This window comes from uncultured Nostoc sp. (assembly GCF_964247315.1).
Taxonomy (GTDB): Bacteria; Cyanobacteriota; Cyanobacteriia; order Cyanobacteriales; family Nostocaceae; genus Nostoc.
Window position 1 is genome coordinate 1 of sequence record NZ_CAXTTT010000037.1, and the last position, 56688, is coordinate 56688.

Sequence of the window (56688 nt, forward strand, 5' to 3'; positions counted from 1 at the left end):
CCCTTGTCCCCTGCTCCCCTGCTCCCCTGCTCCCTCACACCCTACTCCCTACTCAAATATATGGTGAAACATCTTCACCGCATTTATCTGCTAAATAGGAGAGGGCGCGGAAACGTAAGCCCACCAGTTGCTCATATAACGGGTTAATTTTACACATCGGTGGGATATGCACAATCTTGCGTCCAAATAGGGTGACATCCCGTTCAAAAGGACACTGGGCGGGAATCATTTTACACAAAAAGCGGGCTACTCTTGGGTCTTGGATATCTAGCCCATCGAGCCAGTCACCCAGGGGGTGTAGGGCATTGATTTGACGCTTTGTCAGCCCAGTGCTGGCGATAGTGGGGATAAGCTGTGGGTGTTCCAAAGTGTGGCGAAGGGCTTCCAACAACTTCTCTGGTTGTTCCAAGGCTTGACAAAACTGTTGCAGAATCTTATCTTCGCTGGCAGAATAAGTACCATCTGCGATCGCTACCATCACCGCTGTCCTTAAGAAATTTTCCGCGGCTAGTGTACCTTTACCCAAGGCTGCGGCTAATTCCTCTGGAGTAATTATCTCTAGTGAGTCGCATTTAATCTTAGGAGCTAATTCATTTTTGGTGATGCTGGCAATTAATTCCTGTTCTTGATCGTCAAAATTACCATCTGCCCAAGCAATGGTGAGCAGTCCACGCAACCAAGCAGCAATCTGTTCGTTGCTGTAGGGGGATTGAACGGTACTTGTCATAAACTCACGTCTCAAGCTTTCCTCAGTCACTACTAAGCTAGCCTACCCAGTGACTATGAAGATAGTGGAAACAGCACAGAAAAATAAATCAGAGAAGTTTTCAAATTGCAACAGTCGGTCTTAAGGTAAAATCCATTTGTACCGTTGTTGATAATTTTTCTATTTAAAGTGAATTTGATTGGAGTATCTCAAATATTTATAAGGTTCAAGACCGTAATTTGCGCTACAGAGGTATGGAATTTTTTAAGTATGTGAACCTGCCAGCTAAATATCGCCGACGTTTTTCTCTAATGAATTGTTTACTGATGCTACTTCGTTTTCTGTGGAATTGCGATCGCTTAGCATTAATGAAGGAAATTAGTTAACTCTAAAAAATTAAGGTATATATAATGTTTTTTTTTGGCATTGAACATGAAGTCGCTTTCTTGAACAATGAAGGAAAGTTTGCTGATTTTTCCCACACAAAATTTGCTGATTTCAATCAAATTATTGAAAGGCTACCTATATACCCCAGTGACTATCCTCAACTCCGCGTTGGCGATGCGGGTATTAAGATGAAGAGATGGTACATTGAGGGATTTGAAAGATTTGCGGATTCTGATAAAGTGATCGACTGTCATGTTAAAGGTATTGAAATTAGAACAACTATCCATTCTAATATTCAAGGCGCTATTAATGAATTATCAGAAAGTTTTGACTTGCTACGTGAGGTTGCCGCTGATTTTAGCTTATCACCAGTTTTGGTTAGTTTCAATCCCTACAATCCAGCTTTTGAGCCTCAACCCCCATTAAACAATTATGAAATCAAACAGCTAGAAGCTTATCCGGACGAACAAACTGCTAATATTCACATGGTATCTTATGGGCCAGATTTAAATATTTCAGTAGCAGATTTGTCAACTGAAGATGTGATTGATATTGGCAGAAAGTTAACTTATTACAGTCCCTATATCGTTCCTTTTAGTTATAGCTCTCCCTTTTATAATGGAGGTTTATGGGATGGACTATCGGTACGAACATTTATCAGAACTGGAAAAAGACCAGCTACTCTGGTTTTTGTTCAAAAAGAAGAACAACTGATTAATAGCATACCTGCCTTAACAAAAATTGCCCGCATTCCGGCTGAAGTGGGACGCATCGAATTTAAGGCTTGTGATAGTTGTGATGATTTTTTAATCTATGCGGCTTTGCTAATATTATTGAAGGGTTTGGTGTTAGATGAAACCTTACCGGGTAGAGCAACTGTACCCGATGCAGCGTTACACCAACTTTCTGCAAAAGAAGCGTTTGCAAACGAAGATATTTTTAAGAATGCGGCAAAAGTCTTGCAAGCAGCCGAAGTTGCTTTAGGAGATGACACAGATGTTCATTATTTAACGCCCTTAAAAGTAATGCTAGCAAAGCGAAAAACAAGATCCCATGAATTAATAGAAATGTTCCATCGCATAAGTTCAATAGAAAAAGTAATAAGGCAGACTTATCAAGTTTAAAGAAAAGATTTATTTTTCTCCTTTTATGAAAGGGGATTAAGGAGAATAGACCTCTTGCAAAAGTCCCTAACACCCCCGATGCCTTGGGGAGCGTTTGCTTTACTCAAATGCGGGGTGTGGTTCTTTATTTTTGATTTATGCAAGAGGTTTAATCTTTATATAAATTAATACTTTACAAATTTCCTCTGAAATGCATATTCTTTAAATTCCTTTGATTGGATAAAGTCGAGCTAACTGAACATAAATAGTGCAGCCATTAACCTGCCAAAACTAGATTAAGTCGATATACCTAGAGACTGATTTTATTGCAACTAAAGATGCAGTAAACTTCATTCTAGAGATTGATGCAGACCTTAGCTTTTTCAAAGTAAAAGTGTAAACAGGGAACCTAAAATAAAGGATTTCAATTATCAAATCTAATGATTTTGTGAAATCTAATGATTTTGCTAAAGAGTTAAGGTGGTATTTGCTTATTATCCCTTACTAATCCGATGCAGAAAGAAAAAAGAAGTTTTTTCATCAGGTTCGTTTTTCAAGAACTTTTAAATTGAAGCGGAGCTTGCCAGTTTATATTATTGCTTAAAATTGCTAACTAAAGGTAGATGCTTCGCTCTTTCAGTAAAAGTTCTGCGTTGTTAAAAGCTGTTATCGAGGATTTCAAATGAAGATGATTACTTCTGTTTTATCTATTTTCCGTCCAGTGCGTTTTCTAGTAGTGGCTTTTACTTGCGCCCTAGTATTATTCTCTAATGCTTTTCCTGCTTTTGCAATCGATAGCTACCAAAGTAATCCCACCGAAGGTACTACACAACTGCTTGACATTCAGCGTAAAACTGACGAAGCCGCCAAAGAACCACCAGAAGGATTGAAAGAGACTCAAAAGGAGACTAGCCAAGGACTCAATGAGGTTCAGGGAGCGGCTGATATTGATAAGCAAAAGAGTCCTGAAAATTCTCAGGGTGCAAAATCTGTGGAAGAAAATATAAAGAATGTGTTGGATAAAGTTACAGGTAAGTAACAGAGTTGATACCTTGGTAATTTATCATTAGTAATGGGTGATTGCGTAAAAGCAATTACCCATTACTACTTATTATCTTAATATCTCTATTTATTTTTTTAGCTAGTAAAAAGCAAGGATATATAGCTAATTGATAAATTATCTATCGATTGAAGAGTACTACCTATTAAGGCATAGGTATAACTATGTAATGTAATAATTAATCTCAACTCATAATATTTCCTTTGGTTGATGTGGATTATGTGGAAAATTTGGCAAATTAATAAATAAGTTTGCTTAGGGATGGAAAACAATGCGTGCGATAAACATTGGTTTGACGGACGAACAGCGTCAAGGTGTAATTAATCTGTTAAATCAAGATTTGGCAGATGCCTATTTACTGCTGGTGAAAACCAAAAAGTATCACTGGGATGTCGTGGGCCCTCAGTTCCGCTCTTTGCACCAGCTTTGGGAAGAACACTATCAAAAGCTGACTCTAAATATTGATGCTTTGGCAGAGCGGATTCGTGCTTTGGGCGGTTATCCAGTTGGCTCATTAGAGGGATTTCTCAAGATTGCTACCCTCAAGGAACATGCTGGTAGTGTGCCCACTGCAACAGGGATGGTAGCTAATTTAGTGGACGATCACGAGCAGGTTATTCGTAATTTGAGAGACCATGTGGATCAGTCTGGTGAAAAGTTCCACGATCAGGGAACTGCCGACTTTTTGACTGGACTACTCGAACAGCATGAAGAGATAGCTTGGATGCTGCGTTCATTTATTGAAGGCGAGGCAATAGATGCAGATGGTAGACAGCCAGCAGCAGGGGCTAAGACTCCCGTAGGTGTATAGCTCATACTCATAACATCTGAGTCAAGGATGCTGAGGGAGGATTAATTCTTCCCTCAATTGATGTGAAAGAATTAATCTGCCTGCATCCAATACAGTTCAGTTAAGCCCAAAACTCAACTTCTACGTAGGTTGGTTGAGAAACAAAACCCAACACTTCCGTCAATTTGTTGGGTTTTACTTCGTTCATCCAACCTGCAATTTTTTTAACTGAGCGCTATTGTGTCTGTATCTACTCATTTACCTCGCCAGTTTAGGATTTTGGATTTTGGAATTGAAAATTGGTTTTCATGCGCTAACGCCACTTAACGTAAGTCTTCTCAAGTCATGAGATCCAACCATACGGTTGGCTTTTTTATGCCAGGGAATTTATCTACCGCAGTGGTTCCCTCTGATAAGTGCAGTTAATCTAAAATCCAAAATTGATTGACCATCTTCATTGCAAAAAGAACGTAATATAAGGAGTTTTTAAGTGGCAGAAGTATATCAAGCAGAACGTACTATTTCTGCTGTATTCAAAGAGCAGAAGCAAATTGATGATGTAATTCGACGTTTATTAGATAGGGGTGTGCCTAGAGATCATATTTCGGTCATGGGCAGAAATTTCCAGTCAGAAACCAGAATCGCTGGCTTTATTAGTAAAAAAGATGTGATTGTGGGAGGTTTGAGAACAGGAGCAGTTTTTGGTTCCTTGTTTGGTTCGTTTCTCAGCTTGCTTACCGGTGTAGGCGTATTGTTTATTCCCTTTGTCGGCCCTAATTGTAGCAGCAGGGCCTATTGGTGCAGTGCTGTTGGGAGCTGCTAGCGGAGCGATCGCAGATAGTGCAGGTGCCGGTCTAGTATCGGTTCTAACTACTTTGGGAATGCCAGAAGATAAAGCGGCTATCTACCAAACTCGCTTACAAGCTGGCGAATTTTTCGTGATGGCAGAAGTTCCGAGCGATCGCACCGGCGAGTTGCAATTGCTGCTCGAAAGTGCTGGTGGCGAAGAAATTCACACAATTGAGAAAACTCTGGCTCGTTCTTGTTCTGGACAGTGCAACAGTCCAGCAGACTTGTCTCCTGAAGTTCGCGCTCATCTTTCTGATGAAGCCCAGAGTACATTCATTGAGCGCTATAATGCTGTATTCAAAGAAAAAAGTGACGAGCTTGCAGCTGAACAAGCTGCTTGGGAGACTATTCACCAGCAATATGATGAAGATGAAAATGGTATCTGGTCTAAAGCTAAGGTCAAAGCGTGAAGGTGGCAGAAGGGATGCAATCTGGTAGTGGCTTGTGTTAAACTACTCTGCAAAACTAAATGTCAGGGATTTATAACAAATCAGCTATCCAGTATTGTGGGGTGGGCTTTTCGGTCTATCCCACAAAAAGCAAGTATATTGGCAATAAGATTGGAATATTTATACATATTTATACGTATTTAAATAGGCATCGCACTTAGATAGAAATTGCCTAGCCTTGAGCCTAGTTTGCATAACTTTGGGTACATTACCGCAAATGCGCTGATACTTTAATTTCCCCTCTTCATAAATTCCGCAAAAACACCGTTACGCTATTTGTGATTGCGATCAAAACTTAGAGCATCCAGTTTATTAGGGCGGATTTATGACCAACCCTGTAAAGACGGTTATCCAAGTCAATTTGGAGATGGCTCTAGAAGTAGCTCAAGAATTGGAGCAAGCTCCATACACTCAACTCGGTGCTTATTGTTTGGAAATTTTACGGGAAATCGGATGTCCTGGTACTGAACTCCCTGTTAACTTACAAACTCGCGATCAGCAGCTAAACTTCATTACAGGCTTTGCATCTTATGCTTTTGGGGAGGTACAAAGTGTATAAGGCATTAATTGATGATATATTTTCTGATTCAGAAGAGGCAGAAGAAACTACTTTTCCTGCCACAAATGAAGATTTATTAATTTTAACAGAAAAATTTTTAGGGTTTGAAATTCCCTCAAAGGTTTTCTTGCAAGCTATCGCTATTGCTGATTACGACGGTGCAGCTGCTTTTCGCTACGTTGATAATTATTTGATTACTCTCGAAAATAAGAAGAAACGTAAGCAAAAAAAATTACTTGTGTTAGGTTGTTCGACTAGATTTGACAATAATTGACGTGCCTATTCACCAGCTAACTAAAAACCAATACGATTTAGATAAGATAATTTGCACAACCGATATAGAGATGTTGCAATGCAACGTCTCTACATATATTTGTCCCACAGAAACAAGAAAGTTTTATGTATGTGCTAATGACCAAATAATTCGTAATTCGTAATTTATGGTTTCAAGCCCCTAACTTCAGTTATGGAAAATATAGAAATGCTCTGCATCGGAAGTTCAAGCCCCTACATTTATGTATGGGGTATCAATTACGAATTACGAATTAGTAATTACGAATTGGAGCGAAGCGACTTGACTAATTAGTATTACTATCTCCTAAGACAAACTTGTTCATAGCTTTTACCAGCAATATCCCAAGTGAATTCTGTTTCTACTAGTTGTCTGCCGTTGTGAGACAATTCTGAACGCAGATGTGGACGATCGAATAGTTGACTAATAGCGGTGACGTACTCTGCCGATTTATTGGCTCGTAATGCCCGTAATGGATGACTAGCAGCATCTACAGCTAATCCTTCTAAACCGCGATCGCTCGCTACTACAGGTATACCAGCTGCCATTGCTTCTAAAGTTTTATTTTTAATCCCAAACCCCGTCCGCATTGGTACAACGCAGATGGTGGCTTGATGTAAATATTCTGCCATCGAAGGTACACGCCCAAGCACATTAATCCCTGGTTTTTTATCAAGTGCTAAAACTTCTGCTACCGGATGAGAACCGACAATATCGAAAGTTGTATCGGGATACAATTTTTGAATTTCTGGCAAAACTTCGTTGCTGAAAAAGCAGACAGCATCAATATTTGCTAAATTATCCATTGCGCCAATAAAAATTAGGCGATGTCCTCCTGGATCGATGGTACGGTTAGGGAAAGAAACTAAATCTACACCATTGGGAATAACTGTAATTTCACTATTGGGGTTAAATTCTTGTAGTTGAATTTTATCTTCTTCTGTTGTCGCAACAATTGCTGAAAATTTAGCACAGTAGTTTTGCTCATAACGCCGCAAAAGTGGCAAATTAATTTTATCTCTAAGTGAATTTTCCGAAATGCCTGTTGCTAATTGGTTTCGACAGGTAGCGTAAACAGAACTATGAACATTAACTATGGTTTTTAGCTGTTTGGGAAAATATGAACGCACATAAATTTCATTGACGCTATGTTCGCAGGTAATTACATCGCATTTTCCCGCTTCCACCCAGTTATCAACCCATGTTTGCATCTCAACTGAGTAGCGATTAAGTACGCTTGGCGGTGTCCCTTGCTGCAAAAATCTACCAAATCGCTGTATTTTCTGCAATATTCCGGTGGTTCGAGAATCTGGTGGGCGTTCAAAAATGGCTAGATGATCCACACAATCGCGTAATCCTGCTACTTCTGCGTCTGTAACATCGCCTTCACGTTGAGTCACGAGGGTAACATTATGGCGTTGACTTAGGTATTTAAGTAAATTAAATGTTCTGACTTGGGTTCCCCCGCGCGTTGGTGGGTAAGGAAAGGTGGAAGATAGCATTAAAATGTTCATACAAGTAATGAATCAAATGTGATATATACACCATGCCCTCATTGGAGGTTGTATGTCACGTCACTTCTCTACCAGACGCGCAAAGGACGCTTTGAGAACAATTGCAAGTTTTTATTTGGGAATGTAGGGCATCTAGTACAACACGGCGGAAATAAACATACCATTTCAAATGGCGCAAGAGCTTGGAATACAATTATGCATGACTTTTGACTTTTGACTTCCGCCTTGCGGTACTAGTGTAATGGTTAGGACTTACGCAAAAATCGCCCAAAAGCTTAATTTATCGAACCGCCTTCTCTACGAGAGGCTTCCGCCAACGCGTAGCGTCTCGTAGAGAAGACGCCAACGCGTAGCGTCTCGTTAGAGAAGAACGCCAACTCTTGGAGAGGCTCCGCCAACGCGCAGCGTCTCGCAGAGAAGAATTTGTAGAGCGTGCGTAAGTTACTAATGGTATTAGAAAGCTGCGACAGCTGCCTCAGCTACAGCTTGATCCTGTTCACCGCTACCACCACTTACTCCGATCGCACCAACTATCTGCTCATCGCGTTGAAGTGGTATACCGCCGGCAAAGATCATGATTCTTCCTCCATTTGAGGCGTGAATACCATAAAATTGTTTTCCTGGTTGAGCATCCTCAGCAAGGGATTTGGTAGAGAGATCAAACGCACGAGCAGTAAATGCTTTGTTAATTGAGATATCGATACTTCCGATCCACGCACCATCCATACGAATATGAGCAACAAGATTCCCGCCAGCATCAACAACCGCAAGATTCATTGGTTGTCCGATTGCACGAGCCTTCGCTTCTCCAGCCGCTAGTATTCGTCGTGCGTCATCCAAGGATACAGAATGTTTGTCAGAAGTCATGGTAATTCTTTCAATCGTAGAAATGTATGCGTTGAGGGCGTGTCATCAATAAAGGATATCACGAGCATAAATTCTCGGTGTACCCCTTTAAGACCGAGAAGACTTCAAGCGCTGGTTAGACACGATCTAAGTAGGGGCGCAAGGCCTTGCGCCCCTACAAATGTATAAATAATTTTGGATAATTGATTTTTTGTCAGTCCCTAAGCTCACGATCAATTGCATTCAACTGATAATCACTACAGATCAAAGCATAATCAAACCCAGTCGCACACCCACAGCAACAGCCTCGGTGCGACTGGAGACACTGAGCTTTTGAAAAATAGATGAGAGATGAAATTTGACTGTATGCTCAGAAATGTGTAATTGTTTAGCGATCGCTTTATTCCCCAACCCAGAACCAAGCATACCTAAAACCTCTATCTCCCGTGGTGTCAAGGTTTGTACGGGATTTGTCACTACTTTTTCCCGGATAGATAATAATTCTATAGCATCCGGGTGCAGCACCACCAAACCAAAAGCGATCGCCTCCACAGCAGCAACAATTTCTGACTCTGTGCTAGTACTGGGCAATATCCCCCGGATACCAGAACGTAATCCCGTTTCTAAGTCGATACTGTCGAGTTCTTCAACAATGACGATTATTCCTAATGGATATTGCTGTTCTTGAATAATCAGCAATTTTTCCCACACCGCTTGTTGAAGATTGTTACTCAAATCTACCAGCACCACATCTGGTTGTAATTGCCCAACTTCACTCGCCAATACATCCAAATCGGATGCACTCCCCACAACCGTCAGCCGAGGATTGGTAGTCACCACAGCTGATAACCCTGCCCGCACTACAGGGGAAGTAGCAACTACCATCACTCGGATCATGTCGCCTCCACAGCAGTTTTACCAGACTGTACGTCAACATAAATCACGAATTGCTTCCCACCGCGTAGGAGTTGTAGCGGTACAGATCCTTTACTGTCATGGAGATATTTAGTTAAATCATTCATGCTAGTAAATAATCGCCCGGAAACTCCAATTAAAACATCGCCGATTTGCACACCAGCAGTTTCCGCCGCACTGTTAGGTAGAATTGACAACACCAATAAACCCAAGCTACGCCTACCTAAAAGCACAGGTTGCAGTGTAACTCCCAGTTGCGGACGACTATTACCCTGTAAAAAACGCTCTACAGTATTGCTGGGAACTGCGACAGCCAAACCATTAACAATCATGGTGTTAATTCCCACGACAAGGCCTTGACAGTCGGCAAGCGGCCCCCCAGAATTTCCAGGATACAGCTGCAAATCAGCCATAACAGCCCGTGGATTATTTGCATGGATAATTCCAGTTGTCACAGCACCACTGTCAGCAAAGGGATTACCCACCGCCAAAACTAATTCACCCACTCGTAGCGCCTCAGAATTGCCAATGGTTGCAGCAGTTAAATTAGTGGCGACAATTTTCAGGGCTGCTAAATCCTGCTGTGGATCAAATTGTGTACGCACCGCATCAAATACCCTTCCGTCTGCCAATTCCACAGTTGCGCGGTTGCTGGTTGCGACATGGGCATTAGTGATAATTAGTCCGTCAGATTGCCAAATTACACCGGAACCGACTCCCAGAGAGCCGCTTTTGATTTTAACAGTGCGTAGGCGTAGTTTAGCAGCTACCTCTGTTAATTCAGCAGCGATGTTAGTTAATGTTATGTTTGCCATGTTATACAATTTTTAAGCATGTCAAAGTAGAATCAGTGAGCGTTGCGAGTTCAGAAGCTCAACATTCGAGCAAAAAGGTGCAACTTCCGAGTTCAAAGGCTCAACGTTCGAGTAAAAAGGTGCAACTTCCGAGTTCAGAGGCTCAACGTTCGAGTAAAAAGGTGCAACTTCCGAGTTCAAAGCTCGAATGAAGAGAAAATTTAGATAAATCTTGACAGAGTTAGTTAAACCCATCGCAAATGGAGATTATACCTCCTTAGTAGGTCGTTCGCCAACTGCGATCGCTAACTCAACTAACACTCCACCCCGGATAACTTGCACGTTGACAGCTTTACCAATGCGATCGCCACTATTGAGTAGCCCCAGTACATCACCTGTATCGCCCACAGTTACGCCATCGAACCTTACCAAAACATCGCCAAGCAGCACACCTGCATTGTCAGCAGGCCCGGAAGGCTCAACATTAACGACAATTACTCCAGTTGCAGAAGTTAAATTGAGAGCAGTTTTCAAGTTCTTTGGTAAACGTACTGGTTGCATTCCCACACCCAAGTAGCCCTTAGAAATGCGTCCTTTTGCTACTAATTGGTCAACCACGCGATCGACTGTAGCAGTAGGAATAGTCAGAGCAGTACCACGCCGCCCCGATGTATTCATGCCTACCACAAAACCAGCAGCATCTACCAGCGGCCCACCTGCAAAGCCAGAGTAAAGGGTAATGTCTGGGCGGATGAATTGGTCAATATTGCCACCACTCATACTTCGCCAAGCACCGCTAACCACGCTCACCGCACCCATCGCCGCCCTTAAGTCACCTTCGCTACCTCTTGCCAGTCCTAACACCAAATGACCGACTTTCAGCGTTTTGGCATCGCCAACTTTAGCCACAGGTATTTCGACATTTTCTAGTTTAAAAACAGCGATATCGGTGCTAGAGTCATGACCAATGAGTGTTACTGGTGCAGTGCTACCATTTGATAAGGTAATGGTGATATCGTCATAGCGCTGGAGGCACTCATCAGAGGTAACAATGATGCCATTACGCCAGTGAATGCCGCTTGGGGAAACACGAGTACCCCCATTTACCGCAACCACAGCATTCCCAGCTTGTTCTACGGTGTCAGCTAAACTGTTGGATAAAGCCAGTAATGAAGACATAAGATTTTTGTGCAAACGTTCTTAGATGTTCATATCGTGCCGTTTTCTCAACACAGATGACATCGGAAAAATGGGGAGAATTCACCCTAGAAAAATGGCTAGGATTGACATCAGCTTTTTGGCATTAGACCTCTTGCAAAAGTCCCTAACACTTTACTCCCAATCCCTTCCTGCAAGCGGGGAGGGGAGCGTTTGCTTTATTCAAATGTGGGATGGGGTTCTGTATTTTTGATTTATGCAAGAGGTCTAAAATTCCAATGTCATCAGCAATTGGTCTTCTAAGCAGAGCTTACCTGGCCGTCCTATTTTTTGTTTTGGTAGGCTGTGCAGTAAGCGAAGCCATGCCGTTAGGCTTATCGCACTACCTCTAACGTCTGATTAAAGCGTTGCATAAATGCGGGATGATTTGGCGGTTGAAACCATTGAAAATTCGTTCCAGATTGGGCGAAATCATCGTATAATTCTGCAACGCCTAAAGATTAAATAACCACTCATACTACCTTGTCGAATTCAATATAGAGGTACTTTAGTGCCCGCATGAGTATATTCGGTAAGTACTGATAACCGGATTGATCCAAGCGGATGTTCTTAAGCCGTAGCAACAATCGCTGATATGCAATCTGCATTTCCTTACGAGCAAGCATAGCACCTAAACAAAAATGAATCCCATGACCAAAAGATAGGTGATTGCTAGCATTATGGCGGCGCACATCGAAACGCTCACCCTCAATAAATTTTATCGGGTCGCGGTTAGCAGCATCGAAGCGGATCATGACCAAAGACCCAGCTTGGAGAGCAACGTCTCCTAGTTTTATATCTTCCGTCACAACTCGCCACATTCCCGCTGTTGGACTTTCCATCCGTAGAACTTCTTCAACAAAGTTCTCTAGCTGCGAAATATCTGTTTGTAGCAACTTTATTTGCTCTTTATTGTTTGCCAGCAACAACATCCCACCTGCGAGCGCACTGGTGACAGTTTCATTACCAGCCACTAATATCTGCTGAATTATACTCAGCAGTTCAGCAGTATCAAGCGATCGTCCAGCTACCTTTGCCTGTACCAAGTCAGTGATCAAATCATCTTGAGGCTGTTTTTGGCGCGAGTCTATGACATCCTTAAAATAATGCTGGAAAGCAACAACATCTTTAGCACACTCAATCTCCTGCTCTCTAGAGAGTGTGTGGCCTAGACGTGCAATAAAAGCATCAGACCATTGCTTGAACTTTGGTATATCTGCTTGCGGCACACCTAACTGTTGAGCAATAACTTTGAGCGGTAAAGCTACGGCAAACTCACTGACAAACTCACACTTGCTGCGATCGATGAAACTGTCAATCAGTTCATCAACAATCTGCTCAATCAAGTCAGACATTTTGTTGATACGCTCAGGGGTGAATGCTTTATTCACCAGCGCTCGAAATCGCTCGTGTTCTGGCGGATCTGCTGTGAGCAGGGTGTTCATCTGAGGCCAGCCTTGAGCGGAAATTTTCTGCAACTCTTCATCCTGTTCTTCTTTTCCAGCCAGTAAAGTAGAGAAATTGCTAGAGAATACTCTTGTATCCTTAAGAATTTCTCTCACCAAGTCATAGCTGGTAACGAGAAAGAGTTTTGCTCCTGTTCTGGAACTAGGTAGCTCCATAATTGGTGCTTGCTCCTGTGCCAGCTTGTAAAATTCATAAGGACACACAAGCACTTCCGGGTCAAAGAAGTTGTAGTCCGACAGATGCTTCATGCTTTTAATGGTGGTCAGTGATGGTTTATTTTGAGTAATTGTGCAGTCAACATCATCTTAACAAGTTACTTATCGTTAGCTCAAAAATGAGGTAACGGTAAATAACTTTATCTTGCACAGAAAGACTAGGCGTTAGATACCAATTTCAGATTGAGACATAAAAAAATTAGTCAATTAATAATCTTCAGCCACAAAAAGCGTTAGCATTCGCGCAGGGAATTTTGAACTAGACAAGTTTGCTCAACTGGGGTCAGATGCGCCCGATTGAGTGCAGTGGATGGGGTAAAGTAAGTTATTAGAGTTGTGTGATGTGCTACGCCCCGCCTTAAGAGCGATTGCTGGCTGTGAAGGAGGCGCTGTCAGAATGACATTATGAGAATGCTACGGAGTTGTTTATCAATCTGACTTTTCCCGTTATTCTCCTTAATCGAGCAATGTCTACGACGGGCTACGCCTATGCTTACTATACGCCTAGCCTAAAGCTCTATTCTCTAGTGATTAATTGTCATTAAAATTAACTTGTCGAGAATAAATATAGTGTAAAACCCTTGCTATTTCGTTGTTTCACGACTTAATCGTAAAAGTCAGTTCGATAAACAAATGCACACCGAATCAAGAGAAATCAATCTGCTGACTCCATCTAGAAACTTACCTCTATATGGCAAGAGAATTTTAGTAACAGCACCGAGAAATTATGCTTATAGGTTATCCGAACAAATCATCAAAAAAGGTGGTTTACCTGTTTTCATGCCTACTATCGAAACCTGCTATTTATCAAACTACACCCTCTTAGATGCCGCTTTAACCCATATCAGCGAATTTGATTGGATTCTTTTCACAAGTAGAAACGGAATCGCCGCATTTTTTCACCGCATAAATGATTTGAATATTCCTATATCTGTAGTGCAAAAATGTCACTTATGTGCCTTAGGAAAAGATGCAGAAAGCTTATTGTCTTTTTGTAGCAAAGTGGATTTAATTCCAACAGAATCTAGCCCAGCCGGAATTGTGGCTGAATTAGCGAAACTTCCGCAAATTCACGAGAAAAAAGTGCTGATACCTGCTCCAGAAGTTGTAGGTTTGCCTGAACCTAATGTTGTACCCAATTTGATTACGGATTTGCAACAATTGGGCATAGAAGTAACTCGCGTACCCACATATATTACGCAGGGTTTAGACAAAAGTATCTACGGTATTGAATTAAACCTGATGCGTCAAGCAATTATTGATGTAATTGCCTTTAGTAGCACAGCGGAAGTAGAAAGCTTTTTGACAATGGTTAACTCGCAAAGCGATTATGAACATTGTGTTATTGCATGTTTTGGCCCTTACACCACTGCTAATGCCCAAAAGTTGGGTGTGACTGTCTCTATCGTGTCTAGAGATTACAGTTCATTTGAGGGATTTGCTGAAGCGATCGCAGCATTTTTTACTCTTACTTCCGGTTCAAACTAAGCGTCTCAAGATATAAAATAATCAACCACATTTAACTCTAGACTCGCAGCACATAAACCCGTAGGATCAACAATGTAGTTCACATTTAGCTAGGGATTGTTACATGGCAACTTATAAAGTCACATTAAAGACTCCAGATGAAGAAAAAACAATTGAAGTTTCCGATGAAGATTACATTCTAGAGATTGCTAACGAAGAAAATGAGATGGATTTGCCCTACTCGTGTAACGCTGGTTCTTGCTCAACCTGCACTGGTAAGCTGATTTCAGGTACAGTTGACCAATCAGATCAGAACTTCTTAGACGACGATCAAATAGACGCAGGATATGTTCTCACCTGCGTTGCCAAGCCGACTTCTGACTGTGTAATCCAAACCCATCAAGAAGATGAGCTTAACGGTTAAGAGCGGGTGAGGGTTGAGGGTATTGGTATTAACTTAAGCCCAAACCCTTTTCAAATCTCGTTTTTCTAGCTGAAAATGCTGCTCTTAGGCTGCTGCCAGCAAGGAAGGCGGCAGTAGCCCCGATTGTATACGTTACCCTAAACAAGGTGTGAAAATTAAGCTGCGATCGCAAGTGGGTGTAAATGTGCAGCAACGTTTTGATAATTTGCATTCTCTGAAGGATTAGCCAAAACTTACAACTGCTTCCACAACCTCGCCACCGAAATTCAATAATTGCGCGCATGATAAAGGCAAAAAAAGGCGAAGAGTTCTAAGTCTGGGGTAAAAAAGGAAAAAATAATCATAGTGAAGCACAAATGAGTTCGTTTTAGGTGCAAAATTATGGAATATAAGCCCTCACCCCAACCCTCTCCCCAAGGGAGAGGGAGTAAAGAAAAAGAAGAAGAGAATAAATATCAACAAGATAGCAATAAAGATAAATCTTGTTTTTCTCTCCTAGAGGGAGAGGGGCTAGGGGTGAGGGCGGAAATTGCTAAATTAGCTAGTAGTAACCGACAAATTCCCAAAGATATTATTAGAACGTGCCCGCAAGTTAAGAACACAACAAACACCAGCAGAGCAAATATTATGGGAATGTTTAAGAAATAGACGTTTATTAAATACAAAACGTCGTAGATAACATAATATTGGTAGATATAATAACTGATTTTTATTGTTGTCACGAAAAATTACTAATTATTGAGTTTGATGGTAGTATTCATGCAAATCATCAACCTCAAGATTTTATCAGACAAAACTGGTTACAATCTAATCATGTTACTGTAATTCGCTTTAGTAATGAGTAAATATTTAATAATATAGAGTTAGTTTTACATACAATTGCTCAAGGGAAGAGGCTAGCACCAAGGTAAAAGGCAGGAGAGAAGAAGGTTTTAGTCTCATTTATCTTTCTTAACATGATTATGTTTTTTCCCACCGATTTACTTAGTAGAATTTTAATATGAAACAAATAGCCTTTAGTTGGTGCGAAAAATTAGATCAATTTATACAGTGATTTCTGATACAAGTTCTAATTTTTTTTGATATTTGTAAATAATAATTTAGTATAAGAATTATTGAATAACTAATCTTAATCGTTTATCCTAACAAGTAGAATTGAATTTATGGCAACAACAGCTTTAATTGTCGGTGCAGGTAGTGGACTAAGCGCTTCTTTAGCTCGCCTATTTGCCAAAGAAGGATTTACCGTAGCTTTAGCGGCTCGCCAAATTGAAAAACTCACTCAATTGAGCAGTGAAATTGGGGCGGTTAGTTTCGCTGCTGATGTCTCAAAGCCAGATGAAGTAGAACAGTTATTTATTGATGTTGATAATAAACTCGGTTCCTTGAATATTGTCGTTTACAATCCCAGTTTCCGGGTGCGGGGGCCTCTTGTCGATCTAGACCCTAGTGAAGTGGCAAAAACCCTAGATATCACTGCTTATGGTGGCTTTCTTGTGGCTCAAGCTGCTACCAAAAGGTTTTTGCAACTTGGTAGCGGTGCTATATTTTTTACTGGAGCCTCAGCCAGTATTAAGGGTTATCCTTTGTCTGCTCCCTTTGCAATGGGTAAATTTGCACTACGCGGTTTGGCTCAGAGTATTGCTAGAGAATTAGCACCAAAGAATATCCATGTGGCGCATTTCGTGATTGATGGTGGAATCCGCTCTACAGGCAACCAAGATCCAGCAGATAAACCAGATAGTACTCTTGACCCGGATGCGATCGCTCAAACTTATCTCAGCATTCTCCGCCAACCACGCAGTGCTTGGACTTATGAAGTAGAACTACGTCCGTGGGTAGAGAACTTCTAGGCTAGACAATTGTTAGAAAGATAGTTTTGCAGGTATGAAAATTGACTTTAGTGCAACTGCTACTGATTATGCAAAACACCGCGCTGGCTTTCCCAGTTCATTATTTAACAAACTGTCTGAATATGGCATAGGTTTACCAGGGCAAAATATTGTTGATCTCGGTACAGGAACAGGAACACTAGCGCGCGGCTTTGCCGATAGAGGTGCTTATGTAATTGCCATAGATCGATCAGCCTCACTTTTAGAACAAGCGAGACTGTTGAGCGAATCTGCCCAACTGAAAGTAGATTATCGAGTCGCAACTGCCGAGAATACAGAGTTACCAGACGCTAGTGCGGATATAGTGACAGCTGGACAGTGTTGGCATTGGTTTGACCGTCCGCGTGCCGTCCAAGAAATTACTCGGATATTGAGGAGAAATGGCTTGATCGCGATCGCACATTTTGATTGGATACCCTTAAAAGGTAATCTAGTTGAAGCAACAGAACAACTAATCGAGGCTCATAATCCCGCGTGGAATTTAGGCGGCGGTAATGGATTATATCCCCAGTGGTTAGAAGATATTGGTGAAGGGGGATTCCGAGAAATTCGCACATTTTCTTATGATATATTTGTGTCTTATACACACGAAGACTGGCGAGGACGAGTTCGGGCGAGTGCTGGTGTGGGAGGCAGCTTGATACCAGAAAAAGTAGAAGTATTTGACCAGAAATTGGCAGCATTACTCGAAACAAAATATCCTACACCAATTCTTCAGGTTCATCATAGAGTTTGGGCTGCGATCGCAAAATCACCACAATCTAATTCGTAATTCGTAATTCGTAATTCGTAATTAAGAAATGTTTGTAACATACTATTAAGCTACAAAAAAATTGCACAATTTTAGGAAAAGAACCATGATTGAACTTTACTATTGGGCAACTCCAAACGGTCATAAAATCACAATTTTCTTGGAAGAAGTCGGCTTACCATACACCATAATTCCTGTGAATATTGGGGCTGGGGATCAATTTAAGTCGGAATTTCTGAAGATTTCTCCTAACAATCGTATGCCTGCGATCGTTGACCACGAGCCAGCAGATGGAGGTGCGCCAATTTCGGTATTTGAGTCTGGTGCAATCTTACTATATTTGGCAGAAAAAACCGGGAAATTAATCCCACAAGATTTACGTAATCGCACTCAAGTTTTACAATGGTTGTTTTGGCAAATGGCAGGACTGGGGCCAATGGCGGGACAAAATCATCACTTTAGCGTCTATGCTCCCGAAAAGATTGAATATGCCATTAACCGCTATGTGAATGAAACGGGACGCTTATATGCAATACTGAATAAGCAACTAGCAGATAGAGAATTTGTAGCTGGCGATTATTCCATTGCTGATATTGCTGCTTATCCCTGGATAGTGCCCCATGAACTCCAAAGTCAAAACCTAGAGGATTTTCCTCACCTTAAGCGCTGGTTTGAGACAATTAAAGCGCGTCCAGCAACAATTCGCGCCTACGAAAAAGCAGAAGCATTCAAAACTGAAGCGCTCGATCCAGATAAGTTACGAAATTTGTTATTTAACCAGTCGGCGAAGACTATTCAGCCTTGAGCCTAATGAAATTGTCTTGTCACTGTGGCGATCGCTAAGTTAGCTCTAACCCCAGATCATCGGTTGTAACTTCAATCTTGCGCTGGCAAAAGTCAATCTCGCTTTCCATCTCCAACCGCAATTCTTTTTCAGGTGGTAATTGAACCCCAGACTCCGAGATGTATTCGACCTGCTCATCTTCGGTGCTAACTAATACTGCATATTGCCATGAGCCATCGCGCTCAGGATTAAATAAATTTTCTTTTTAGACAATACTGAACGCCTACAATCACTCCCTGCTTGGTTCTCTGCCCTAACGAATATTTGGGTGATGTCCAATGATTGGGAATAGTGACAACTTTTGAAGTTTCCATGCGATTGCTCCTATTGTTGTTTTGACTGTGTTTGTACTACTTGCTGCTGCCTTTTCTCTACCAAAACCTGACCAATACATCCCCCAGTACCCAGTCCAAACATGACTGTAGCAATTATATACATTGTATTTCTGCCCAATATTTGTACTCCTAAATACCCGATAGATATAGCCGCTAATGTGCCAGTGAGACTTACAGCAATTACTTGTGCTTGATTCCGTTTCATAATTAGAATGCCTTTCCCTGATAGAAGTTATGATTTAAATGATTTTGGTGCTACGCGAGAGCGCTACCCCTGAACAACTTGAACAAATGCTGCAACAGCACAAGTTATACATCAAAACCGCAGTCGATATCGAACGTCGGGTACTGATTGGCGGCGGTGATTTACACTGTTTGACTAGCAGTGAACGCAAGTACTGCTGACAAGCTGCTTCTCCCCTATAGATCAAAATACGAAGTGCCTGTACTTCCTGGATCGGAGAAATACAAATTTCGGCGATCGCACTAATCAAATTTTGTTGCGAACGCACATAGTCTTGATGATGCTGCTCTAATTCCTGAATCCTGGAATTTAACTGTTGTATCTGCCGCAATGCTTGAGTTAAGGACGATTCTTTGTCTTGAAAGCGATTATCCAGAGTGAATGTCATATTATTGCTCCTATGTACAAAATAGACCTCTTGCAAAAGTCCCAGATGCGTGGGACAAATAAGTTAGAGTTGGGTAGCATTAATGACCTACTTTAAGTTATGAAGATAAAAAGAGTAATCAAGAATTAGCCAAAATTAGAGTTTTAGGTGAGCATGTAAATCGCAGGTTAAAGGTATTTAAAGTTTTGTCTCTTGCTTATAGAAATCGCCGAAAAAGATTTAGTTTGCGGTTTAATCTGATTGCTGCTCTCTACAATTACGAGCTTTTTCTCCCCAAAATCAAATCTTCCTGAGTGACTTTTGCAAGAGGTCTAATGTTTAGGGGATTGATTGCGATATGTCAGTGAGTGGTGGGAGCGATCGCATTCGTAGCTGTCTAATGAATTGTTGTTTCTGTCCCTTGGCAAGAAAGCTCCCGGAGCAGAGAAGAAAAAGGATTTTCGGTACAAGCGCCGTATATTGTGGGTGGTACAACTTTTCCCCTCAGCACGTTCTCCAACAAAAGTTTACAACGTGTCCCCTTCAGGCACATACCTTGGTGGATACCCAAGAAGGCTATGAAATACGATAAGTTGGACTTACGATTGAGATGAAAATCACAAATTAATGCTCACCGAACCTCTAAAATCTGTTGCGATCCGAACACGATTACGAAACGCTGAAATTGCCTGGTTTGACGACCTTTGTGGGGGCGATACACAATATTTAGGTGTACTAGACGAAAAACGCCGGAGCAACTATGAGCACTGCCGAAACATCATGCTGACCGCCGAGCGAATGGGCTTTGGTAATATACTGCTGCCGACCTCATACCTCGTTGGGCAGGAAGTGATTCCGTTTGCCTCTGCTATGGGCCCGCAAACCGAGAGCATCAATATGCTGACGGCTTTGCGGACAGGCGAAATTTTCCCGACCATGCTGGCGCGTCATATCACTACCCTGGATCATATTCTCAAAGGTCGATTGACTATCAATATTATTAATTCTAATCTGCCTGGTGTAATAGAAAGTCCCGAACTGCGTTACAAACGATGCTGCGAAACTATTGAAATCCTCAAACAAGCCTGGACTAAGGAAAGTATTGATTTTGAAGGTGAAATCTATCAGGTCAAACTTAATACCACAGACCCAGTGAAGCCTTATCAGCAAAATGGCGGACCACTGCTATATTTTGGTGGCATTTCAGAGGGTTCAAAAGAAGTGTGTGCCAAATATTGCGATGTGTACCTGATGTGGCCGGAACCAGAAGAAAGCATTTACGCAACCATGCAAGACATGAGTTTTAGAGCAGCCAAATATGGTCGTCAGATTGACTTTGGTTTGCGTGTTCATGTTATTGTGCGCTCAACTCAAGAAGAAGCCCGTGCCTGGGCACAGAGTATGATGTCAAAATTTGATCCAGCTGGCTTCAACCTTAAAGAACGTACACAAGACCACAAATCTTTGGGTGTTTTACGCCAAGATGAGATCCGGGCAAAATCCACATCGGATTACTTAGAGCCTCTATTGTGGGGTGGTATTGGTCGGGCGCGATCTGGCTGTGGGGCAGCATTGGTTGGTACACCAGAGCAAATTCTCTGGAAGATAAATCGTTATATGGATATGGGAATCAGGGCGTTCATCTTGTCAGGTTATCCTCTGATTGAAGAGTGCGAACTGTTTGGAAATCATGTTTTGCCACAGCTGTCAACGGTCAAATTATCAATGATTCAGGGACGTACACCTGCATCCGAGCCTGTGACTCCCTTGACCACGGCAGTACTGCGGTAGGGTAGATATGGCAGATATGACGAGATTATCCCCACGGAGTTCGAGGAGATAACATTCGGTTTAATGTCTGCCAAAACTTGGCAAAGGGAGAATGATTTTCGCCATCCAATCCACCCAATCGGGCGCATCTGTCACCAGTTGACCGAACTTCTAGCTAGCATTATTATTGCATGGACTGAACATGCTTAAGATTATGAAGTGGAATTACAGATAAATATTATGCTTAGTTAATTACCGAATTGCATTACCAGTTCATCATGATGGCAACTTGTAAAATGGATTAGCGAGCCTATTCAAGTACGGGAGCGTTCCGTTGGCGCTGGCGGAAGGCGGTCTTCTTTGCACGATTGCCGCAACCGTTACCAGTCATTGCACACCATCTGCGCTGACCGGAATGTGAAGTGTCTAGGAAGAGCATCGCGCACTCAGGGTTAGCGCAGGCTTTAATCCGCTCTACCAAAGAACTTGAGAACAAGTTGATCGCGTCGCGCGCGATCAAGGCGAGGGCGGTATCTACAGAACAAACCGCAGTCCATGAGACACTTCGCCCGTCCGGGTTGAGCTGGAGCACCGCTGGCGATCGGGCAGCCCAAGCGTTGATTGTCTCGATGTCTACTGGGTTGGGAACGTGATGGCAGCGGAGCGATTGCACAGTCTGGTACATGGCTTCCCGAAGCGTCTTTGCAGACTTTAGCGCCTTCGGACTAACATCCGAAGCGTCCGACATTAATCCGGCATCGACGCACCATCGGGCGAAATCGGTGGGTATCAATAGTCGCTCGATATCACGGTGTCCGCGTTCGCCGATGGTGGCGATGAGGTTCAGTGACAAGCGACCAGGAGTGAACCGGAACGCTAAATCAGCGGGTGTTAGGTGATTGGTAGGGACAGATTGACACATAAAACCAGTATAACCAGTTCCAGGATCAAGTCGATGTGCTATATTTGGAACCAGTAAAAACACTTTTTTCAGGTTCCAAATTTTGTCATAACATATTAAGTGAAGATGACAGTTGGTTCACGACAACAAACTCGGCACTCGGATTCGCGAGTTTTTGATAAAAAGCACTTCTGGAGGGTATTGTGATGAATATCGGTTTTATTGGAATCGGAAGCATGGGCACTGCAATGGTGCCAAATTTGATCAAGGCAGGTCATAGCGTGAAAGTGTGGAACCGCAACTTGGACGCGGCTAAATCGCTCGAAGGTGTCACGGTGCTGCCATCGTCAGCCGCCGCGTTTGAGAACGATGCTGTCATTACCATGCTGTCGGATGATGCAGCAGTGCGTAGTGTGATCCTTGACTCAAAGGCACTCGATTCTGCACGTAAAGACTGTGTCCACATCATGATGGCAACGATTTCACCCGCGCTCTCTGGAGAATTACACGATCTGCACCGCAGCGCGGGGATTGCTTACGTTGCCGCCCCGGTTCTCGGTATTCCTGCCGTAGCTGCAAAGGGTGAGTTGAATATTATCGCAGCGGGTAACGCTGAAGCGATTGCAACGGTTCAGCCCCTTTTCGACGCTCTGGGTCAGAAGACATGGCACCTCGGCGATGATCCCAAGCACGCCAACGTGACGAAGATCGCGGCCAACATGATGATTACGCTTGCCATTGAGTCGATGGGCGAAGCTACAGCGCTGACCGAAAGCTACGGTTTGAAGGCGAGCGATTTTCTCGAGGTTGTCACGAACACAATTTTCGCGAGTCCGAGCTATAAGCGCTATGGCGATAATATTGCCAGCAACAACTACGAACCAGGGTTTAAGCTGACCTTGGGACTCAAAGACGTGAATCTAGCGCTTGATGCAGCCAAAGCAAAGCATACTGTGTTGCCTGCTGCGGAAATTGTGCGAGAGAACCTAAACAAAGCGGTCGATCAGGGACTAGGTTCCAAGGACTGGTCAGCTCTGGCTAAGATCACACGTCGGCGGGCAGGACTAGAAGAGGGCGTAGCCTAGCAAGACTGTAGCCGAATCAAGAACAGTGGCTAATATCCCGACATGAAGGAACAGGAGAAAACTATGGTGGAGTTCAGTCATTTACGCACGAAGCCTGCAGACCATTACTTTACCGAACCCCCGAAAGACAGCATTCCCTTTTGGGCGGACACCCCAGCGAGAACGTCGCGTCGCGGGCACTTCTGGGTATCCGGCGATCGCGTCACCCGCAATGGGCAGACGTTTCAGCGCGGACCGATGTTCGTGTCCTGGGAGGCACCGGAATGCGTGACACAGCCCTATCCTGTGGTGCTAGTACATGGCGGCACGTTGCAAGGCACCGAATGGCTCAACACGCCTGATGGTCGTCCCGGTTGGGCGCAGCGATTCGTTGAGGCTGGGTATGCGGTACTTGCTGTTGACCGTCCCGGGCACGGTCGTTCGCCCTACCACCCTGACATCGTTGGTTCGATGGGACCGCCGTTCTCCTACGAGCGAGGTAGAGAGGTTTACTTTCCGCCCACGACGGCTAACGGCATCCAGACGCAGTGGATCTTCGACCCGAACGACGATGCCGCGTTCGACGCTTTCATTGCACCGTACGGACCGATGCCAGCCGACCTCGCCGCGTCACAGGAAATGGATGCAGCGAGGCTCGCCCGCCTGCTAGACCGGATCGGACCTGCGATCGTCGTTACCCATTCGGCATCGGGACCCGATGGCTGGCTCGCCGCCGATCGGCGTCCTGAACTCGTTGCCGCGATTGTTACTATCGAGCCGATGGGTCCGCCGTTCGCCGAAACCCCTGGCATCGGGACTCTCGACTGGGGACTGACTGCCGCTCCCGTCACCTTTGATCCTCCACGTGCTGACATCGCTGATGTCCATGCTGCCGATCCAGCATCGCTGCGGATTCCGGCGTTGGCTGGGTTGCCGATCGCGGTGGTCACTGGTGAGACTTCGATTTTCGCCACATTCGGTCCCGCCATCGTGGACTTCCTTGCTAAGGCGGGTGCGGCTGTCGAACATCTGCACCTACCTGACCACGGCATACTCGGCAACGGGCACGGTCTAATCTACGAGAAAAATTCCGATCAGTCTCTTCAACTGGTCCTGGGCTGGCTGGCGGCACACACCAGCGACGACCCAGGAAAAAATGATAGCTAGCTGTTGTATCAAGTCGCTCACCCTCTACTTCAGAAAGGAGACCAGAATGACAATGCTGTTTGTGACCTATCCGGGAGATGCCAGTACGCACTTTGATCGCGACTACTACCTTAGCACTCACCTGCCGCTGGTGCTGGAGGCTTGGGGTTCCTATGGACTCGAAACCGCCGCCGCCTTCTTTCCGGCTGGCGATGGCGCAGACACGATCGCGGTCTGTGTGTGCGGATTCCGAGACGAGGCAGCGATTCCCGCCGCGCTCGCTTCGCCGCAGACCGAGCGGGTGATGGCTGATGTCAAGAACTTTACCGATGCTGTGCCGACACAAAGCCGCGCCGTGCCACTCTAAATCGGCGAGCTTTGCCCCTAGTTCAGTAACGCTATACAACTGGAGTTTAGACTAGTTCCCGGTGCGGAACCTAAAAGCCTTACAGTAATTGAGAAAGCGAAAAATATACTCAATGATTTGTCACAAAATTGCTCCTCAAACCTAGCCCCTAGTTTTTTTTGCTGTCACCTCTATCTCAATCTGCATTCTAGGATCTGAGAGTCCAGCAACAATCATTGTTGCTGCTGGTCTGACATCTCCTAAATATTTACGAATTACTGGCCAGCAAAATTCAAAGTCTTCTCGAATGGGTAAAATGTAACGAACTCGCACTATATCGTGCATTACCAGTTCTGCCTCTATCAGTGCGGCATTAATGTTTTTAAAACATTGCTCTGTTTGTTTTACAACATCATCAGATATGGTCATCGAACTGTAATCAAAACCCGTGGTACCAGAAACAAAAACCCAGTCTCCATCAACAACTGCTCTAGAATAAGCAATTTCTTGCTCGAAGATAGAACCAGAAGATATGAATTTACGACTCATTAACTGTGGAATCTCCTTCCAAATGTATCTACAATTAAACCACTATCAACTAATCACACAGTACAGACTTACACCCCGAAGCAAAGGAGATGTGCAGGCTGTTTGCTGAAGTCATCCGAGAGCTTCGGCTCGAACGCTACGTTCTCATAGGCCACTCGATGACCAGGAATGGCAAAGGTATTGAGAATCAAGACCGCATTATTGGCTTAATGTTCTTACTCACATTGGCTTTACGGGTATTTACCCTTGTGGAGTTTGTCGTGCGACAGGCTCTCCAAGAATGTCAATAGTCTCTAGTTGGTCTTTATGATGGCAATCCTAAACGAGCCACTCTTCGCCCTTCTACGGAACAACTGCTCAAGACTTTTTGTAACATTCAACTCTTTATTTGTTACCGAATTTTACCATCTTTATTACTCCTTTTTCACCTCTCCAGCGACACATCCTTTCAGTGATGAAATTGCCGGAGTCTCTTTATCTGCTACATCGTCGGCAGTGCAAGACTTAATTCCTTCTCTCCTATTGAAAATACCACAGTGTTTGAACTGTTTTTACTTGATTAACTAGTGCAAGACTTAATTCCTTCTCTCCTATTGAAAATGAGTGAACCGACAGTTACTAACTGGCAAAAATAGACCTTATCGCATGTAACTTTCTAGAAAAAGGCTGAAACATACTTACTAAACTTGATATAAATCTTTCTGAAGAGGGACGGACTTACTCAAACCTCACGAGAAGATGGAAAAAGTGAGGAGAGCTTGTCATAACTGATAAAACCTGTAGTCTGGAGTTAATAATAATGACCAATGTGACAAATATAGCAACTAAGCTTGCTGATCTAAAGCTTTTTCAGAATGTTCTGTTGGAAAGTGAGCAAAAGTTAATAGCACAGACGGACGACAATACGATTTGCGAGCGGCTCGAAGGAATGATAAACAGCGATCGCTTAAATCTCGGCGTTATTGAAGCAGCTATTTCTAGATACGGCAACGCAGCAGAACCTCGCGACATTACTCAACAACATGCCCAGAAGGTAAGCCAAATGATGAGCGGTTCCGAGCTAACTCTGTATGACAAGTACTTACAGCTTGAGTTGCTAAAGCATCAACAGACAATGACCGGGCTGGTTCTACACAAGGTTGCCCAGTCCTTGAATGATGATCTTCAAGATTTGATGGAACCGCTTAACCGAGTTAATTTTGAAAATCGCGCTCACCAAGAGATTCTTAAAGGCGTTCTTTACTTCGTTGGAACGCGAGAGATAGCTGGTAAGGAACCTGACATGGGTCTGTGGGCTAGCATTGAACAGGGAATTGCAGCCCTTAAGGGTGCTGTAAGCAGCGCGGTAAGCTAGTAGCAATGAGTGGCAGAGGGCGCGTCATTCATGGGAGCGTGATAGATTCATTTGATTTATGCTACATTGAAGCATACTTTTCAAGAGTGAATCATCATCTCACTTGAAGCTTGCGAACAACTCCTTAAAAAATTGAATGAAACGCAGATGTTAAGTGATGAAGTTCGGGAAGCCGCAATGACTTGGTAATGCTTACAACTTGTTTTCTCAACGACTGGATAAAATGCTTCCTTCAAAGCAGGCATGAGAGGTTTTAAGAAATCGTGATGTTTAGCCAGATTGAGACGCTGGGTGGTCGCTTGTCTGTTTTTGATGCTCAAGTGCTGTCGGCTGAGCAGAAAGAGCTTTACGATTTAATCTGGGTCAAAAATCGGCTTGATTACGGATCGAGGCGATTATAATTTTAGTTCGGTACAACTAGGGCGTGTCATCAATTAGGTAAACTGAAGTCAGTGATGCTTGGGATAACCCAAATAGAGTTCTAATGACTCGACGTTATGCGCTACGAGATGACCAGTGGGAGAGGATTAAAGACTTACTACCTGGACGATTTGGGTATGTGGGGGTGACAGCCAGAGATAATCGGTTATTTGTGGAAGCAGTGCTGTACCGTTATCGAGCAGGGATACCCTGGAGAGACCTCCCAGAGCGATTTGGAGATTTCCGAGTGATTCATACCCGTTTTAGCAGATGGTCAAAAACAGGGGTTTGGGAAGGAGTGTTTCAGCACTTGGCAGACGATGCCGATAATGAATATGCGATGATTGACTCCACAATTGTCCGCGCCCATCAGCATAGTGCTGGTGCAAAGGGGGGGAGCCATCGACTGAAGCCATTGGTCGAAGCATTGGTGGATTGAGTACCAAGATTCATGCTGTAGTGGATGCGTTGGGCAACCCACTAAGCTTCTACCTGACACCAGGGCAAGCTTGTGACTTTGATGGAGCCGACCAACTGCTACCCAACATTGTTGCTGACACAGTTTTAGCAGACAAAGCCGATGATGCGGATGAGCGAGTAATTGAGCGGCTGATTCGGCACAGGGTAAAACCGCAGTGATTCCCCCCAAGCGTAACCGTAATCACCCTCGTGACTACGACCAAGATTTGTACAAAGCTCGTCACCTGATTGAAAACTTCTTTGCCAAACTCAAACAGTATCGGGCAATTGCGACGCGCTAGGACAAACGCGCTGCCAACTTTCTGGGTGCAATTTATCTTGCTGCTTCTATTATTTGGCTCAATTGATGACACGCCCTAGGGCTTAACGTAACGATCTGGTCAATGCGACTGTTTCAAAATCACTAAAGTGAAAAGGATGAAAAAAGTGGTGTTATGATTACCTATGAGACTGTTCGCAACATATTCAAGCATTTAGAAAGCGACACGTCCGAAAAATTTTTTGACTTTGTTGCAGATGATGTGAAATGGACTGTGTTGGGTACACAACCCCTCGCAGGCAATTATCAATCGAAAACTGCGTTCCAGCAAGCGACCTTCTCACGGCTTAATCCTTTATTCAGCGGGGGTTTGAAATTGTTCACGCGCGATGTCTTCGTTGATGGAGACACTGCGATCGTAGAACTTTACACCCAAGCGATTGCGAAGAGTGGTGTTCAGTTCAATAACGAATACTGTTGGATCTGCCAATTTTGCGATCAGCAGATTGTCAAAGTCCGTGCTTACTTAGACTCAGCCTTGGTCACTAAGGTCATCGAAGCAGGAACAACCGACGTTAGATGAGATCGCAAGTCGATTAAATCATTGGAGAACTGCGTAAACAGACTCACGATCACCATCTCCAATATCTTAAGGAAAACGCCGCCAAAATGCACATTAGACCTCTTGCAAAAGTCTCATGAGCGTGGGACAAGTAGGTTAGAACTTTCTTTACATCTATGACCTACGAAAAGGTAAAAAATCTCAAACCGGAAGAATTCAAACGCTTGTGTGGTGTGCATCCTGAGACTTTTACTCAGATGACAGAGGACGGGCTTTCGCGTTCAAAAACAAAGCTGAAAACAGGGCGACCAGGTAAACTGAGCTTAGAAAACCAATTGTTGATGACATTGGAGTATTGGAGGGAGTACCGCACCTATTTTCATATTGGCCAATCAAGGTGAGTCAACGAGTCAACAGCATATCGTATCATTAGAAAAATCGAAGATATTCTCATCAGTTCAAGAGAATTTTCGCTTCCTGGGAAGAAAAAGCTTTCCTACCAAAATTATCAGATAGAAGTAGTGGTGGTGGATGTTACGGAAAGCCCGATAGAACGTCCTAAAAAAAACAGAAACAGTTCTATAGTGGTAAAAAGAAAAGACATACATTAAAATCTCAAGTTGTCGTAGACCAAAGTACAGGAGAAATCCTCTGTACCGCACATGGTAAGGGAAAAGAGCATGATTTTCGTATCTTCAAAAATAGTAAAGTTAGGTTAAGAAAAGATATCGAATGCTTGGGTGATAAAGGATATCAAGGAATTCATAAACTTCATGCCAAGAGCCGAATACCAAAAAAGAAACCGCTTAGGTGGTGAACTCAACCGTGAAGAGAAAAAAAGTAATCAAGAGTTAGCCAAAGTCCGAGTTGTGGGTGAGCATATCAATCGAAAACTGAAAATATTTAAAATTTTGTCTGACCGTTATCGCAATCGTCGAAAAAGATTTGCTTTGAGATTTAATCTCATAGCTGGTTTGTACAACTATGAGCTTCGTCTCCCCAAAACTCAATCTGCTTAAATGACTTTTGCAAGAGGTTTATTGGTTAGCGATGGCTGTTGTAACTCTGTGGCAGGGAGCGCGTTGGTGGTGAGGTAGTGTGTTCCTGTCGCCTTGCGTCGGAAAGCAACTACCGAACCCGTAAGGGGGAAGTTGATGCCAATCTACCCATTAGATGTGCTTATCAGCATCGTAGCGCACAATATAGTAATCTTGTCCGCATTCCCGGCAGAAAACAAGGGGATAAAGTAGGCAGTTGTCTGTGGTTGTATATGACCTTCAAGAGTGAAATATCGTTTATTTGATAAGTCCTTAGGTCTGCAATTGCTGTCTTTTTACAACTTGGAAAACAATATATTTAACCCCTCGGTCATCGTGGGATGAGTCAAAATACCATCGTGCAGAACGGTGTAGGGCATCTGAGCTTGCATCACCATCTGCACCGTTGAAATCACTTCACCTGCTTCATGACACAACAAAGAACACCCTAGAATACGATCTGTATCTGTATCCACGATCGCCTTCAAAAGTCCATCGGTTTGACCGAGTGTTCTTGCTCTAGGAACGGCTGACGCATCCACCTTCGCCACACGGATAGCATATCCTTGTTGCTGTGCTTCAGTTTCGGTTAAACCCACCTGCGCCAGTTCTGGATCGATGAACAGACAGGATGGAACCAGGCGATCCCGTGTACTACGGTTGCCCCCATCAATTAAATTAGCTTTGATAATGCGAGAATCATCGAGCGATATATGAGTGTATTGCGGGCCACCGTTGATGTCGCCTAACGCCCAAATCCCCGGAATGTTCGTCTCTAAGCGATCGTTGACTTGAATAAATCCGCGTGTATCACTTGCCACACCAGCAGCAGCTAAATTTAAGCTATCGGTATTCGGCGCACGACCAACGGCGACGAGCAAATGCGACCCCTGGAGGGTGATTTCACGATCAGCAACTTGGATTTGCAGGATGGTTTCATTATCAGTGCGATCAACCCTCAACACCTTCGCCTTCAGCAAGAATTCAATACCATCTTGTTCCAGTAATGTTTGAACTGCGATCGCTATATCTGGATCTTGCTGTGACAGGATTTGCTCACTTTGCCCAATGACAGTAACACCAGAGCCAAAGCGCCGAAACATTTGGGCAAACTCTAAACCAATATAGCCACTACCGAGAACGATCAGGTGTTCAGGCAGGTGTTCTAGCTCCATAATCGACTCACTCGTTAAAAACTCAACTTCTGTGAGTCCGGGAATGGATGGAATTAACGGTCGTGTGCCTGTATTAATAAATAACCGTTCGGTGGTAAGTAAGCGATTATTCCCCTCAGTCGTCGTTACTGCGATCGTTTTGGGAGCAACAAACCTTGCTTCGCCAATGATCAAGTTGTTATCCAGAGCCGTTTCTAAATTGTGCAAGTTCATTTCACGCGCAGATTGCACAACCGATCGTTTTCGTTGGATCACCTCTGCTAAATTAACGCTGGGTGTGTTGGTTTTAACCCCATAAACGGCACTGTTTCGCACTGTGTTTGCTACATTGGCACTCGCCACCATAGTTTTAGTAGGAATGCAAGCGATATTGATGCACCCACCACCAATCATATTTAAACTGCGTTCAACCAGAGCAGTTTTACGTCCGTCAGCGACTAGTGCTGGTGCAAGTGTTTTACCCGCCTTGCCGCCGCCGATAATAATGTCGTCATAGTGTTGAGTGTCCACTTCCATATTCTTTGAGTTTGATAAGGTGAATACGATGTCTAGAAGGTGTTGCGAATTTTAAAAAACTGGCTGACTGAGAAGGTTTTAGCGATAACGTATTTTTTGACGAGCGTAACTCAAGATGCTTGCCCTAGCTGGGTTTCCAAAAGTTCATAAGATCCGCTAGAAGATTCAACTTTTTCTACAAGCTTGCCGCATCAAGATACGGTTGTTTTTATACACCTCTAAAGTTCCAGACTGCGAGTTATCTAACGTGCCATCCCACACCCAATATTCATAATTTCTATTCCGAAACTTATATACTCGAACACCTTCTGTCGCTTGGCTAGTTCCTTTACCCAAACTTAAATTACCGTTGGGATTGGTCGCGCGATAGAGCAGTTCACCGTTCGTATAATTCTGCCAAATATTGATGTTATAACCACCCTGGCATTTTGTACTTAGGATGATCCCAGCAGTAGAATCAGCAGAAGCTCTTAAGGAAAAATTAGCTAAGATACTGATTGGCAGAGCAAGAAGTAACGCAGATGTTTTCATAAGTGTTATAAAATTAATGAGTTTGACATTACTGCATTGCTGCTACAACTTCATCTGTAGAAAGGACTGCATTGGCGATATACCCAAAGTTGATCAGTGCTGCCTTATAGCCGTCACCCAGTTCCGGATGTCGAGGAGCAGCTGTTGCATCCTTGACGACAACGACCTGGAATCCCTGCTCGAGCAATTCGCGTAGGTGAGCTTCAACACAAAGATTTGCCAACATTCCAAGTAGAATGACTTTGCTGATGTTGCGTTTACGTAGTTGCAAAACGAGGTCGTTAGTTTGCGGCCCATAGACTTTGTGGGGACTGGCGATAATCGTCTTGCCATCTTCAATGAAGGACTTATAGCGATCAAGCCAGTCAGCACCCGATCCCAGGAATCCATCGAGGCTGAACGCACCACGGCGATCGAACTCCTTAATCTCAAGCATCATTTGCTCTAAGTTTCCGGCAAATTTCCAACTATGGTCGGTAGGGTAGTAATAGTGAGGGGAGATAAAAACCTCGAATTCATTCTGCTTCGCGGCTTTGAAGATTCTCTCGATGTTCTCGATGGTCTTGTTATCCTTAACACTCTCACCCACCAAATCCCAGGAAACCCCTTTTTCGCTCAAGACATCGTTTTGCGGATCGATGACGACTATTGCGGTGTCATTCTTGTTGATGTTCATGGTTTTTCTCCTTACTTGTTGATTTTCACCGTTCTCTTTCTTAAAAACCACCCGCCATATATAGCGTTTTCCCAGTGATTCAAAATCAGAATATCTTGGTTGCCAGGGCGATCGAGGTAGGCGAATTATCTGGCAGTAGTCACCCCATTTCAGACTTTGACACCACTACCTAAATGCTGTTTCAAAAACGCCAAGGTGCGATCGCGTGCTAATTCTGCGACTTATTTGCAATAAGTGGAACTAAGTGCTTGATAGATTAAAGGTGCAATGATAGCGATATTTTTCACCAACTCATCCCAGGGCGATCGTTGGTTCTGCCACCATGAGGGAAGTTCCGGCTTTCGGGTTGCCAAACAGCAACAGCTGTGTAGGACACAAGTTTAATCCGACTTTTTCGGCTTCAGCCTGTTGATCGATGCGGGCAAAAATGGTGATGCCTTTTACCTGAAGGACGGCTTCTAATCGATCAATGGTTACAGGCACTGAATATTGACTGAGCTGGCTAATGATGCCGTTATTTGCATTCATAGCAGTGGACTTCTTGTAGGATAAAAAATGGGTGATATAATCGTTGGGCTTTTCAAAGATTGAGGTCTGACAATCCGGGATGATCGTCAGGACGACGACCTTGTCTCCAGTAGTATTTGCGTTCGCTTTGGTGAATTGGCAGGTCGTTGATGCTGGCAATACGCCATCGCATGAATCCGTCTTCGTCAAACTCCCAATTTTCATTGCCGTAGGAACGGAACCAATTGCCAGCATCATCATGCCATTCGTAAGCAAACCGGACAGCAATTCGATTGTCTTGAAAAGCCCAAAGCTCTTTGATCAGACGGTATTCCAATTCTTGAAGCCACTTACGTGTTAAGAACTCGACGATCGCCTCACGACCAGATAGAAATTCTGAGCGGTTGCGCCAATTGCTATCCGACGTGTAAGCGAGTGATACTAGTTCAGGGTTACGTGTGTTCCAAGCATCCTCTGCGATTCGGACTTTTTGGATAGCGGATTCATTATCGAAAGGCGGCAGGGGTCGTCGAGGATTTTCGGGGTTGTTCATAGTATGTAAGCGGAATGTCACTAAGATAAGGCAGTTCTTGCTGGAAGTAGAAGGGAATATTGTAAAATGCAAGGGAAAGCTTGTGGTCAAAGGATTTTATAACTCCAGCAAGACAGCCCTGTGCTTCCTGCCTCACCCTAATAAAGAGCTAAACAAGCGTGCCCTTCACAAAAAGACCTTCGACCTCTGCTTTTTTGGTAACATCTGCCTGTAGTGCGATCGCCTTTCCATCTGCGCTGGTAATTTCATCAACCACGCGATCGGTTGCTTTTTTACTAGAGGCGTAATTGACAACTACAGCTGCACCTTTGGTTGCCAGATGTTTGGCAATTGAAGCACCAATTCCTTTAGATGCCGCCGTCACAATTGCGATTTTTCCGTCTAGTTTTTTCATGATGATTTCTTAGGATCGGGCAGCGTGAACTTCACAGTTTCACTGGTGATTACTTTGTGCATGGGGTCAGCTAGTTCGATCAGCACCTTGTGCGCGCCAGGTTCCAGTCCGACCAAGATCACCGTTTCCCCACTGGAATCGACAAAGTGCCACGGCGCGTCGTCAACGGTGATGTGGATATGACCGATGCGCGGCGATACTTCGAGGGCACCTTTGCCAAACACTGGTAACACACGCAAATTCTCCGTCCGGTACTGGATGAAAACGCGTCCCTGTGCTAGTGGTTCGGGAAGCGGTGGATCGACAATCAGCTTGGGTGGTGCTTCGTTTTTGATCGCAATCAACGGTGATGGTCCGATAATGTCCCTAGCGCTCGGTGTGTGGGTGTTCATAGCAGGTAAGTACCTGAGAGTAGTTTATATAACGATCCATTTGAAGGTGAAGCGGTGCAGAGTCATCGCTCTAGAGAAGCCATTAACGTTTCTTTGATGCGAGTTCCCAGACCGCAGTTGCGAATGCTTTCGGATCTTCCTGGGGCAGGTTATGACCGACGTTTGGAATGACCCGATGCTGACGTTCGCCGCTAAACTTCGCTGCCGTTGATTTCCCATCGGTTGCTGGCACGACACCATCTGCGTCCCCGTCCAGCGTGATCGTCGGCACCGTAATCGTCGGTTGCGCGGCGAGTCGCTGCTCAAGTTCCTCATACATGGGATAGCTGGCAGCAAGTCCAAGGCGATGGCGGTAGGAATGAATGACGACCTCCACATAATCGGGGTTGTCGAAGGCGCTGGCGTGTTGATCGAGCATTGCCTCGTCAAAGTGCCAGTTAGGCGAATTGCGAGTCCAGAGAATCCTCGCAATCTCACGTCTGTTAGCCGTCAGTCCGGCGCGTCCGCGCTCAGTCTGGAAATAGTATTGGTACCAGATCCCGGATTCGATCGCGGGTGAAAGTGGCAGCCCTGTCTTGGCAATATCCTGGATCAGGTAGCTATTGACGGACACCAGACCTGTGCATCGTTCAGGCCAGAGAGCCGCAACAACGCAAGCGGCTCGTCCACCCCAGTCATAGCCAGCAAGCACAGCACGGTTTAGCTGCAATGCATCCATCAAGGCGATCGCATCGACACCGATGGCGGCTTGCTGCCCGGAGCGTGGTGTGGCGCTGTCGAGAAAACGGGTTGATCCATGTCCCCGCAGGTAGGGAGCAATTACCCGACATCCGCGTGCAGCAAGCATTGGTGCAACGTCAATGTAGCTATCGATGGAATACGGGAACCCATGCAGCAGCAATACTGGAGATCCATCGCTCGCTCCTGCTTCGTAGTAACCGATGTCGAGGACACCCGCTTTGATCTGCTTGATAGGAGTAAACCTAAATTCAGATCGTTTGGGCTTGTCGAAGCTTGCGTGTGCGGTACCCATAAATGCCATTTCTGTGAAAATGCTTGCTGCTGCCGTTCCCAAAAAGCGGCGGCGGTTGTGTTTAATTGCTTTGAACATGGGATTTGTTCATTGAATTGGTGGATGAGGCGATCGGGTGGAACGCAGTGCCCAAAAGCGACGGCGATGATAGTTGATTCTTTCAGACATTTGTCAATCTCCTTAGTTTGATCGTTGATTTCTGTGGACTGCTGCGCATTCGTGCGTAGCGGGACTGGCAGGAGGTTAGCTTCGGATGTGCTACCTGACATCTATCTCGGTGTCACAAAACTCGCTAAAACTCACGATGTTGGCTAACGCACCTTCGGCATTCAAGGCGCGTAATGCGTAAAGACAAAGTCGCGAGCTTTGACGCTTGCATGGCAGGAAAAGCAGCTGTGTACCGCTACGTCAGCGGGTTTGCCGTCGTTAAATTGAGCGAACCCCCAGCCGCCGTCCGAGGTGTATTTTCTTGAGTCCTTGACCATAAACTGAACCCCCTCCTTGGGTGGCCCAGCTACGTAAGATTGGAGACGGCCAAAGGCTTTGTTGTTTTCCTCCGATGGGACGTAACTCCAGGCGAGCCGGGCAATGATTGTGCCGTTCGGGAACGGAAGCTTCCCTTCCCGGTATGCCTTGATCGCTACGTCGTTGCCCAATTTGGCGCGTATATCGTTGAGGTCGCCTTTTTCGCGGGCTACGGAGATCAACGTCCAGTCGCGGTATCCGGGGGGGATTTTGCCTCCGAAGATTGGGGCGGCCACTCCATTAGCATGTCGAGATGGGGGAACCATGCAGATAACCACGCCAGCCACCATTACAACTGCAACCAGCAATAAAGCGATCCGTCTCATACAGTGCCTTCTTCAAATATGCGCTATTGAAATTACCTCATGGAGAATAACAAGAAAATCCGGAGATAGGGGAGACGCAAAGACTCTTAATCAATTTTTTAGCTCTTTGCGTCACCGCATCTTCCCCTCTCTGCATCCTATTGCAGATGTTTCTTCAATTCAGCAGCAGCTTGAACAAACAGAGAGCGGACTTCTGGCAGCTCGGCTAAACCATTGAGCAGTCCAAAGTCATGAATCATGCCGTTGTACTGCACCGTTGTCACGTCTACCCCAGCTTCATCGAGCTTGCGTCCATAGGCTGTGCCTTCGTCATGCAAAATATCGCTCTCTGCAACCACAATTAATGCTGGAGGCAAGCCTTTGAGTTGCTCAACCGTCGCTTGTAAGGGAGATGCGTAAATGTCTTTGCGCTTTTCTGGGTCAGTGATGTACATGTCATACATCCATTTCATCGTTGGTACGGTTAAGAACCGCTTGTCGCCGAACTGATGATAAGAATTCGTTTCAAAATCCGCATCGACGATCGGCCACATCATGATTTGTAGCTTGATGTGTGGTCCTCCTTTTTCTTTCGCCTTCAAAGTAGTGACTGCTGTCATATTTCCGCCGACACTGTTGCCGACCACTGCCAGATTCTTGCCATCCACCCCAATCTCCTCACCATGCTCGGCAACCCATTTGGTCGCAGCATAAATCTCATTGATCGCCTGTGGGTATTGAGCATCTGGCGTGCGAGTGTAGTTGACAAAGACACCTGCAAACCCTGAAAGCACAACCAGATCGCGCACCATGCGCTTGTGTGTTGGATAATCCCCCAACACCCAACCACCACCATGAATAAAGATGAAAACAGGCAATGTGCCTTTGACGCCTTCCGGTCGCACGATATTGAGCGTAATCGAATAACCGTCAGCGATAATTTTCTTCTCAGACTCTTCAATGCCTGAAAGGTCTACTGGAACAGAAGCCTGTGCATCCACGAGTACTTGACGTGCTTCGAGTGCAGTGAGTGTCTCCAGTGGCACACCTCCTGAATTCAGCACTTTCAAAAATTCCTTCACCCCACTGGAAAGACGTGGATCATCTGCAACTTCCAAAATTTTTGCTGCTGGCGAGTTTGTTTGAGCAACCATGACATTCTCCTTTGATAAGTAGTAAACAATCTGTTGAAATGACACTGTTAAGTGAATTGATTTAACAGTGATACTTGATTCAGCAGTGATTGTGGAATGGCAATCACTTTCTACTGACATCGTTTCCCAGCCGGAATTATTTGTTACTGGTGAAAAGGTTGTCGACCTAGCGGGTCGCTGCCTCGATCGGTTGTTTCCACACCGCAGCAGCATAGAGCGAGTTCTCAAAATCGGGGGCGATATCGCCTGTGATACGTGCCTCATGATGCGCCCAGTCCTCAAAGAACAAGTCGTGACTGATGCACGATACTATTGCAGGTATGTCGCGGCGGATGCTAAATATGTCACCAATTGGCAAGCCAAAGCTGACGAAACCAGCAGGATTAAATACGTGAATGTCTTTCAGGTAAGGGGCTGTGCCAGGTACTTTTTCTAGGTATTCGCGGGCGTTACCGAAGTAAGGGTGCGTTCCCAAATAGTCGTCGCGCAGGTCTTCTGGTGGCTGGTAGCGATCGCGCCAGAGGGCAATATGCTGGGCAAAGTCGGCTAGTTCGGGACGCTTTGTTGGGTCAACGAAGTAACCAGTGCCAGCGATCGCAAAATCAAACTCGAAAACCTCATCATTCACCTGGGTGACAATGCGATTGCCCATTTCCCGTGCCGATTTCCAAGGTGCAGATAGGTGTATGTGAAAGTTCGGGAAGGCGATCGCTCGCTCAATCGCGTTCCGTGATGGCGTGGAGCCTGCTTGACGAAAACGCCAAGCTTGGAACCATCGGGCTGCATCGGGTAGTTGGGGATAGTTGCAGTAAGCACCAGGGTATTCCCGTATCCGAAGTACTGGTAGAGATGCGATCGCCGATCGCCGTGAAAACAGGTGTACTGCCTGAGCTCCCGATTCCAGCGCCACTCCTGCTGCATCGAAAGCTGAAGCTGCCGCACCCAGCACCGCCACAGTCTTACCGCGCAGTGCTTCAAAATCGATGGCATCGGCGGTATGTGCGTACAGCGTGCGTGGTAAGTCAGCCAGTACTGGAGGTATGTATGGACCACCAGTGCCAGCCACGCCATTGGCGAAGATAATTTTGCGCGTAGTCTCTAAGAGCGGGACATCGTTTACCTCAAGGTGTAGGCGGAAGAAACCTGCGGCTGGCTCAATCCGCACCAACTTCGTCCGGTAACGAACCTGGATACCGAGGAATTGCCGATACCAACTGAGGTACTCAGCCCAAGTCACTCGCCCAATGCGATCGATCGCCGCGTAAGCTGACGCACCGTGCCGCGCTTCATACCAGGCTTGAAAGGATAATTCTGGGATGCCTAGTTCTGGACCAGGCACATTTTTCGGCGTGCGGAGCTTTTCCATCCGCGCTCGCGTCAGCCACACGCCTGCATGAGCCTCGTCATCGGCTGCATCGATCGCCGTCACGCGACCGATCCCAGCACGCCGTAGCGCAAATACAAAGGTGCTACCACTGCCGCTGCCACCTATTATAGTGACATTGTGATCGATGCCAGGGCGATCGGGCACCCAGTTTTCGGGATCGGGACCGAGCAGGCGTAGTGCCTCGCGGGCAGTAAAATCGGAATTGCTTGTTGTCATGTTGATCTCCTCATATCTCGTCGCGATGGATGGAAGAATCGGAATAGCATCTTTTGGACTTCAAATCTGTGCCATACCGCCATCAACAAACAACTCAATGCCGTTTACAAAGCTGCTGTCAGCTGAAGCGAGAAAGACAACGGCTTTGGCAATCTCATCGGGTTTGCCGACTCGTCCCAGTGGGATGGCGCTGACTTGACTGTCCACGAATTCCTGCAACTGCTGGTCATTCAGTCCCAAATGATCGTAACCAGGAGTCGGAACCACACCAGGGCTAATGGCATTCACTCGGATCTTGCGTTCTCTGAGGTCGAGTATCCAATTCCGAGCAAACGATCTCACGGCGGCTTTGGTAGCGCTGTAAACACTGAAAGCTGGCGTACCTTTTATAGAAGTAGTCGAAGCATTCAAGATAATAGAAGCGCCCTCTGGCAACAGTGGCAGTGCTTTTTGTACAGTGAACAGCAAACCTTTGACGTTTATGTTGAATGTTTTGTCAAAGTGTTCCTCAGTGATTGTTCCAAGTGGGGCAATTTGTCCACCGCCAGCATTAGCGAAGATAATATCGAGGTGTCCTTGTTCTTGCTTAATGGTGGCAAACAGACGATCGAGGTCTGCCAGATTAGAAACATCACTCTGCACAGCCGTAACATTTTTGCCAATGGCTTCTACAGCAGCATCCAGTTCGACTTGGCGACGACCCGTGATGTAGACATAGGCACCTTCAGCAACAAACTGTTTGGCTGTGGCAAGACCGATACCACTATTGCCACCCGTGACAAGGGCGATTTTTCCTTCTAGTTTTTTCATTATGCGAATCCTCTGATTATTGGGTTTAAAGCGGTCAGTTGCTAATGAGAGCGATCAGGAGGAAGAATGATCAGCTTAATCTCTAAGGGATATCTCCAGGCGCACCCAGAATTTCGTCGCCAATTTCGCTAGAGATGCGATTGAACAATTCCATGTCAGGTACCTCATTCTGGTTTAGCGTCCCTGTTGCTTCAATTAGTTGAGCAAACGCACTGGGCGCAGCAACGACTAACCCGCGAGCTGGTTGATCGCTGAGTGCAGCAACAACATGGGGTGTGCCCATCGGAATGAAGGCACTTTCACCTGCACCTAGCACAACCTTATTCTTACCAACCCAGACAGTGAACTCTCCTTCCAACACATAGAGTTGTTCGGAATAGCGTGTATGGCGATGGGGTGGAGTCTGCGCACCAGGAGGGAAATAGCCCTCAATCAGGTCATATTTACCGTCAGTTGTGGTGTGATCGGCGACGATGGTAAGGTAGTTATTAAGAAGCCAGAATGATTTTGTCATGGAAGTACTCCTTCTAATGAATGAATTGTGTTACGAACGGTCAAGCTGGCGGCTCAGATAAAGCAGGCGTTCATGCCGTTTCTAGATAGACAAGTGTGACAAATTTTGAACATTAAGCTTATTGGGAAAGCTTTGCGAGGTACGCTCCGCTTTAATTAAATCTGCTGCCTTCTCAGCAATCATGATAGTGGGTGCATTTGTATTGCCTGTGGTGATTGTTGGCATGATTGATGCATCAACAACACGAAGACCTTGAACCCCATATACCCGTAGTTGAGGATCGACCACTGCCATTGGGTCAATACCCATTTTGCAAGTGCCAACCGGATGCCATACAGTGCTGCAAGTGTCCCGAATGTAAGCTTCGAGTGCTGCATCACTCTGAACGTGGGAACCTGGGGCAATCTCCTCACCATGAAAATCATCAAAGGCACTGGTCTGAATCAATTGGCGGATTAATTTAACTCCCTCAACCAACTTTTGTACATCGGCTTGACTTTGTAGATAATTCATTTGAATGGTTGGTGGATCTTTGGGGTCAGGCGATTGCAAAATGACGCTGCCAACATTTTGGAGACGGGTAAGAGAGACTGCACCCGTAAATCCAAAATCAGCAGGAGTATAACCAGGTGACAAGAATTGAATCGGGCCGAAAAAGAACTGCAAATCGGGTGCAGCCTCCACATTCCCTTTGCTATGCAAAAATAATCCGGCTTCAACTCCATTACTGGTGATGGCAGGGTGTATATCTTGAGTAACTTCTTGAACGACACAAGTGAGAATGTGATCCTGAAGGTTTTGACCGACACCCGGCAAATCTGCAATCACAGAAATTCCCATTGCTTGCAGATATTCTGCATCCCCAATACCAGAAAGCATTAGCAGTTTGGGCGAATCAAACGCACCCGCACTTAAAATCACTTCCTGGTTGACTCTGACCTGGTGGAGCCTACTTTCATGCAGATATTCCACTCCCACACAGCGAGTGTCTTCAAACAGCAATCGCGTCACCAATGCCCCTGTGATTACAGTCAAATTGGGACGATGGAAAATGGGTAGAAGAAAAGCAGCAGCAGCACTGTGCCGTTTACCATTCTTGACCGTCAACTGATAGAATCCCACCCCTTCTTGCTGTACACCATTAAAATCAGGATTGTAATTGTATCCCATTGACACACAGGCATCTACAAAGCGTTGGGAAACCACAGCAGGGGACATCAAATCGGTAACGCTCAACTCCCCATCAACTCCGTGAAATTCTGACGCGCCTCGCTGCTGCTGCTCCGATTTCTTAAAATAGGGTAATACATTAAGGTACGACCAACCGGGATTTCCTAATTCCTGCCAGCGATCGTAATCTTGAGGATTGCCCCGGATATACATCATGAAATTAATCGAACTGCTGCCCCCCAAAACTTTGCCACGGGAACAAAACATTTTGCTGTAATTCAGGTAGGGTTCCGGCTCAGAAACGTAACCCCAATCAATTTCAGAGCCTATTAGGCTAAAGCATTGCGCCGGAATTTGAATTTCTGGTTTTGTAGCTGGGTTGCCCGCTTCGAGGAGTAACACAGTTGTGTCACAGTCTTCGGTTAGACGATTGGCAACCACACAACCTGCCGACCCTGCACCGATTACAATGTAGTCATAGTGACTCATAGCGTCCCCCTACTCGGTTGCCTTAAAGTTTCTCCAGCCTGATTAATGGAAATGTTTTCGGCTTGTGGTTTCGGTTGGGTTGGCTGAAGTTGAGCTATTTGCTGCCCAGTTTGTTTGGTGATGACATTGTATTTGGTTGAAGCGTAAGTAACTGATCGCAGACTCAAGATAGTCGTCATCGCTAACATGACTCTCGTGGTAAGTCTGTGGAACTTCATCTTTCATCTCCCCAATGTGTGATATGTACCGAGAAACTGCTTCTCTTAAAATTGGGATTACTTCACAGCAGTGCTTGCTGCTTCAATCACTTTGGCAACCTCTTTTGGATGAGAGATAAAAGGAACATGACTGGAGTTAACTTCGGTTGTCTTAGCATCAATCCGTTTGGCCATAAATCGTTGAAGTTCAGGGTTGATGGCGCGATCGCTTTGAGTCACGAGAAACCAAGAAGGAATCGTTTTCCACGCGATTTCATTCAATGATTGCTCAAACGCTGCGCTGGCGATCGGCTTTTGGGTTGCTGCCATCACTCGCGCCTCAGCCTTCGATACGTCCTGGGCAAAAAATTCGTGAAACTTCCCGCGATCAATATAGAGAAAGTTTGCAGCATCAGGTACAATCGCCTTGCTAATCGGAGCTGCTGCGTACTTTTTATTCAAATCACTCGTCTTTTCACCGATATCTGGTGCGAAAGCATTAACATAAACCAGAGCTTTCACCTGTGGATTGCTAGCTGCCGCACCCGTAATCACATTTCCACCATAGGAATGTCCGACCAAAACAACGGAACATTTTTGATTGTCAATTACCCGCTTCGTCGTTGCTACATCATCAGCAAGCGAGGTGAGCGGAATCTGCACAGCAGTCACTCTGTAGCCATCCTGCTCCAACAATGGAATGACGTGTTGCCATGATGTACCATCAGCAAAAGCCCCATGAACGAGAACGATCGCAGGTTTAGAGTTGAACGCTTGAGGTAATTCCTTGGAAGTGGCTGATGTTGGATGCATTGATATCCCAACGACAACACTTAATGCAAATAACCACAGTAACAATTTTTGAACTTTTTTCCATGTAAAAACCATCATTGCGATCGCCTCTGTATTCTTGCTAAATTGCTGAAATCCTGGTTCTTGTTGTCGGTATAGAAGTTATGAAATACTCCCCGCTGAAATACTTATTAAGATAAGCACTAAAACCTTAATCATTTGCAGCAACAATGGCTGCCATTATCTGCTCAACAGTCCAGCGACCAAGATAACGAATTCCATTAATAAACAAAGCGGGTGCAGCCTCCACTCCACTTCGCAGTCCACCTGCGATGTCTGCATTGATCCGATCAACATACGCTCCCTTGGATAAATCCTGTAAAAATTGAGAAATATCAAGTCCTAAACGATTGGCATACTCCACTAGATAGCCATTTCCCAACTCCTGTTGATTGATAAACAGCATCTCATGCATTTGCCAAAACTGCCTTTGAGCTGCTGCGGCTTCTGCGGCTTCCGCTGCCCGTTGAGCATGTGGATGAATCTGTACCTGAGGAAAATGACGGAAGATAAAACCTAAATTGTTTTCTCCAAACGAAACCTTCAATTGCTGTTGAGCAACTTTAATCAATCGATAGACGTTTGCACTTTGAAAACATTCATAATCTCCATACATGACAAATACTACAGCAGCATTCAGTACACCTTGGATATGATCCTGGGTTGAAGGCGGAACGAAAAGAAAACGATTATCACGGTCGTAAGTCATCTTTCGGTTTGTATTAAGCAAACTTAAGCCTCACAAACCAACTGCACCAACATCGCTATGGATTCAATATAGACAATTGACCCTCTCTTGTCGTCCACTCTGGGTTGACATTTTTGTACAATCGCGTGATGGATGAACCTGTCCATCTCGCAGTGGAAGGTTGTCTCCAACTAAAGTTTGAGTCTAAAACCAATCTAAAGGGGAAAAGGTAAAGGTTCACTCCCTTTCCCCTTTTCCCCCACTTACAAACTGACAATCCCACGCTTAACAGCAGTAATCACAGCTTGTGTGCGATCGCTCACTCCCAGTTTGCTCAAAATGCGATTCACATGCGATTTGACAGTGCTTTCACCAATATTCAAAGCAGTCCCAATTTCCTGATTACTCATTCCTTGTGCCATCAAACGCAGCACTTCCAACTCTCGTTCACTCAGTTCTGGATTGCTCATTCGCTGCAATAATTTTGCGCCCACTTCTGGCGGAATGTATTTCTGACCATTATGAATCGCGCGAATCGCATTTAAAAGCTCGCCAGGTTTAGCATCCTTAAGCAGATAGCCTTGAGCGCCCGCCTGCAAGCCGCGATAGATGTCTTCATCACTATCGTAGGTGGTGAGTACCGCGATTCGAGCCTGCTTAAATTCAGCACAAATCGCCATAATGGCTTCAACACCACCCATTTTGGGCATTCGTAAATCCATTAGTGTGACATCAGGTTGGTATTCTCGAAAGGCGTCGATCGCCTGCTGTCCATTTTCAGCTTGAGCGATCGCTGTCATTTCTGGATCGCGGTTAATGATGGTTGCTAGACCCTTTCTGACTATGGCATGGTCGTCAACAATCAGCACCCTAATCGTAGTGGATTGGCTCATTGTAATTCTCACTCTCGATTGATAGTGACAATAATTTCTGTTCCCTGTCCCGGTTGGCTTTGAATCACTAGTTGTGCGCCAATGCGCTCTGCTCGTTCGCTCATTCCTAATAAGCCAAACCCACCGCTCAAAGGAATGCTACCCACTCCAAAGCCCCTGCCATCATCTTTAATCTGTAAGATACACTGTGTCTCGTTGTACACTAACTCAACCCGAATTTCGCCAGCACAAGCGTATTTAATCGCATTGGTTAATGCTTCCTGCCCAATTCTGAGTAAGTTATTCTCCACTTCGGTTGGTAAGGAATAGGCTGTACCCTGAGTTTCGCAAATCACAGCCGTGTCGGTCGTCGATCGCATTTGAGCTACAATACGATGCAGGGCACTCTCTAAATTACCTTCTTCTAGTAGCCGCGGACGGAGTGCTGATACAGATCGCCGTGCCCCTGCCAGCCCAGCGCGTGCTAGTTCCTCAATCATTTCCAGATGTACTTGGGTTGCTTCCGGGTCATCCGCCAGCACTTGTGTTGCTGCTCCAACCTGAAGCAGAATACCTGTGAAGGATTGAGCCAGTGTATCATGAATTTCTCGCGCCATCCGGTTGCGTTCTTCCAGAATGGAGGCTGCTTCAGCGAGTTTGCGATCGCTAATGTCTGTAATGAGACTGTAGAAACCTCTCACTTGAGCATTGTCATCGAAATCAGGGATCAAAGTCGCGCTGATGCACCGCTTACCAAGCGGAAAAGGGATTTCTGCTTCTAGAGGTACAGTTTGCCCTTCAAACACCTGATTAATGTAAGGTTCAAGCCGTTGATAAACCGCCTCACCGAGAAGTTGGCGAACAGGGTTGCCCAGAATTTCATTGCGGCTACGGTTAAACCAAACCTCATAGGTACGGTTGATGAATTGATAACACCGATTGGCATCTACATAGCTGATGAGAACTGGTAGAGCGTCGGCAATCAGTCGTAATTCCTGTTCTCGATAGCGCAGCTCTGCTTCGCTTTGCTGTAAAGCTGCCGTTCGTTCTGCCACCTGAAGTTCCAGGGTAAGGTTGTATTCGGTTAACAGTTTCTGTGCTCGTCTTTGCTCTGTAATGTCTTGAAAAGCTACGATTCCATAAGCCACGTTACCCTGTTCGTCAAAAACTGGAGTTCCCCATGCCTCAATTGGAATAGTTATGTCGTTTCGGCGAATTTCCATGTCATCAACCGTGGTGCGTTCACCTCTTAATGCACGGACAATTGGTAGTTGGTCACTTGGATATTTTTCATTTGTTCCCACCCGATAAAACTGATAAACCTCTGCATACCGATCTGGTGTTACGGCAGGATCGACACCTTTGCCCACTAGCTGAATTCTCCGTTGATTGGCGTAATAAGGATGACCCCTTGCATCCAATACTGCAATGGCTACTGGAACTGCTTCTAGAAATTGAGCTATTCTACTTTCACTCTTTTGTAGGTTTGAGTAGAGCTTCGCATTTTCAATCGCGATCGCTGCCTGAGTAGATAGAAGATTCAGAAGTTGTGATCGATCCGGTGTGAATACTCCAGTTGCTAACTGATTTTCTAAATACAACACACCGATGAGCTTGTTTTGATTGAGCAGCGGCAAACAAAAGACTGATTGAGTCTGGTGGTGTTGAATATAGGCATCATTGATAAAATTACCTTCACGAGTAGCATCATTGAGAATAACCGACTCATGAGTCCGAATCACATAATGAATGATCGATTCAGGTAAACGATTTGCGATCGGAGTCGATTGCAGCACTTGCGTTGCACAGACGTGTACACCCTCACTGAGTTCACAAGTCGCTTCGATCGTCCATTCTGCTGCGTTTTCTAAAAGCAGACATCCGGTTTGTGCTCCAGCATTCTCAATGAGGATTTGCATTAAGGCGTGGAGCAGTTGTTCGAGTTCAATCTCACTTGAAATCGCTTGGGATGCTTTCATTATTGTTGCTAAATCGAAAGCGACATGTGAGGTATTTGAGGTCGTTTTAGATGCTTTGAGGTTTATTGTATCAGCCATACCGGATGACTGAGAAAAGAACTGAGGATAACGAGTTTCTAAATCTTTAACCTTTGCTGTGGCTCCCCAGCGTTTATAGCAGTAGTGTGCTTCTCTCATATAAAGCTGGGCAAACTTTTGTCTACCACGACCCAGATAAAATTTAGCAGCTAATTCATAGGCTAAGGCTTCTTCTCGCAGATAGTCATTTTCTTTCGCTCCTTGAATGGCTTGTTCGTAGAAATCCTCTGCCTCAAGCAACTGGCCTAAAACTCTCGCCCTTTCTGCTTGTATGAGATGATATTTATGCAAATGATTCATGGGTGCATATTGCGCCCATTGCTTCATTTTCTTCTGACTAACAGCAACTTTTTCCAGAATTTCTGCCTGTACCTCAACGCTGCTCTCAGGGTATATGGCAAATCTTGCCAAAGCAGCATAGAGGTAGTAGAAAGGAACAAAAGCTGTACCAACTATTTGAGTCAAATAGCGCTCTGCTATCCTTGCATTCTCGACTGCCTGAGCGTACTCACAAAAGAGGTAGCATAGGAAAAGTTTATTAGCATAGACATCAAAAATCGAAGTTCCATCATTTGTTACTTCATGTTGTGGTAATCTATTTTTCTCATTGTAAAATTCTCCAGCTAGATAGATTGGATGGTCTGAACAGCCCATCAAATTTGCGACTACCTGCTGGAATATTTGATTCCAGGTCAGCGCCGTTTCCTGTTTAATCTGACGGATTGCCTCATTGTATATTGTCATCTCGCGCTCAACTTCTATCAGTTCGTTTCCAACTGCGTAGAAGTTAAAGCAATAAGCGTGAGCAGCATAGGCGACAAACTCCAAATCTCCGGTTTCTAGCCCATTGTTGTAAGCTTTTAGTAATGGCTGAAACGTGTTTCTAACATGCTCTTTCCAATGAATGATGAAAGTATTCACAATCAGCAATGTTCTAGCGCTAAGTGAATGAGTATTGGAGTGTGACAATAGCCTTAAAGCGAGCTGTCCAAATTCGTAGCCCGTCTCGATATCTCCGACCTTTCCACATAGAATTAATCCAAAGTTGGCATATGCAAAGGGAGACACAAGGGCATTCCCATGCTCTATTGACAAGCTGACCTGTTTAGCTACTATTAGCACCATCAGATCAGGAGCGGCAATCCAAGACGAAATCGTAATTCTAGATAGAATTCGCATCGCCACTAACTTATCCAGCTCGCTCATTTCTGGCAAATAAGTCAAGTCTTTGATCGATTTCTCACTCAAGAGGTGTGAGATTGCGTCTAGTTCAAGCTGAATATCCAACTGGCTTGGTTGTTCGGGGAAATGAATCCCAAATTGTGGCAGAACCTGTAATGCTGTATTGATTGCCTTCAAGGGCTGACCCTGTGCGATATAAGCCTGAATTTTGACTTCGTAAACTTTTACGCGATCAAGAACCGTTTTAGCCTCTTGCAGAGCGATCGCTGCCCAGTGTTCTACTTGCTCAAACTCACCACACAAATACGCGACTTCTGTCGTCTCTAAATATAGCTCTAAGGTCAGCCCATAGTTTGTTTGCCAGCTAGAACCAGCTAGCCACGCTCTTCCAGTAGTCAAATAGTTTTGAGCAGTGTTATAAGCGATCGCGGCTTTTGCTTTCTGACCTGCCATCAGGTTCAATCTGGCAATTTCATCTCGTTCTGCTTGATTAGTAATCAGTTCAATTCCATGATTGAGATGATCCACAATTTCAAATAGTCGATTTGATAGCCGATCTGCCAACGCTTCTTTAAGCAAATTGCGACCAATTTGAAGATGAACCACCTGTTTCTGCGATTCATCGATTAGGGCATAAGCAGCTTGCTGGACGCGATCGTGCGAAAACTTGTAATTCTGAATCAGCAGATTCTCATCTAACTCTGAGGTTGCAACAAGCAACTCTGACTGAATTACAGTTGTGAGTTCTGCAAAAATTTCAACTGCTGGTCGTTCACAGATGACTGAGAGTGTCGCTAAATCAAACTCAGCACCGACACAAGCAGCTAAGGATAAAACCTGTTGAGTTTGCTTTGGAAATTGTTTCAGCTTTCCGATGATTAACTCCACTACATTGTCGGTAATATTTTTGGCTTTAATATGAGTAATGTCCCATTGCCAGCGTAGTTGATTAATGTCGAAGACGATCAGACCTTCAATGTACAGCGCTTTGAGAAATTCATTGGTGAAGTAGGGATTGCCGTTCGCTTTACGCCATATCAGTTCTGCTAAAGGTGCAATCGACTCAGTATGCGTGTGCAAGGTTTCAGCAATCAGTTGAGCCACTGCCCCTAGTCTTAGCGGAGCTAACATTATCTGACTAATAGTAACAGTTTTCTGTTTTAGCTTCTCTAAGGTTGCAATCAGCGAATGTGTTTGAGTGACTTCGCGATCCCGATAAGCTCCAATTAAAAGCAGGGCTTGTATCCCACGGTCGCTCAAAATTAACTCGATGAGCTTGAGTGTAGCAGAGTCTACCCATTGCAAATCATCCAGAAAGATGACCAGAGGATGCTCAGGAGAACAGCAGGCTCGAATGAACTTCTGAAAAACAAGGTTAAACCGATTTTGTGCCTCAGTTGCTCCAACTTCTGCTACGGGTGGTTGCTTGCCAATAATCAACTCAACTTCTGGAATGACATCAATAATCAGTTGTCCATTACTTCTTAAAGCTGTAAGCAAGCGCGATCGCCATTGTTGCACTTGCTCATCAGGTTCACCCAACAACTGCTGCACCAGTTTTCGTAGTGCATCCACAATTGCGCTGTAGGGAATATTACGCTGAAATTGGTCAAACTTACCCGAGGTGAAATAACCGCGCTTTGCTGTGATGGGTTTGTAGAGTTCCTGTACTAAGGCTGATTTACCAATGCCAGCATAACCAGACACTAACATCATCTCAATATTGCATTGAGCATTTTTCTCATTTCCTATTCCTGCCACTCTCTCAAATGCTGCTAATAATGCTGCAATTTCTGCTTCTCGTCCATACAACTTCTGGGGAATGTGAAACTGATTACAAACATCTTGTAGACCCAGCTGGATATTGCCAATTTGCCCTGTTTGTGTAAGTTGGGCTGCACAACGTTCTAAATCTGCTTTGATGCCCCAGGCGCTTTGATAGCGATCTTCTGGGTTTTTCGCCATCAATTTCATAACAATGTCTGAAACATCTTTAGGAATTGCACTGTTAATCGGTGATGAATCATCCACCACACCCCACAACGCCACATCCTCTTTTTGGGGAGACCCCAAGACCGGAGTGGCTCTTCCACATCCGTTCGGTTGATGCTCACAGCAGAAGTCCATACCCCTAATTTCACACGGAGGAATCGGCTGTTTAGCAATATGACAATGGACTAGCTCCAGGATATCCGTTGTTGCGAACGGCAGGTGCCCAGTGAGCAATTGGTAGAACGTCACACCGAGCGAATAGAAATCGGTACGGTAATCGAGCAAACGGTTCATTCGTCCGGTCTGCTCTGGCGATAGGTAGGCAAGGGTTCCTTCTAATACATGAGGGTTTTTGAAAGTCGGATTCGTGCGGTTAAATTGGGTGGCAATTCCAAAGTCAATAATTTTGACAACGCCAGTATCCAGATTGAGAACTATATTTCCAGGGTTGATATCTTTATGAATGACACTGGCTGTATGGATTCTGCCTAGAATCTCGCAAATAGTGATTGCAAAATCTAGAAAAGTCGATAAAGGCATTGGGCAGAAAATATCTGGACGCTTGTGCATCCATTGTTCTAAGGACTCTGCCCCAAAATCTTCTAAGAGAATAAAGAGACTGCGTTGATAGTCTTGCTGGCTGTATGCCTTTACCACTCCTTCCACTGTGAGGGAACGGGTAATTTTATATTCCTGTCTGTAACGGGTTAGTTCTTGAGGTGAGGGATAATCAAGCTTTAGCATTTTTACCACGATCCCTACTCCATCGTCTCTGATGCCCCGATAAACTAGAGAATTAGAACTTTCGTATATCTTGCCTTGGATGGCAATACCAGGTAGAGCAATCATAGAGCAACTCTTGAGAGGATAATCTGGCATAACTCAAACTATACACCAATTGTCATTCTGAGAATAATTACTTGCTGTTTGCTCCCATCGAAAATAAGTTTGAATAAATCAATACCTTAGCCAAAATAAGAGGGTGAAGAGAGAGGGCTGATGTAGTAGAGTTATTGTCTTTCCAAACGACAACTCAAAAGCCACAATCAACCCATGCCCAATATCCTATCACTGTTACAATGCCTGTTACCGCAGATAAATTGCTACGACGATGCGTCGAATGAGCCAGATAATCCTGGCAATGTTAGCGATGAGCGGCCGAGTCACTATGCCCTTGAATTTCACGTTGGACAAGCACTGGTGGTAGTTACCGGACGATGTTGAGGTTCTTTCATACAGTAATACCTTGGGCAACAATGCTGCTAATCTAGCATTTTTTATGGTCAATTTATCCCATCATCAACTCTTAGATTTTCGTCAACACAATCCTGACTCTGGCATTATCGATCTTAAGGCTTACTATCGTGGGTTTCGATAGCTACAAAGGACATCTTACATCGCATACCTTAGCAGGAATGTTATTTATCTGGCCAACATTATTCCTCGGAAGTAGCGCTTTCTTTTAAAGATTACCTGCAAAAAACAGTTGTACCTACAAATAAATTAAAGTCTGAAAATCTCCGAATAATTAAAATTATCAGTATTTTTGGGGATAGTAAAAACTTGGATACAAAAACCGATGAAGAATTAATTATACAGCTAGAAAAACGAGGTGCAGAAATTATTTATTTGAAAGAGCCAAAGCGTGAGTCACTTCAAAAACTTTGGGACGAGCCTTGTGATATTTTGTTTTTCGCGGGACACAGTTGGCTCATGCAACTACCAAAGTCAATCTTTGTTTTATTAAGCTGATGATTAAGCGGCTGGCAGCCCCTTCTTAAGATGTCAAATGGGTTCATCACCTCACACGGAATCACCCCACCCCCTAACCCCCTACGAGCAAGCCAGGAGGGGGAGGGTTCTTCTGATCTTTTAGAGACTTCTAACAATAGCTTACCTTCTACCTTTAACTCCCTAAGAGCAAGCCGGGAGGGAGATGGGGGGTGGGGTGCTAAACATCTAATACTCATCGCCGACCAATTTGAAGAACTCTACACCCTCGCACCGCCAGAGGAACGCCAGCCTTTTTTAAATAGACTTATCCGAAAATGGTAAATGTATACGGCAAAGGGATTTCAGCGATTATAATGGAATGTGCGATCGCTAGATTAGGTATACGAAAGAATAGGGGTTTGAGCATAAATTACGGCTAAATTATCAGTTTAGGGGCAAAAATATTGGTAGAAATAAAATTTATTTGCTACCAACAAATTTAAATATTAATAGCTAGTGAAAGTAAACAATTAAGCCGTAGCCTGACTAACCCACAAACGGTCATAATTACCTGGCTATACTTGTGCCTTGCTAAACGAAATTTCTCACTAGCGACTCGAAATATTTTTACTTTCCATAATCATTTGTTCAACGCCTATTCTTCTAGACGATAACTGCTGGTTTTCTTTTTTTTGTTGTGATTCCGAAATTTCTTTCTTCCTCGGTTTCTTGTAAGGCGTGGTAATTGTTGACTCTCCTATGTAATTTATCTCCAATAATTTTTTGTTCACAATCAAATTTACCTTGTGTTTCTCGGAATAAATTAATATCACTTGTTTTTCCTAAGTTTCCAATATAAACGTCAACAATATCTTCTCCATTGGGCAATACAATAAACTGCTTTTTCAGGGTATGCATTTTTTTCTTGCCAGAGTAGTGCTGTTTTTGCTCTTGATAGTCTACAGGCCATTAAGATAGTTTATTCTGCACTATCTACAATCAATTCATGCTCACAAAGAATTTTACGTAGTTCTTGATATTTCTGACTATCTTTTTCTACCTCTTCCATTTGAGAAGCTGGTAATATCTCTCTCAAAATCTTCACCCAATAATTAAAAGCATCATTCGCTTTAGTTTTTGATATATCAAATAACAAACCCAAAATATCAAAAGTTGGTTTTTGTCGAAGGTAAACTAGACATAAACAGACCCCTTCTTTGAGAGACATTTCTGATTTACGTCCACCACCAGGAGCAATAAGACGAACTTTGTTTTTTTGAATTTCTGTTTGTTTCTGATTATGTCGTTGTTCTGCCAACACAACTAATGTCATAAACTGTTCATAATTAATACCGATCAATCGTTTTGCTGACTGGGGATGTGATTCGATTCTTACTAAAGGACTCGTCATGGTTGATGCACTAGAATTTTTATTTCTGTATCATTTTCCCACAAACTTTATTTTAAGGACATGTCTAATGCATTAATCTACGCTATCAACCACGCTCCTAGATTTACCTTGGTTCTGACGCTGCGGGCAGATTTTTATGGCTATGCTTTATCTTACCGTCCTTTTAGCGATGCTTTGCAGCAGGGAATTTATAATCTTGGCCCCATGAACCGGGAGGAGTTGCGTAGGTCGGTTGAAAAACCAGCGCAAAAAATGAAGATTGTACTTGAGGAAGGGTTGACAGATACTTTAATCAGAGATTTGGGTAATGAATCGGGACGTTTACCTTTACTTGAGTTTACGCTGATGCAGCTTTGGCTCAAACTGAGAAAATGGTTTCTCACTCACGAAGCCTATCAAGAAATTGGTGGTTTAGAAAAGGCTTTGGCTAGCTACGCCGATACGGTGTTAGATAAGCTGAGTGAGGTTGATAGAAAACGGGCGGAAAAAATATTTATTCAGTCAGAATCTTCAAAAATCTTGCTATACATAGTTTACAATTTTTGTCAAAGGTAAAAGTTCCGACTCAGGCAATCAAACGATGGCGATATGTGAGGCAAGCATCGGTATCTTAATCATTGTGATTGTGTCGTTTGATGTATTTCAGGTGGTGATCGTTCCTCGTCGCTCGCCGCGCACGTTTAGAATTTCATCGCTGCTGATCAGATTATTTTGGTTGCCGTGGCGAAAACTAAGTTTGCAGACAGGCAAGCGGCAGGAGTATTTATTGGGAATATTCGCACCGTTGTCATTAATGCTGCTGCTTACAGTCTGGGTGATTGCATTGATTTTTGGATACGGACTGATCCTGTACGCTCTGCAAGACTCCATCCAACCTGCGATTCGAGATTTTGGTAGTGCGCTTTACGTAGCGGGAACCTCGCTGTTCACCCTTGGATTTGGCGATTTTGTCTCCGTAGGGATTGCACGGGTGGTAATGCTGGCGGCAGCAGGATCGGGATTGGCAGTGATGTCGCTTGTGATCGCGTTTTTATTCTCACTCTACAGTTCGTTACAGCATCGTGAAGTTTTTGTCAATCTTGTCGAGGCGCGGGCTGGCAGTCCTCCATCGGGGGTGACGTTGTTAGAAACTTATACTCGGTTAAAGATTCTCGATCAACTGCCTCTTGACATTGCTGATTGGGAAGTTTGGGCAGCGGAAATTTTGGAGAGCCATCGCGCGTATCCGATTCTCTCGTTTTTTCGCTCGACTCTGGAAGATGATTCCTGGATTAGTACACTCGGTGCAATGCTTGACGCTTGCACGCTATTGCTCACTACCGTACAAACCGAGCATAGCGGTCGAGCGTATTTGATGCACCGAATGGGCTGTCGTATTGTTCTGGATCTGCATCAGTTGTTTCAACTTCCCCTAGCAGATATACTCGAAGTTGATCGCGAACAATTTGAGCAGTCACGGGCAAGTTTAGCGCAGGCGGGTTTTGTGTTAAAGGATGCAGAATCTGCATGGCGAAAGTTTGTGGAGATGCATTCTGCCTACAGCAGCTTACTCAACACGTTAGTTGAATACTTTGCCACCAAACCGCCCTTATGGACCGATCATACTTTCCCTGCTCCTCATCCGCTTGCTCGCCGATTTCGCTAGAAAACGGACTCATGATCGCCAAGCTCAACCTCAAGTCACTGATTCGTGGACTTGATAGTTATCTCGAACCTGGAGCGAGTGCAGCAGTGTCGATAAATATCTCAAAATTCTGTTTGAGCACGTTCAAGAGTAATATAGCGGCTGCCACCTAAATTGGGGAATTTGCTCCAGTAAACTGGAGAGTCAAGAGGTCGTGCTAAAGAATTTTTTCAAGCGCATACATATTGGATGCAGCATAATTTTATGCTCGGTTCAAGGTTGATCTAGTAATTGCTTTGAGGTCACTGAACAGTGCTTTTTATACTCGAAAGTCACCATCGCCAATCCTAAAACAACTATTAATGCCCAACCGAACGCGCCTAGAAAAAATAATCTTTGAAATCTAGCTGCTTTTTGCTCTTGAACTAGTCGAGCTTTAACTTCTTTAGTTCGTTCTGCTTCTAACCATGTCTCAACTTCTCGCCGATCGCATTCTTGGCTAACAGCTAAAAATTGATAATCCAAATCGCTCAAGCTTTTGCCTTGTGACCAAGCTAGAGCTTCATGTAAGGCTGTCCCGCGCAATAGTCGGGAATTATCACTGTGTCCTGAGATTACCCAAGCGTTAAATGCTTGAGAGTATGGTCGCAATTTTGCTAATTGTTTTTCTACCCAAATTTGGTTAAAAACCTCTTGATAAATCCGGTTCTTTACTATCAGTTGCCCTTGTTGCTTGGTTACTAACCCCGACAACAGCAGTTCTATTTGTTCTTCTCCATCATCACAAGCTATCTGAATTCCTTGTAAAATTTGCTGGTACAATCCCAGCAAACCTCCAGCACGCTGCTCATTTATCAGCAGGCGATCGCGGATTGTTTTCAAATGCTCTGGATCGTCTTTGGCTTCCCATTTTTCAATAATATGGGTTTGTACTATTTTTTCTAAAATTAATAAGGGAAATTGGTAATAAAAATTTATCAGATGTTGATTAATAATCGGTAAATGGTTATCCAATTTATAACGTTCATCAACTTCTATGCTTCTCTGTTCTTTAACATTTTTGCTTCCACAGGTTCTTTCTTGCACTACTATCTGACATAGTTTTTGAGTCAGAAATGGCTGACCATTTGTCCAAGCTAAAATTTCTTTGAGAACTGCCATCGGATTAGCTACTTTACTTTCTAAACCTGCCGCTAATGGCTGAACTTCCGATAAGTTAAAGCCGTGCAGTTCAATAGATTTACCAATATTAAATGGGGTACAGTTGCGATCGGCAATCAAATCTGAAGGGGTTGCGACCCCGAACAACGCCCAAGTTAGGCGGTTATATTCGGGATTTTCGGCTCGTTGATTGTAGCACGAGCGAATTAGAGTAAAAAAATCGACTACAGAGAAATTTAAACCTAAAACACTATCAATTTCATCAATAAAAATAAATATTTTTTCAGTTTTTAGTTCAACTAACAAAATGTCTTCAACAAATTGGCTCAATCGCTGTAATGCAGGTAAATCCTTACGCTCCGACCACCAGACTTTTATATTAACTTTGCTAAAGAGGTTAAAGCTTCTTAATAAGTCAACCACTATGCCTTTATACCATTGAGCAGGAGTAATATTGCCGTTGCCGATCCGAGTCATATCAATAGAAGCACAACTGTAGCCTGCTTGTTCTAATCGATGCCTTGTTTGTAACCGCAAGCTAGATTTACCCATCTGTCGTGAACTAAATACATAACAAAATTCACCTTGAATTAAAGCATTATAAAGTTCAAAGTCAGCCTGTCTTTCTACATAGCTAGGAGCATCGACTTTGAGACTACCGCCAATTTGATATTCGTACTTATTCATAGCGTTTAAGTTAATTGCTCTCGGAAATACAGCTGATATAACTCACAGCTAGGCATTGCCTGATTTCCTTCAAGTTTTACCAAACCCATACTTTCTAATTTATAGGCAGCGATCGCCTCTAATTGCACACTTATTGGAGAGGTAACTACCCGTTTAAGTGCGATCGCGAGTTCTGGATGTTCTTGGAGATTTGCTAGATGATGCCGTAAATAGTTGCTGTAGATGCCGGCAATTGTGGGAGCCTCTTTTAGTAGCTGTTCTAGAGTTACTGTTTGATGTCCCAGGTTATAAAGAGCCAGACGAGCTAAATAAGGATGACCACCAATCATTGCTAGTAGAGGAGCCAGCTTTTCTAATCCTTTCTCACCTTTGGCCCAATCGAGTCCATGACGCACTGCCAATTCTTGCATCTGCTCTAAACTAAATTCTGGTAACTTAATCGGCAGCCCCACATTGAAAGGAGATTGATTAATATCTAACGGGATATAAGCTTCAGTGGCATGAACTACTATTAGTCGGAGTTTTTGCCAAATTTCTAATTCGGAAGCAT

58 protein-coding genes and 5 pseudogenes (1 of these 63 only partly in view) are annotated in these 56688 nt (G+C 44.3%); 28 read left to right on the plus strand and 35 right to left on the minus strand.

The window, feature by feature from the left end:
• Positions 1-52: 52 nt before the first annotated feature.
• Complete coding sequence (locus tag ACFE93_RS13165) at positions 53-727, minus strand: Mo-dependent nitrogenase C-terminal domain-containing protein (protein WP_375473710.1); 675 nt, start codon at positions 725-727, stop codon at positions 53-55.
• A 389-nt stretch (positions 728-1116) separates the two neighbouring features.
• Here ACFE93_RS13165 and ACFE93_RS13170 point away from each other — a divergent pair, with 389 nt between their 5' ends.
• The 6 genes and pseudogenes from ACFE93_RS13170 (at position 1117) to ACFE93_RS13195 (ending at position 6177) form a co-directional block, all read left to right on the plus strand.
• Positions 1117-2217 carry a glutamate--cysteine ligase gene (locus ACFE93_RS13170; RefSeq protein ID WP_375473711.1) on the plus strand — a complete coding sequence of 367 codons (1101 nt, stop codon included), beginning with the start codon at positions 1117-1119 and terminating at the stop codon, positions 2215-2217.
• Positions 2218-2878: 661 nt separating this feature from the next.
• Entirely contained in the window at positions 2879-3235 is a 357-nt protein-coding gene (locus tag ACFE93_RS13175) for a hypothetical protein (RefSeq protein ID WP_375473712.1), read from the plus strand.
• Positions 3236-3527: 292 nt separating this feature from the next.
• A complete protein-coding gene (locus ACFE93_RS13180; protein WP_375473713.1) occupies positions 3528-4067 on the plus strand; it encodes a Dps family protein in 540 nt (179 codons plus the stop codon).
• A 469-nt stretch (positions 4068-4536) separates the two neighbouring features.
• Positions 4537-5305 (plus strand): annotated as a pseudogene (locus tag ACFE93_RS13185) (ChaB family protein).
• Between the two features lie 364 nt (positions 5306-5669).
• Positions 5670-5903 (plus strand): hypothetical protein, encoded by a 234-nt coding sequence (locus ACFE93_RS13190; RefSeq protein ID WP_292783841.1) that lies wholly within the window; start codon positions 5670-5672, stop codon positions 5901-5903.
• Positions 5896-6177 carry a hypothetical protein gene (locus ACFE93_RS13195; protein WP_375473714.1) on the plus strand — a complete coding sequence of 94 codons (282 nt, stop codon included), beginning with the start codon at positions 5896-5898 and terminating at the stop codon, positions 6175-6177. The genes ACFE93_RS13190 and ACFE93_RS13195 overlap by 8 nt, the downstream gene beginning before the upstream one ends.
• A 317-nt stretch (positions 6178-6494) precedes the next feature.
• Here ACFE93_RS13195 and ACFE93_RS13200 read toward each other — a convergent pair whose 3' ends face one another.
• The 6 genes from ACFE93_RS13200 to ACFE93_RS13225 all read right to left on the minus strand — a co-directional run bounded on the left by ACFE93_RS13200 (position 6495) and on the right by ACFE93_RS13225 (position 13176).
• Positions 6495-7709: a glycosyltransferase family 4 protein gene (locus ACFE93_RS13200; RefSeq protein WP_375473715.1), complete on the minus strand. Its 1215-nt coding sequence runs from the start codon at positions 7707-7709 to the stop codon at positions 6495-6497.
• Between the two features lie 453 nt (positions 7710-8162).
• On the minus strand, positions 8163-8576 hold the full coding sequence (locus ACFE93_RS13205) for a heme-binding protein (protein WP_104907158.1): 414 nt from the start codon (positions 8574-8576) through the stop codon (positions 8163-8165).
• 243 nt (positions 8577-8819) lie between these two features.
• Positions 8820-9452: a response regulator transcription factor gene (locus ACFE93_RS13210; RefSeq protein WP_375473716.1), complete on the minus strand. Its 633-nt coding sequence runs from the start codon at positions 9450-9452 to the stop codon at positions 8820-8822.
• Positions 9449-10285, minus strand: a complete 837-nt coding sequence (locus tag ACFE93_RS13215; RefSeq protein ID WP_375473717.1) for a S1C family serine protease — start codon at positions 10283-10285, stop codon at positions 9449-9451. The genes ACFE93_RS13210 and ACFE93_RS13215 overlap by 4 nt, the downstream gene beginning before the upstream one ends.
• 246 nt (positions 10286-10531) lie before the next feature.
• Complete coding sequence (locus ACFE93_RS13220; RefSeq protein WP_375473718.1) at positions 10532-11443, minus strand: S1C family serine protease; 912 nt, start codon at positions 11441-11443, stop codon at positions 10532-10534.
• Between the two features lie 491 nt (positions 11444-11934).
• On the minus strand, positions 11935-13176 hold the full coding sequence (locus ACFE93_RS13225) for a cytochrome P450 (protein WP_375473719.1): 1242 nt from the start codon (positions 13174-13176) through the stop codon (positions 11935-11937).
• 600 nt (positions 13177-13776) lie between these two features.
• On the opposite strand from ACFE93_RS13225, the gene ACFE93_RS13230 reads away from it, so the two are divergent.
• The 8 genes from ACFE93_RS13230 to ACFE93_RS13265 all read left to right on the plus strand — a co-directional run bounded on the left by ACFE93_RS13230 (position 13777) and on the right by ACFE93_RS13265 (position 18482).
• On the plus strand, positions 13777-14631 hold the full coding sequence (locus ACFE93_RS13230) for a uroporphyrinogen-III synthase (protein ID WP_375473720.1): 855 nt from the start codon (positions 13777-13779) through the stop codon (positions 14629-14631).
• A gap of 103 nt (positions 14632-14734) precedes the next feature.
• Positions 14735-15034, plus strand: coding sequence for a 2Fe-2S iron-sulfur cluster-binding protein (locus tag ACFE93_RS13235; RefSeq protein ID WP_375473721.1), 300 nt, complete (start codon positions 14735-14737; stop codon positions 15032-15034).
• Between the two features lie 381 nt (positions 15035-15415).
• Positions 15416-15682: a hypothetical protein gene (locus ACFE93_RS13240; RefSeq protein WP_375473722.1), complete on the plus strand. Its 267-nt coding sequence runs from the start codon at positions 15416-15418 to the stop codon at positions 15680-15682.
• Positions 15657-15713 carry a hypothetical protein gene (locus ACFE93_RS13245; RefSeq protein ID WP_375473763.1) on the plus strand — a complete coding sequence of 19 codons (57 nt, stop codon included), beginning with the start codon at positions 15657-15659 and terminating at the stop codon, positions 15711-15713. Before ACFE93_RS13240 ends, ACFE93_RS13245 begins: the two co-directional genes overlap by 26 nt.
• Positions 15714-15720: 7 nt before the next feature.
• The gene (locus tag ACFE93_RS13250) at positions 15721-15879 is read left to right on the plus strand and encodes a DUF559 domain-containing protein (RefSeq protein ID WP_375473723.1); all 159 of its coding nucleotides are present in this window, start codon (positions 15721-15723) and stop codon (positions 15877-15879) included.
• Positions 15880-16197: 318 nt separating this feature from the next.
• Entirely contained in the window at positions 16198-16887 is a 690-nt protein-coding gene (locus ACFE93_RS13255) for an SDR family NAD(P)-dependent oxidoreductase (RefSeq protein WP_375473724.1), read from the plus strand.
• A 34-nt stretch (positions 16888-16921) separates the two neighbouring features.
• Positions 16922-17698 (plus strand): class I SAM-dependent methyltransferase, encoded by a 777-nt coding sequence (locus ACFE93_RS13260; protein ID WP_375473725.1) that lies wholly within the window; start codon positions 16922-16924, stop codon positions 17696-17698.
• Between the two features lie 85 nt (positions 17699-17783).
• On the plus strand, positions 17784-18482 hold the full coding sequence (locus tag ACFE93_RS13265) for a glutathione binding-like protein (RefSeq protein ID WP_375473726.1): 699 nt from the start codon (positions 17784-17786) through the stop codon (positions 18480-18482).
• Positions 18483-18845: 363 nt separating this feature from the next.
• Here the strand turns inward: ACFE93_RS13265 and ACFE93_RS13270 are convergent, their stop codons facing one another.
• Both ACFE93_RS13270 and ACFE93_RS13275 read right to left on the minus strand, forming a co-directional pair.
• A complete protein-coding gene (locus ACFE93_RS13270) occupies positions 18846-19061 on the minus strand; it encodes a hypothetical protein (protein WP_375473727.1) in 216 nt (71 codons plus the stop codon).
• A 34-nt stretch (positions 19062-19095) separates the two neighbouring features.
• Positions 19096-19488, minus strand: a complete 393-nt coding sequence (locus tag ACFE93_RS13275; RefSeq protein WP_375473728.1) for a hypothetical protein — start codon at positions 19486-19488, stop codon at positions 19096-19098.
• A 104-nt stretch (positions 19489-19592) separates the two neighbouring features.
• Between ACFE93_RS13275 and ACFE93_RS13280 the strand changes: the two are divergent.
• Positions 19593-19781: pseudogene (locus tag ACFE93_RS13280) on the plus strand (IS5/IS1182 family transposase); the annotation flags it as partial.
• A 313-nt stretch (positions 19782-20094) separates the two neighbouring features.
• Positions 20095-21258: an LLM class flavin-dependent oxidoreductase gene (locus ACFE93_RS13285; protein ID WP_375473729.1), complete on the plus strand. Its 1164-nt coding sequence runs from the start codon at positions 20095-20097 to the stop codon at positions 21256-21258.
• Positions 21259-21547: 289 nt separating this feature from the next.
• On the opposite strand, the gene ACFE93_RS13290 is transcribed toward ACFE93_RS13285, so the two are convergent.
• The gene (locus ACFE93_RS13290) at positions 21548-22159 is read right to left on the minus strand and encodes a CGNR zinc finger domain-containing protein (protein WP_375473764.1); all 612 of its coding nucleotides are present in this window, start codon (positions 22157-22159) and stop codon (positions 21548-21550) included.
• A 185-nt stretch (positions 22160-22344) separates the two neighbouring features.
• Here ACFE93_RS13290 and ACFE93_RS13295 point away from each other — a divergent pair, with 185 nt between their 5' ends.
• From ACFE93_RS13295 to ACFE93_RS13305, 3 genes are read left to right on the plus strand one after another with little or no spacing between them, the layout of a single operon-like run.
• Positions 22345-23223 carry an NAD(P)-dependent oxidoreductase gene (locus ACFE93_RS13295; RefSeq protein ID WP_375473730.1) on the plus strand — a complete coding sequence of 293 codons (879 nt, stop codon included), beginning with the start codon at positions 22345-22347 and terminating at the stop codon, positions 23221-23223.
• A 42-nt stretch (positions 23224-23265) separates the two neighbouring features.
• Positions 23266-24369 (plus strand): alpha/beta hydrolase, encoded by a 1104-nt coding sequence (locus tag ACFE93_RS13300; RefSeq protein ID WP_375473731.1) that lies wholly within the window; start codon positions 23266-23268, stop codon positions 24367-24369.
• Between the two features lie 46 nt (positions 24370-24415).
• Positions 24416-24715, plus strand: a complete 300-nt coding sequence (locus ACFE93_RS13305; RefSeq protein ID WP_375473732.1) for an EthD family reductase — start codon at positions 24416-24418, stop codon at positions 24713-24715.
• A gap of 141 nt (positions 24716-24856) precedes the next feature.
• Here ACFE93_RS13305 and ACFE93_RS13310 read toward each other — a convergent pair whose 3' ends face one another.
• Positions 24857-25243 carry a RidA family protein gene (locus ACFE93_RS13310; protein WP_375473733.1) on the minus strand — a complete coding sequence of 129 codons (387 nt, stop codon included), beginning with the start codon at positions 25241-25243 and terminating at the stop codon, positions 24857-24859.
• 89 nt (positions 25244-25332) lie between these two features.
• Here ACFE93_RS13310 and ACFE93_RS13315 point away from each other — a divergent pair, with 89 nt between their 5' ends.
• The 5 genes and pseudogenes from ACFE93_RS13315 to ACFE93_RS13335 all read left to right on the plus strand — a co-directional run bounded on the left by ACFE93_RS13315 (position 25333) and on the right by ACFE93_RS13335 (position 29337).
• Positions 25333-25533 carry a hypothetical protein gene (locus ACFE93_RS13315; RefSeq protein WP_375473734.1) on the plus strand — a complete coding sequence of 67 codons (201 nt, stop codon included), beginning with the start codon at positions 25333-25335 and terminating at the stop codon, positions 25531-25533.
• Between the two features lie 509 nt (positions 25534-26042).
• On the plus strand, positions 26043-26597 hold the full coding sequence (locus ACFE93_RS13320) for a hemerythrin HHE cation-binding protein (protein ID WP_375473735.1): 555 nt from the start codon (positions 26043-26045) through the stop codon (positions 26595-26597).
• 484 nt (positions 26598-27081) lie between these two features.
• A pseudogene (locus ACFE93_RS13325) lies at positions 27082-27844 on the plus strand (IS5 family transposase).
• A gap of 87 nt (positions 27845-27931) precedes the next feature.
• Positions 27932-28339: a nuclear transport factor 2 family protein gene (locus tag ACFE93_RS13330; protein ID WP_375473736.1), complete on the plus strand. Its 408-nt coding sequence runs from the start codon at positions 27932-27934 to the stop codon at positions 28337-28339.
• A gap of 155 nt (positions 28340-28494) precedes the next feature.
• Positions 28495-29337, plus strand: a pseudogene (locus ACFE93_RS13335) (IS5 family transposase).
• A gap of 314 nt (positions 29338-29651) precedes the next feature.
• Here ACFE93_RS13335 and ACFE93_RS13340 read toward each other — a convergent pair.
• The 19 genes from ACFE93_RS13340 to ACFE93_RS13430 form a co-directional block, all read right to left on the minus strand.
• A complete protein-coding gene (locus tag ACFE93_RS13340; protein WP_375473737.1) occupies positions 29652-31046 on the minus strand; it encodes a mercuric reductase in 1395 nt (464 codons plus the stop codon).
• Positions 31047-31211: 165 nt separating this feature from the next.
• Positions 31212-31577, minus strand: coding sequence for a hypothetical protein (locus ACFE93_RS13345; RefSeq protein WP_375473738.1), 366 nt, complete (start codon positions 31575-31577; stop codon positions 31212-31214).
• A 28-nt stretch (positions 31578-31605) separates the two neighbouring features.
• Positions 31606-32253 carry a cysteine hydrolase gene (locus tag ACFE93_RS13350; protein ID WP_375473739.1) on the minus strand — a complete coding sequence of 216 codons (648 nt, stop codon included), beginning with the start codon at positions 32251-32253 and terminating at the stop codon, positions 31606-31608.
• 291 nt (positions 32254-32544) lie between these two features.
• Positions 32545-32781, minus strand: coding sequence for a DUF302 domain-containing protein (locus ACFE93_RS13355; protein WP_375473740.1), 237 nt, complete (start codon positions 32779-32781; stop codon positions 32545-32547).
• Between the two features lie 52 nt (positions 32782-32833).
• Positions 32834-33313: a DUF1348 family protein gene (locus tag ACFE93_RS13360; protein WP_375473741.1), complete on the minus strand. Its 480-nt coding sequence runs from the start codon at positions 33311-33313 to the stop codon at positions 32834-32836.
• Positions 33314-33461: 148 nt separating this feature from the next.
• On the minus strand, positions 33462-33707 hold the full coding sequence (locus ACFE93_RS13365) for an SDR family NAD(P)-dependent oxidoreductase (protein WP_375473742.1): 246 nt from the start codon (positions 33705-33707) through the stop codon (positions 33462-33464).
• Entirely contained in the window at positions 33704-34099 is a 396-nt protein-coding gene (locus ACFE93_RS13370; protein ID WP_375473743.1) for a DUF6130 family protein, read from the minus strand. The genes ACFE93_RS13365 and ACFE93_RS13370 overlap by 4 nt, the downstream gene beginning before the upstream one ends.
• Before the next feature lie 82 nt (positions 34100-34181).
• Positions 34182-35210, minus strand: coding sequence for an alpha/beta fold hydrolase (locus ACFE93_RS13375; protein WP_375473744.1), 1029 nt, complete (start codon positions 35208-35210; stop codon positions 34182-34184).
• 251 nt (positions 35211-35461) lie between these two features.
• Positions 35462-35983 carry a cytochrome P460 family protein gene (locus ACFE93_RS13380; RefSeq protein ID WP_375473745.1) on the minus strand — a complete coding sequence of 174 codons (522 nt, stop codon included), beginning with the start codon at positions 35981-35983 and terminating at the stop codon, positions 35462-35464.
• Positions 35984-36120: 137 nt separating this feature from the next.
• Positions 36121-37116, minus strand: coding sequence for an alpha/beta hydrolase (locus ACFE93_RS13385; RefSeq protein WP_375473746.1), 996 nt, complete (start codon positions 37114-37116; stop codon positions 36121-36123).
• A gap of 166 nt (positions 37117-37282) precedes the next feature.
• Complete coding sequence (locus tag ACFE93_RS13390) at positions 37283-38719, minus strand: FAD-dependent oxidoreductase (RefSeq protein WP_375473747.1); 1437 nt, start codon at positions 38717-38719, stop codon at positions 37283-37285.
• A gap of 60 nt (positions 38720-38779) precedes the next feature.
• Positions 38780-39529, minus strand: coding sequence for an SDR family oxidoreductase (locus ACFE93_RS13395; RefSeq protein WP_375473748.1), 750 nt, complete (start codon positions 39527-39529; stop codon positions 38780-38782).
• A gap of 82 nt (positions 39530-39611) precedes the next feature.
• Complete coding sequence (locus tag ACFE93_RS13400; RefSeq protein ID WP_375473749.1) at positions 39612-40043, minus strand: cupin domain-containing protein; 432 nt, start codon at positions 40041-40043, stop codon at positions 39612-39614.
• An 81-nt stretch (positions 40044-40124) separates the two neighbouring features.
• On the minus strand, positions 40125-41702 hold the full coding sequence (locus ACFE93_RS13405; RefSeq protein ID WP_375473750.1) for a GMC family oxidoreductase: 1578 nt from the start codon (positions 41700-41702) through the stop codon (positions 40125-40127).
• A complete protein-coding gene (locus ACFE93_RS13410) occupies positions 41699-41920 on the minus strand; it encodes a hypothetical protein (RefSeq protein WP_375473751.1) in 222 nt (73 codons plus the stop codon). The genes ACFE93_RS13405 and ACFE93_RS13410 overlap by 4 nt, the downstream gene beginning before the upstream one ends.
• Positions 41921-41977: 57 nt before the next feature.
• Positions 41978-42790, minus strand: coding sequence for an alpha/beta fold hydrolase (locus ACFE93_RS13415; protein ID WP_375473752.1), 813 nt, complete (start codon positions 42788-42790; stop codon positions 41978-41980).
• Between the two features lie 112 nt (positions 42791-42902).
• The gene (locus ACFE93_RS13420) at positions 42903-43460 is read right to left on the minus strand and encodes a DsbA family protein (protein ID WP_375473753.1); all 558 of its coding nucleotides are present in this window, start codon (positions 43458-43460) and stop codon (positions 42903-42905) included.
• A 242-nt stretch (positions 43461-43702) separates the two neighbouring features.
• Positions 43703-44332: a response regulator gene (locus ACFE93_RS13425; RefSeq protein ID WP_375473754.1), complete on the minus strand. Its 630-nt coding sequence runs from the start codon at positions 44330-44332 to the stop codon at positions 43703-43705.
• Positions 44333-44340: 8 nt separating this feature from the next.
• Positions 44341-50391 carry an AAA family ATPase gene (locus tag ACFE93_RS13430; RefSeq protein ID WP_375473765.1) on the minus strand — a complete coding sequence of 2017 codons (6051 nt, stop codon included), beginning with the start codon at positions 50389-50391 and terminating at the stop codon, positions 44341-44343.
• A gap of 204 nt (positions 50392-50595) precedes the next feature.
• Here ACFE93_RS13430 and ACFE93_RS13435 point away from each other — a divergent pair.
• Together ACFE93_RS13435 and ACFE93_RS13440 are read left to right on the plus strand one after the other, a co-directional pair.
• Positions 50596-50810, plus strand: a pseudogene (locus tag ACFE93_RS13435) (transposase); the annotation flags it as partial.
• A 514-nt stretch (positions 50811-51324) separates the two neighbouring features.
• Positions 51325-51597, plus strand: coding sequence for a hypothetical protein (locus ACFE93_RS13440; RefSeq protein ID WP_375473755.1), 273 nt, complete (start codon positions 51325-51327; stop codon positions 51595-51597).
• Between the two features lie 266 nt (positions 51598-51863).
• Here ACFE93_RS13440 and ACFE93_RS13445 read toward each other — a convergent pair whose 3' ends face one another.
• The 3 genes from ACFE93_RS13445 to ACFE93_RS13455 form a co-directional block, all read right to left on the minus strand.
• Positions 51864-51965, minus strand: a complete 102-nt coding sequence (locus ACFE93_RS13445; RefSeq protein ID WP_375473766.1) for a hypothetical protein — start codon at positions 51963-51965, stop codon at positions 51864-51866.
• On the minus strand, positions 51919-52173 hold the full coding sequence (locus ACFE93_RS13450) for a hypothetical protein (protein WP_375473756.1): 255 nt from the start codon (positions 52171-52173) through the stop codon (positions 51919-51921). Before ACFE93_RS13450 ends, ACFE93_RS13445 begins: the two co-directional genes overlap by 47 nt.
• Positions 52174-52234: 61 nt before the next feature.
• Complete coding sequence (locus ACFE93_RS13455; RefSeq protein ID WP_375473757.1) at positions 52235-52666, minus strand: transposase family protein; 432 nt, start codon at positions 52664-52666, stop codon at positions 52235-52237.
• A 60-nt stretch (positions 52667-52726) separates the two neighbouring features.
• Here ACFE93_RS13455 and ACFE93_RS13460 point away from each other — a divergent pair, with 60 nt between their 5' ends.
• Positions 52727-53221: a hypothetical protein gene (locus ACFE93_RS13460; RefSeq protein WP_375473758.1), complete on the plus strand. Its 495-nt coding sequence runs from the start codon at positions 52727-52729 to the stop codon at positions 53219-53221.
• Positions 53222-53381: 160 nt separating this feature from the next.
• Entirely contained in the window at positions 53382-54311 is a 930-nt protein-coding gene (locus tag ACFE93_RS13465; protein WP_375473759.1) for a potassium channel family protein, read from the plus strand.
• Positions 54312-54563: 252 nt separating this feature from the next.
• Here ACFE93_RS13465 and ACFE93_RS13470 read toward each other — a convergent pair whose 3' ends face one another.
• Complete coding sequence (locus tag ACFE93_RS13470; RefSeq protein WP_375473760.1) at positions 54564-56138, minus strand: AAA-like domain-containing protein; 1575 nt, start codon at positions 56136-56138, stop codon at positions 54564-54566.
• A 5-nt stretch (positions 56139-56143) separates the two neighbouring features.
• A protein-coding gene (locus ACFE93_RS13475) for an AAA-like domain-containing protein (RefSeq protein WP_375473761.1) crosses the window boundary here: on the minus strand, positions 56144-56688 show its 3' portion. The gene runs 898 nt beyond the window's last position; 545 of the gene's 1443 nt are visible here — the last part of the coding sequence; the start codon falls outside the window, past its right edge; it ends in the stop codon at positions 56144-56146.

What these genes read in the sequence shown, in the direction of transcription:
- ACFE93_RS13300 (WP_375473731.1), top strand. Translation starts at nt 23,266, where the DNA reads ATGAAGGAACAGGAGAAAACTATGGTGGAGTTCAGTCATTTACGCACG.
- ACFE93_RS13170 (WP_375473711.1), top strand. Translation starts at nt 1,117, where the DNA reads ATGTTTTTTTTTGGCATTGAACATGAAGTCGCTTTCTTGAACAATGAA.
- ACFE93_RS13370 (WP_375473743.1), bottom strand. Translation starts at nt 34,099, where the DNA reads ATGAACACCCACACACCGAGCGCTAGGGACATTATCGGACCATCACCG.
- ACFE93_RS13285 (WP_375473729.1), top strand. Translation starts at nt 20,095, where the DNA reads ATGCTCACCGAACCTCTAAAATCTGTTGCGATCCGAACACGATTACGA.
- ACFE93_RS13220 (WP_375473718.1), bottom strand. Translation starts at nt 11,443, where the DNA reads ATGTCTTCATTACTGGCTTTATCCAACAGTTTAGCTGACACCGTAGAA.
- ACFE93_RS13345 (WP_375473738.1), bottom strand. Translation starts at nt 31,577, where the DNA reads ATGAAAACATCTGCGTTACTTCTTGCTCTGCCAATCAGTATCTTAGCT.
- ACFE93_RS13180 (WP_375473713.1), top strand. Translation starts at nt 3,528, where the DNA reads ATGCGTGCGATAAACATTGGTTTGACGGACGAACAGCGTCAAGGTGTA.
- ACFE93_RS13460 (WP_375473758.1), top strand. Translation starts at nt 52,727, where the DNA reads ATGTCTAATGCATTAATCTACGCTATCAACCACGCTCCTAGATTTACC.
- ACFE93_RS13305 (WP_375473732.1), top strand. Translation starts at nt 24,416, where the DNA reads ATGACAATGCTGTTTGTGACCTATCCGGGAGATGCCAGTACGCACTTT.
- ACFE93_RS13210 (WP_375473716.1), bottom strand. Translation starts at nt 9,452, where the DNA reads ATGATCCGAGTGATGGTAGTTGCTACTTCCCCTGTAGTGCGGGCAGGG.
- ACFE93_RS13290 (WP_375473764.1), bottom strand. Translation starts at nt 22,159, where the DNA reads ATGTGTCAATCTGTCCCTACCAATCACCTAACACCCGCTGATTTAGCG.
- ACFE93_RS13450 (WP_375473756.1), bottom strand. Translation starts at nt 52,173, where the DNA reads ATGCATACCCTGAAAAAGCAGTTTATTGTATTGCCCAATGGAGAAGAT.
- ACFE93_RS13420 (WP_375473753.1), bottom strand. Translation starts at nt 43,460, where the DNA reads ATGACTTACGACCGTGATAATCGTTTTCTTTTCGTTCCGCCTTCAACC.
- ACFE93_RS13455 (WP_375473757.1), bottom strand. Translation starts at nt 52,666, where the DNA reads ATGACGAGTCCTTTAGTAAGAATCGAATCACATCCCCAGTCAGCAAAA.
- ACFE93_RS13255 (WP_375473724.1), top strand. Translation starts at nt 16,198, where the DNA reads ATGGCAACAACAGCTTTAATTGTCGGTGCAGGTAGTGGACTAAGCGCT.
- ACFE93_RS13330 (WP_375473736.1), top strand. Translation starts at nt 27,932, where the DNA reads ATGATTACCTATGAGACTGTTCGCAACATATTCAAGCATTTAGAAAGC.
- ACFE93_RS13230 (WP_375473720.1), top strand. Translation starts at nt 13,777, where the DNA reads ATGCACACCGAATCAAGAGAAATCAATCTGCTGACTCCATCTAGAAAC.
- ACFE93_RS13240 (WP_375473722.1), top strand. Translation starts at nt 15,416, where the DNA reads ATGGAATATAAGCCCTCACCCCAACCCTCTCCCCAAGGGAGAGGGAGT.
- ACFE93_RS13225 (WP_375473719.1), bottom strand. Translation starts at nt 13,176, where the DNA reads ATGAAGCATCTGTCGGACTACAACTTCTTTGACCCGGAAGTGCTTGTG.
- ACFE93_RS13395 (WP_375473748.1), bottom strand. Translation starts at nt 39,529, where the DNA reads ATGAAAAAACTAGAAGGAAAAATCGCCCTTGTCACGGGTGGCAATAGT.
- ACFE93_RS13310 (WP_375473733.1), bottom strand. Translation starts at nt 25,243, where the DNA reads ATGAGTCGTAAATTCATATCTTCTGGTTCTATCTTCGAGCAAGAAATT.
- ACFE93_RS13320 (WP_375473735.1), top strand. Translation starts at nt 26,043, where the DNA reads ATGACCAATGTGACAAATATAGCAACTAAGCTTGCTGATCTAAAGCTT.
- ACFE93_RS13215 (WP_375473717.1), bottom strand. Translation starts at nt 10,285, where the DNA reads ATGGCAAACATAACATTAACTAACATCGCTGCTGAATTAACAGAGGTA.
- ACFE93_RS13390 (WP_375473747.1), bottom strand. Translation starts at nt 38,719, where the DNA reads ATGACAACAAGCAATTCCGATTTTACTGCCCGCGAGGCACTACGCCTG.
- ACFE93_RS13440 (WP_375473755.1), top strand. Translation starts at nt 51,325, where the DNA reads ATGTCAAATGGGTTCATCACCTCACACGGAATCACCCCACCCCCTAAC.
- ACFE93_RS13200 (WP_375473715.1), bottom strand. Translation starts at nt 7,709, where the DNA reads ATGAACATTTTAATGCTATCTTCCACCTTTCCTTACCCACCAACGCGC.
- ACFE93_RS13340 (WP_375473737.1), bottom strand. Translation starts at nt 31,046, where the DNA reads ATGGAAGTGGACACTCAACACTATGACGACATTATTATCGGCGGCGGC.
- ACFE93_RS13410 (WP_375473751.1), bottom strand. Translation starts at nt 41,920, where the DNA reads ATGAAGTTCCACAGACTTACCACGAGAGTCATGTTAGCGATGACGACT.
- ACFE93_RS13375 (WP_375473744.1), bottom strand. Translation starts at nt 35,210, where the DNA reads ATGTTCAAAGCAATTAAACACAACCGCCGCCGCTTTTTGGGAACGGCA.
- ACFE93_RS13365 (WP_375473742.1), bottom strand. Translation starts at nt 33,707, where the DNA reads ATGAAAAAACTAGACGGAAAAATCGCAATTGTGACGGCGGCATCTAAA.
- ACFE93_RS13355 (WP_375473740.1), bottom strand. Translation starts at nt 32,781, where the DNA reads ATGAATGCAAATAACGGCATCATTAGCCAGCTCAGTCAATATTCAGTG.
- ACFE93_RS13415 (WP_375473752.1), bottom strand. Translation starts at nt 42,790, where the DNA reads ATGATGGTTTTTACATGGAAAAAAGTTCAAAAATTGTTACTGTGGTTA.
- ACFE93_RS13385 (WP_375473746.1), bottom strand. Translation starts at nt 37,116, where the DNA reads ATGGTTGCTCAAACAAACTCGCCAGCAGCAAAAATTTTGGAAGTTGCA.
- ACFE93_RS13380 (WP_375473745.1), bottom strand. Translation starts at nt 35,983, where the DNA reads ATGAGACGGATCGCTTTATTGCTGGTTGCAGTTGTAATGGTGGCTGGC.
- ACFE93_RS13430 (WP_375473765.1), bottom strand. Translation starts at nt 50,391, where the DNA reads ATGATTGCTCTACCTGGTATTGCCATCCAAGGCAAGATATACGAAAGT.
- ACFE93_RS13470 (WP_375473760.1), bottom strand. Translation starts at nt 56,138, where the DNA reads ATGAATAAGTACGAATATCAAATTGGCGGTAGTCTCAAAGTCGATGCT.
- ACFE93_RS13265 (WP_375473726.1), top strand. Translation starts at nt 17,784, where the DNA reads ATGATTGAACTTTACTATTGGGCAACTCCAAACGGTCATAAAATCACA.
- ACFE93_RS13405 (WP_375473750.1), bottom strand. Translation starts at nt 41,702, where the DNA reads ATGAGTCACTATGACTACATTGTAATCGGTGCAGGGTCGGCAGGTTGT.
- ACFE93_RS13235 (WP_375473721.1), top strand. Translation starts at nt 14,735, where the DNA reads ATGGCAACTTATAAAGTCACATTAAAGACTCCAGATGAAGAAAAAACA.
- ACFE93_RS13275 (WP_375473728.1), bottom strand. Translation starts at nt 19,488, where the DNA reads ATGACATTCACTCTGGATAATCGCTTTCAAGACAAAGAATCGTCCTTA.
- ACFE93_RS13190 (WP_292783841.1), top strand. Translation starts at nt 5,670, where the DNA reads ATGACCAACCCTGTAAAGACGGTTATCCAAGTCAATTTGGAGATGGCT.
- ACFE93_RS13165 (WP_375473710.1), bottom strand. Translation starts at nt 727, where the DNA reads ATGACAAGTACCGTTCAATCCCCCTACAGCAACGAACAGATTGCTGCT.
- ACFE93_RS13350 (WP_375473739.1), bottom strand. Translation starts at nt 32,253, where the DNA reads ATGAACATCAACAAGAATGACACCGCAATAGTCGTCATCGATCCGCAA.
- ACFE93_RS13260 (WP_375473725.1), top strand. Translation starts at nt 16,922, where the DNA reads ATGAAAATTGACTTTAGTGCAACTGCTACTGATTATGCAAAACACCGC.
- ACFE93_RS13270 (WP_375473727.1), bottom strand. Translation starts at nt 19,061, where the DNA reads ATGAAACGGAATCAAGCACAAGTAATTGCTGTAAGTCTCACTGGCACA.
- ACFE93_RS13400 (WP_375473749.1), bottom strand. Translation starts at nt 40,043, where the DNA reads ATGACAAAATCATTCTGGCTTCTTAATAACTACCTTACCATCGTCGCC.
- ACFE93_RS13175 (WP_375473712.1), top strand. Translation starts at nt 2,879, where the DNA reads ATGAAGATGATTACTTCTGTTTTATCTATTTTCCGTCCAGTGCGTTTT.
- ACFE93_RS13205 (WP_104907158.1), bottom strand. Translation starts at nt 8,576, where the DNA reads ATGACTTCTGACAAACATTCTGTATCCTTGGATGACGCACGACGAATA.
- ACFE93_RS13295 (WP_375473730.1), top strand. Translation starts at nt 22,345, where the DNA reads ATGAATATCGGTTTTATTGGAATCGGAAGCATGGGCACTGCAATGGTG.
- ACFE93_RS13360 (WP_375473741.1), bottom strand. Translation starts at nt 33,313, where the DNA reads ATGAACAACCCCGAAAATCCTCGACGACCCCTGCCGCCTTTCGATAAT.
- ACFE93_RS13425 (WP_375473754.1), bottom strand. Translation starts at nt 44,332, where the DNA reads ATGAGCCAATCCACTACGATTAGGGTGCTGATTGTTGACGACCATGCC.
- ACFE93_RS13315 (WP_375473734.1), top strand. Translation starts at nt 25,333, where the DNA reads ATGTGCAGGCTGTTTGCTGAAGTCATCCGAGAGCTTCGGCTCGAACGC.